Genomic DNA, 57,671 nt, shown 5'->3' on the forward strand with positions numbered 1-57,671 from the left:
TTATGAAATATTTATTGGTATTATTATCATCGTTATCAGTTATAACAAGTTCTGCTGGTATTGCTTCAATATCAATTTTAAATAACAAGGATACTACTAATAAGGATAAAAATCAAAAAAATGAACCAAATACTAATGAACCAAACGATCCAAATACTAATGAACCAAATACTAATGAACCAAATGAACCAAATACTAATGAACCAAGCAAACCAACTAAAAAAAGTTTAACAGAAGATGTAAAAATTACAAATATTCAAGAAATACACTTTAATTGAGAACCTGACGACACAGTAACTCGTAATAGAAAAATACTTGAAAATCTTTATAAATTAAATGTAAAATTAAATATTTCACAAGTTAAAATAGATAACTTTGTAGATGATGATAAAAATGGTTCATTTTTACTTACTGTTATTGAAGATTCTTCATATTATGAACAAGAATCTATAAACATAACTTATCAAAAGTTTGTTTATAATCCAGTTGAGTTTGAATTAAGTGATTATGAAATATCATTATATCCAGATGAAAATAAATCAGTATCTATAATTAATTATAGTGAAGATTGACCGGATGAACTACTACCAGAAATTTTTAATTATAACACTAACTATTTAAATGTAGAATTTATAAAAGAAAATCACACTATTAGAATTAAATCTATAATTGGCGATGGTAACCCTCCTAATGACGGAGTTGATATAACAGTTAAATCAAATGATAGAAAATGTCTTAAGACTATCCATGTAACTTTAAAAGCAAAAAAAGTAAACTTTAAACTTGATAAAAACGGAGTTAGTTTAAAAGGTATTAAAGGCCAACAAGCTATTATAAATGTATTAAATTATAATGAAATCATAAATAAAGACGATTTACCAACAGAGTTTGACTATGATGGTAATGGATCTATAAAAGTTAATTATGAAGAGCCGGGAAAAATTGTTATAACAACAACTGGTGTTATTTTTGAAGAACAAATAACTTTGATTGCTAAATCAAAATCTAATACTTCTTCTATAATAAGTGTTAATTTATTATATGATGTAGTTTCACCAACTTATGATAAAACTAATATAAATATGGAAATTAACTCTGTTGCATATATTAATATAACTAATTATAATAAATTACTAGTTAATAAAAACTTACCTAAAAACTTAGTTGTTAGTGACTCAAGCTCGTTTTCAGCTATTCTTGAAGGAAGTAAAATTAAAATCACTTCAAAAGATAAAGTATCATATGGAACTTTAACAATTTGAACAGATGCATTAACATCATCATATGCAGAAACTATTTTAGTTAATGTTCAAGCTCCATCTGTAAAATTCCAAATCAAAGATAATATAAATATAAGCATGAATGTATTTGAAGAAACTACTATTGATGTTTTAAACTGAAAAGAATTATATAATGCTGACAAAAATATTCCTAGCTCATTTAAAGATTCTAATGGAGATGATATCAATAAAAGTGGTAAGTTAGCGATCTATTACAAAAGAGATGAAGGAAAAATACATATAAAAGCTATGGATAAAGCAGTTTATAATTTTGGCATATGAATTTCATCAAATTATATAGAAAATAATAAAACTTATGAAAAACTAGTTAAGGTTTCTATAAATATTCCTGATGTTACATTTGATGTTGAAAGTCCTAAGGATATGCTTGTTAATTCACAACAAACAATTAAGATTAAAAACTTTAGCTCACTAATTCATGAAAATAACTATCCAAGTGAATTTAGTTATTCAGTAAATGGAGTTATAAAAGCAGAGTTATCTTTAGATAAACAAGCAATTGTTATTTATTCAATAGATGGAAGATACTGTGAAAATTTTGAATTAACAATATATTCTAAAAATAAAAAACACTCTACAAAATTTAAATTTGATGTAATTAAAAAATTTAATTTGAATGATTTAAATAAAAGTTTAGGAAATATGAGTGATAGAGAAGACAATTCTATAAGAGATAAGTTTTATGATATTAATAAAAATTTAGGATTAAGCAAAGAAATATTTGATGGTATTGAGATAAGTAATAAAACTTATTTAGGAGCCACATTAGAAGCAAAAACAAGTTTATCTAAAAAATGATTTTTAAATTCTGTACAAGTAGAATATTATTTCCCAATTAAAAATAATCACGATGTTACTACAGATTGAAATCCTGATGATTATTCAAATAAGAATCAAGCAAAAAATACTGCAAAAGTAAATGATACAAGAACAGTAGATATATCTTTAAGCGACTTACAAAGAGTATACTCAAAAGTTAAAATTAATGTTGATATTGAATATAAATGAACAAATGAGTATACCGGTAAATGAGAAAATAATATTAGAGGATCTAAATCTGAAAATTTAACTTTAGAATATGATATCAAAGATATTGATAAAACTCAGTTTGCATATAGGGATGAAACTTTTAATGATGGAAAAGTAAAAAATGAAGTATTATTTTACTTTTATATAGCAATAAAATATTCATCAACAGAAAATGTAAAAACAAATTACAAAATAGACCTAGAAACAGTAGCTCAAATGGATAGATATAATACCAGTTGATATGATGCATATAAATTGTTAGCAGTTTCTAAAATAAGCTTAAAAAATGTTGAATTTGAAAAAGTATAATTAAAAATTATTTATAAAAACTTAATAAAATTTAAAACCTACAATTACTTACATTTGTAGGTTTTTTTATAAAAAAATATATCATAGTGTTAAAATATATTTTGTAAAGTAAATAGGAGTATATATGAGAAAACAAATTATTATAGGAAACTGAAAAATGTTCAAAACAAACTCAAATGCTATTGAGTTTGTAAAAAGTATAGATTCACAAGTAGAATCAAACTCAAACTTAATTGCTGGAATTGCTGTTCCAACAATTATGATAAGTGATTTATCAAAAGTTGCAAAAAATATTAAAATTGCAGCACAAAATTGTTATTTTGAAAAAGAAGGTGCTTTTACTGGAGAAACTTCAATACCAATGTTAAAAGAACTTAATGTTGAATATGTTGTTATTGGTCATTCGGAAAGAAGAGATATCTTTAAAGAAGATGATCGATTAATCAACAACAAAGTAAAAGCTTTGATTGCAGCTGGATTAACACCAATCTTATGCTGTGGAGAAAGTTTAGAAATTTATGAATCTGGAAAAACAATGGATCATGTAAAAAAACAATTAAGTGATGATTTAAAAGAAGTTAGTTCAGATCAAGTTAAAAATGTTGTAATTGCATATGAACCAATTTGAGCAATAGGGACTGGAAAAGTTGCAACTCCAGAAATAGCACAAGATGTTATTAAAGGTATAAGAGACTACTTGGCTTCAATGTATGGTCAAGAATTTGCAAACGAAGTTTTAATTCAATACGGTGGAAGTGTTAAACCTGAAAATATTAAAGAAATTTTAGCTCAACCAGATATTGATGGAGCTTTGGTTGGTGGAGCTTCACTTGTAGAAGATTCTTATTTAGGTTTATTAAAATAAATGTTAGAAAAAAACATCAAATTAATTGCTTTAGACATGGATGGTACTAGTTATTATCATTTAGGTGAACCTGTTGAAGCAAATATTGATTATATAAATAAGGCTTTAAAAAAGGGTATAAAGGTAGTTTTTGTTACCGGAAGACCACACCTTAATAAAAAAAATAGATTAGATCTATATAATTTTGTTAAAGATGAATCTTTTTTAATAGGTTTTAATGGTGCAATAATTTATGATATTTTAGAAAAAAAAGTTATAAAAGAAACTTTAATCTCTAAAGAAATCATTAAAAAAGCATTTGAAATCACAAAAAAACCTGAATATAAAGACATTGATATGTATGCTTATTCACATGACTTAAATAAAACTTTTATAAACAAAACATTAGAAACTAATGAACTTGTTAATATTGAAAAAGCTTTTTATGAAGGTGATATTGAAGTGGTTAATGATAATACAGAAATTATAGATTGTTACAAAATATTATTAAGAAATTTTAACGAAACTTTAATAAGTGAAATAAAAAATCTTGGATTAAATATTTTTTGACTTAAAAATTCAATATCAGCTGAAGTCACTCATAGTGATGTTAGCAAAGCTAATAGTTTAAAAATAATTTTAGATCATTTTAAGATTGATAGAAGAAATGTTCTTGCTATGGGAGATGGTGCAAATGATATTCCGATGTTAGAAATGGCAGGATTATCAATTGTTCCTTTTGATGCAAAAGAAAAAGCAAAAAAACATGCAATGATAGTTTCTAAATATAAACATAATGAAGGTGCAGTAGGCATTGCAATAAAAAAATACATATTAGGAGAATAAATATGAAAGCAAAAAAACCAGTAATTTTAGCTATACTTGATGGATGAGGATTAGCTAGTCCAAGTAAAGGTAATGCTGTTGTTGAAGCAAACATGGAGTTTGTTGAACAACTTAAAAAAGATTATCCGTGAGTTGAAGCTCATGCCAGTGGAGAGTGAGTTGGTTTGCCAGAAGGTCAAATGGGAAATTCTGAAGTAGGTCATATTCATCTTGGAGCTGGAAGAATTAAATATGAATCATTATCATTAATTAATAAAGCTATTAAAGATAATAATTTTGAAAGTAATCCAGCAATAAATGATGCTATTGAAAATTGTAAAAAAAACAATAGTGCATTTCACATAATGGGATTATTTTCTGATGGAGGAGTTCACTCTCATATGTTACATATGTTTGCAACTTTTGAAACTGCTGCAAAAGCCGGTCTAAAAGAAATATATGTTCATTTATTTACAGATGGTAGAGACACAAAACCAACAGTTGCTATTAATTATTTAAAAAGTTTAGAAGAATTATTTGCTAAATATAAATTAGGTCAAGTTGGTTCTATTTCTGGACGTTTTTACTCAATGGATAGAGATAAAAGAATGGAAAGAGTTGCGGAAGGATATAAATCTTTAGTTGATAGAATTGATGTAAATAAATTTACTAATCCAAAAGATTATATTGAATCTCAATATAACGAAGGAAAAGATGATGAAGGAATTTTACCTGCATTTAATGAATCTGCACCGAATGGATATATAAAAGAAAATGACTCAGTTATTTTTGCTAACTTTAGACCAGATAGAGCAATTCAAATGGCAAGTACCTTTACCAATCGCGATTATATGGCTTGAAGCTCTCCAGAGTTTAGTAAATTAACTTTTTTAGGAGACAAAATTTTCTTTGTTTCTATGATGGAATATTCTGCAAGTGTTAATTCAAAACATATTGCTTTTAAACCAATTGAAGTTATTAACGGTTTAGGGGAATGATTAAGTGATAAAGGTTATAAACAATTAAGAATTGCAGAAACTGAAAAAATTGCTCATGTTAGTTTCTTTTTTGATGGAGGAAAAGACTATTTTAAAAATGGTTTAGCAACTCCAGAAGAAATTAAATTAGAAGGTGCCGCAATTAACTTAATTCCTTCAACAAAAGAAGTTCCTACTTATGATTTAAAACCAGAAATGTCAGCTGTAGAAATTACAGATCAATTAGTTAAACAAATAGAGTCTAATGAATATGATTTAATTGTTTTAAACTATGCAAACTGTGACATGGTCGGACATACTGGTGTGTTAGATGCAGCTATTAAAGGTGTAAAAATTTTAGATGAACAATTAAAAAGAGTTTATGAAGCAACCCAAAAAACGGGTGCTGTGATGATAATAACTGCAGACCATGGTAATGCAGAAGTTATGATCGATGCTGAAGGTGGGCCTAATAAAAAGCACACTAGTCAACCTGTGCCGATAATAATTACTGACAAATCATTAAAATTAAGACAAAAAGACGCAGCAATTGCTGATGTTGCTCCAACAATTCTTGAAATTATTGGTGAAGAAGTACCTAATGAAATGACTCAACCATCATTAATCGAAAAATAAAATTTAATATTTATTAATTAACTTATTTTTTAAAAAATAAGTTTTTTTAATCTAATGTTTTTTTTCTTAATTATAATTGTAAAATAATTATGTAAATTAATTTAAGATTATTTATATAAGCCTGCATAATGGGTAGGCGTTTCTACAACAGGACCGATCTTGTTTCTATAAATAAACTAAATAATCTAACTTTTATTTACACTATTTTAAAAAATAAACAAAGTTTATTAAATAAAAAAATAATAGTATCAAATAAGACAATCCATCCCAAATCATTGTCTGCGACTTTTCTTATCCTATATCCAAAATTTAATGCATTATATCCTCTACGTTTTAAAAATAAGCTTTGTATAAATATAAAAAACCTTAATAACTTATAGTTATTAAGGTTTTTTTAAAAAAAATTGTTACCAACCTCTACCAATTACTTTTCTTGAATTAATTTCTTTATCTATTTTTAAAATAGCTTTCATTGCTTCATAAAAAGAAGAAACTAAATTTTTGATTTTACCTTCATAATAACAACAATCACCAGCCGCAAATATTCCTTTTATTGAAGTGTTCATATCAACTCCAACACTTATTCAATTATCTTTTGTTTCGAAATTTATTAAAGAATTTTTTTTAACATCTCAATCCATTCCATAATTTACAACAGCAAAATCAAGATCAAGTTCTACTAATTCATTATTTTCAGCATTTTTTAGAGATATTTTTTCTACAATATTATTATCACTTTTTATAATTTTTTCAAAAATATATGGAGTCAATATCTTAGCTCCTTTTTTTAAAGCAGATTCTACCCCAGCAACAGAACCTCTAAATTCTTCTCTTCTATGTACTAAAGTAGTAGTTTTGGCAATTTTTACAATTATGTTTGTAAAATCAATAGCAGAATCTCCACCCCCAAATACAACAACGTTTTTATCTTTAAAAATGTCTGTGTTTTGAACAGAATATAAAATATTATCGTAGGGTTCTTTAACAATTTTTTTATATTTATAAAATCCTAATCCAATTGTAAATAATATTCTTTTAAAGTCTTGGGTAGTTCCATCTGAAAAATCCACTCTAAATCATTTTTGATCGATATCATCTTCTCCTGTAGAGTCAATTGGTGTTATTTTTACAACTGTTGTAAAAAATTTTTCTTCAAATTTTTCATCATTTTTTTCAATTAAATCATACATATCTTTTATAACTTCAAAAGAAGGTTTTGATTTAATCCCTGGTAAATTATTTAAAGGTTTTGTTGGATAAAGTCTTGTGATTTGTCCTCCAAATTGTTTTTCATTTTCTACTATTGTACCTGTTAAGTTACAATTTCTTGCAATTTTTCATGCATATAATCCAGCAGCACCAGCTCCAATTATAAGAACATCTTTTATCATTTTATTGCTACTCCTATCTAAAAAATTATATCATAATAAAGAAAATAGAAATGAGAGATAAGATTATGATAATAAACTCAATTGATGAAATTGATCAAATCATTAATAATGTTTTACCATATTGTAATAAAAATACAGCAATTCTTCTAGATGGTGATTTAGGTGCTGGTAAAACTACATTTACAAAATATCTATTAAAAAAATTAGGTGTAAAGCAAATAGTTAATTCACCAACTTTTGTTATTATGAATCAATATCAGTGTAAAGATTTAACAATAAATCACGTTGATGCATATAGATTAAATAAAAACGAAGAAGTAGAAATGTATTTAGAACAATTTTTTGATGCTTTAAATATAATTGAATGAAGTAATAATTTGGATATAAATTATGAACAACACTTTAAAATTATAAAAATTTCTATTAAAATAATTAAAGAAGATATTAGAGAATTTAAGGTTGAGGTAGTTTAAATGAACTTATTTATTGATACAAGCAATAACACTTTAGTTTTAATTTTAGAAAAAGATAATATAGTTATTGATAACTTAATTTTAACTAATCAAACTAAAATTAGTGATATTGCCTTAGAAAATATCAGTCATTTATTAAAAAAACACAATCTTTCATTAAATAAAATTGATAAATTTTATATTACAAAAGGTCCTGGAAGTTATACAGGAGTAAGAGTAGCAATTACAATAGTTAAAACCTTAAAAACTGTAAATGATAAATTTAGAGTATATACAATTAGTAGTCTTGCTTATCAAGCTGGTAAATTAGATTGTGTTAGCTTGTTGGATGCAAAAGGGGATAAATACTATGTTGGGGTATATAGCAACAAAAAAACTTTAGTAGTTGATCAAATTTTGCCAAAAGATTATTTAGGTGATTTTTGTAAAGCTTTTAAAAATTTTACTATTATTAAAGATTATCACGAACTTGATTTTGTACAAAACTATTTAGATTTAAAAGATAATTTTGAACTTATTGAAAATGTGGATAATATTGAACCACTTTACATTAAAAATTTTATTTAATATTTTATATAATTTATAGATTGTTTTTTGTTATAATTCTTTTGTATGGATTGATACTCAAGTTGGTGAAGAGGGCACCCTGCTAAGGTGTTAGGTCGGGTAACCGGCGCGAGAGTTCGAGTCTCTCTCAATCCGCCATTAAGAAAACAAATTGGAGTTTAACTCCATTTTTTTATACAAAATTATCATTAAAAATAATAAGGTTTTTTTTGATAAAATAATACTAATCTTAACAAGGAGACAAATATGGCAAAAACTAAAAAAGACATTGACTTAAAAGAAGAACAACCAAAAAAAGGTTTATTTAAAAAAATGTTTAGTGGTAAAACTGAACAAAAAAAAGTGTTTCAAATCATGAAAACTAAAAAAAATTTAAATCTTTATTTTTATACTGATGTCAATAATATATTGTTAATTTTAGAAAACGGTATACGTTTATTAAAAGATCAAAAACTAAACAAAACAGAAGAATACATAGTTTGAACTTATTTAGAAAATAATAATTCAATTGGTTTAGAATTTGATTCTTCAACAAGAGCACATTTTTGAAAATGAGCATCAGAAGCTAAAGTTGATGTTGAAAAAATTTCTGTTATCGGTATTAATGCAGAAAAACTAGCAAGGCATTGTAAAAAAGATTGGGGACTTGATACTGTAGGTAACTTGGTATATATTTATGAAACTATTCCAGTAGAAGCAATCGACTTTATAATGATAAAAGACAAAGCAAATTTAAAAAGAATAGAGACTTTTGTAGAAGCAAATGATATTGATATCGATGTATTTTATGGAGAAACAGGTAATATAAAACAAAAAGAAAAAGAGGAAAAATAAAATGGCTCAAAAACTTGAAAAAATCACTCAAAGAGATGAAGATTTTTCAAAATGATATACAGATGTAGTGAAGAATGCAGGTCTTGCAGATTATGGACCGGTTAAAGGAACAATGATTTTTAAACCTTATGGTTATGCAATTTGAGAAAATATTATGAAAATTGCAGACAAAATGTTTAAAGAAGTTAATGTAGAGAATGTTTATTTCCCGCTATTAATTCCAGCAAGTCTTTTTAATAAAGAAAAAGAACATATCGAAGGTTTTGCTCCTGAATTAGCAACTGTTACTAAGGTTGGAGATAAATCTTTAGGCGAAGAATTATATATTAGACCAACTAGTGAAGTTTTAATTTGTACGCATTTTGCAAAAGAAGTTAAATCATATCGTGATTTACCTTTAATCTATAATCAATGAACAAATGTGATGAGATGAGAAAAAACAACAAGACCCTTTTTAAGAACCAGTGAATTTTTATGGCAAGAAGGGCACACTATTCATTCAACGCCAAAAGAAGCAAAAGAAATGACATTAACAATTTTTGAAATATATAAAAAATTAGCAAACGATTTTTTGTTATTGCCAGTTATTAGTGGAAGAAAAACTGAAAAAGAAAAGTTCGCTGGAGCAAAAGAAACCTATTCAATTGAAGCTTTAATGTATGATGGACAAGCTCTACAATCAGGAACAAGTCATTATTTTGGAGACAACTTTGCTAAAGCCTTTAATATTAAATTTCAAAATAAAGAGCAAAAAGAAGAATATGCATATTCAACAAGTTGAGGAGTATCTACAAGATTAATTGGAGCTATAATTATGTCGCATTCAGATGATCAAGGTTTAGTTTTACCTTCAAAAATAGCACCAATTCAAATTCAAATTATTAATATTAATGAATCTGATGACGTTTTAGAAATATCAAATCAACTAAAAAATGATTTGAAAAATGATTTTAGAGTATTTGTAGATAATACAGACAAATCTTTTGGTTATAAAATAAGTGAAGCAGAAATAAAAGGTGTGCCAATAAGAATTGAAGTTGGTCCAAGAGATATTGCAAACGGAGTTGTAACAATCTCAAGGCGAGACATCAGAAATAAAGAGCAAGTTAAAATAAATGAAGTAAAAGAATATGTTAATAAACAAATATTAGAACATGATAAGAATATATTTAATATAGCTTTAAATAATCTAAATAGTAGAACATTTAAGGCAAACACAATTGAAGAATATCAAGAAATTTTAGAAAATAAACAAGGATTGGTTTTAGTACCGTTTTGTGGCGATATTGATTGTGAAAATGATATAAAAGAAAAAACTCAAACTAATTCTAGATGTATTCCAGATAATGTTGAGCATAAAAAATCTAAATGTTTTAATTGTAAACGTGATTCTGATAAATTAGTATATTTTGCAAGAGCTTATTAGTTAAGGTCAACAATAATACTAACAATTTCACTAAACTCATAGTGCCTGCTTCCTGGCACTTTTTTTATTTTGCATTGTTTTATTAAATCGTTAAAAATGTATACAAAAGTAGCATCATCAACATTTTTAAAAAAAGGTTTGCATTTAAAATAAACTTTAGAAAATGTAAAAATTGGATACTTTGAAATATATTCAAAAATTATTTTTTTTATTTCACGATGAGTTGGTAACTGTTCTTGGATTATTTCACTTCTTATTCTTAAAATTACATTCATTGTATTTTTAAAAACTTTAATGTTTGATTCAAGTTGATAAATTAATAAATCTAAAAAAAAGTTTATTCATTTTTGATAATCAAAGTTATTATCTAACTTTGATAATTCTTGATAGTATAAAAATTGTTCTTTTAAAATTGCTTTTGAAATATAAAAATATGGTTTTGTAGTAATTTGATACTTATTTAAAATCAAATTAAATAATATTCTTCCTGTTCTACCATTTCCGTCAGTAAATGGGTGTACTTTTTCAAAATAGGCATGAGCAATAGCGCCTCTTATAAAAGCTTCGTTTGTATTATCACAATCTAAAAAAGGTGTTGAATCGTTAAGTCAGCTTATAAATTCTTGCATATATTCTTCAACTAATGCTGGTATTGGTGGGTAGTATTTTGCGATTTGAACTTGTTTAATCCTAAAAGTCCCTGGATTTGCATTAATTGCATGAACTGACATCATATTTTCAAATAAATCTCTATGAATATTTAAAAGTAAGTTTTTATCAAAAACTTTATTTTCTTTTAAATATATATCAGCTTTTTTTAAAGCATTAACATAGTTAGAGATTTTTTTGCTTGTTGGAGTATCTTGAGCTAATAACTCTAAGTCGTTAGTATCTATCCCTTCGATTAAGTGAGAGTGTTTTGCTTCATATTTTAATAATTGAATTGATAAAAATTGTGTATCAAAAGGTGCATTATTTAGATAATCATTATACTCAATAAATAATTCCATTATTTGTTTAATTTTTTTTTCAAACTCTTTTGGTCTAAAAGTAACTTCATAAATTGAGTATAAAGATTTTTTAATTTCTGACATTAAATAATCCTTTCATTTTCAATATTATAACAAAAAGCAATTAAAATAGTTAATAATAAGTTTTTAGAAACTTGATAACATTTTTTAAAACCCCTAATTAAGAGATATAATATTTTTGTATACGGATATCAATTAAAAATTAAAAAAAACATTAAATGAAATAGTTTAGGAGGTTGTGACATGGAAAATGTAAAACCTGGAGATAAACTTCTTATTCATGCATATAAACATAATGGTAATTTATATCGTTCATGAGATAGTGGTGTTGTTCTAGAATCTAATTCAGAAGGATTAGTTGTTATTAATAAAGATGTATTAATTACTGAAATCAGTGGTAGAAAATGAAAAACAAACGAACCAGCTATTTGATTCTTTTTTAAAGAAAGTTGATATAATATTATATGTATGTTTAAAGAAACAGGAATAAATTATTATTGTAATTTATCATCACCGTATATAGTTGAGTCAAATACTATAAAATACATCGACTATGATTTAGATATTAAAGTTTTTAATGATGGAAGTTTCAAAATACTAGACTTAAAAGAGTTTAATCGAAATCGAATTAACTTTAACTATTCTAGAACAATTGTAGAAACTGTGTGAGAACATATTGATAAATTAAAAGAAATAATAAAAGAAAAAAAAGGTTTATTTGATCATCGGTATGTTGAACAAATATGAAATAATTTTATAAAAAATAACTTTAGTTAAAATTGAAAAAATTTTAAATCACTTATAGAGTGATTTTTTTATTTGTTAAATATATAATAAGAATAGGAGAAAAAATATGAAATAGTTACAAAAAGTAAAAGTAGTAGTTAAATATATAATGATATTTATATTTTTATGTATCGTTTTTAATATGATAAATATTCAAAAAATGTATAATTCTGTTTTATATAAAGTATTTAACATTAGTTTAATACTTTAATTTTTTCTATAACTATAGTTCTAATATCTCAATTTTCTAAGTTTTATGATAATTATAATAAAACAAGATTTAACAACTCAATAAAATTATATATATTGTCAAATGAAGTTATTGAGTTAATTAAATTATTAATTATTTTATTTCCAATTGAAGCTTATAAAAAATTTAACATTTGTAAAATTCTCAGTGAGTGAAAATAAATACTTAATTACACTTACATTCTTTTCTTTATTTTCGATAATAATGATATTAATTAGTTATACACTATTTATTTGCTATACAATTCAAACTAGAAAAAACGCTCTAAATATTATTTTTGAAATTGAATACTTACTAATATTTAAAAGTATGAATTTAGATATTTTATTAAATTATTTTTTAACTAATTCCAACCAAATAATTAATATAAACTTTAAAAATTTAATAAATTATTTTATTTTAAAAGAAAAAAGCAAAAAAGATTTAATAATTAATTATAAATTTTCTTTATTGTTAAACACCAAAAAGAAGGCGACAACTCTCCAATTTATTTTTAAATAAAATTTAATATTAAAATTAAAAAGGAGAATAAAATATGAAAAATTAATTAGCTTATTTGCTGCTTTTGGGCTTACTTCTTTATCTATAAATACAGTTATTACATGTCCAAAAAATAATGCAAATTCTATCAAAGATTTAGCAAGTATAAATAATAGCGATTTAATAATTTCACCCCAAGACAACAATCAAGAAGTTGTTAATAAATTTGCAATAAACAAAATAAATTTGATATTTGAGATAAATATAACTAATGATGATGTTGAATTTAGCAACTTTAAAGAGTCTTCAAAAACTACCGAAGGTTCTATTAAAGGTAGTGCTACTACTAATAATAAAATAATTAAAAATAGTGCAACTTTTAAAATTGCTATAATAAAAGATGATATAAGTTTAATTAAAAATAAAGAATTAGGCGAAATAATTGGAAATGAAGATCTTAAAACAAGTGTAGGAAATGAAGAAACACTAGAAGCTATTAATTTAAAAAACCCTGATTTAAATTTAACTTCTGATGATGTGGATTTCTTAACTTTTAATAATAGTAAAGCAAATTTAAAAGCAAGTTCTCAATCAAATAGATTTAGAGGAACTTTAGAAGTTAAATATAGTTATACAACAAAATTTAACATAAGTATTTTTGAAGATGCTTTAAATAAGAGGGGGGTTAGCTGCAATTTTTGCGCCAAAATTTAATATTGGATATTTAATGACACCAAGTTTTTCTGATAATGATGTAAAAAATTCTATAAAAAATTATGCAGAACCTCTTTTAAGTATAATGGGTGTGCAAATGAATTGAAACCAAGTTGAACAAGCGACAAAATTAAGTGTTAACAGTAATGAAAATAATTATTTATTTAAACTTGAAGCAAATCCAGAACAAGCAAAACTAGTTGATAAACTTTATTTATATGAATCTGCAAATGTAAAGTTAAAACAACAAAAACAAATACCTAGTGAGTGAAATAAAAAAGATTTAGGAGACATTAGTATTTCTTCAAATAAAAAAAAGAAATAATTGATAATTTTTTTAAGATAAGCTCTGTAACTGATGAAAAAATTGTAAATCAATTTAAATTAAAATGTTCTACAGACAACAGTGTTGTTATTATTCCTGAAAATAATTCAGATTGTATAACAACAGAAATATAGTAAACTTTAATCTTTTAAAACAATAATTAAAAAATACCATTATAAATGGTATTTTTTAATTATTGAAAAACACAGCCTAAAAGTGTTGCATTAGTTGAATCTTTTGCAAATTCACAAGGTGTTGCATAAGCAATATCTTTTGTAACTACTTCTAATCTTTTAAAAATTCTTTTGAAAAATTCTTGATTGTTTAAAGCTACACTTCCTCCTACAACAAGAACTTCTGGATTTAAAAAATAAATCCCTGTAGCAAAAAACTGAACAAATTTATCCTCTAATTCTTTGAAATAATCATTTACAATAGGATTGTTTTTATTATTAAAAATTTCAAATGCTTCCGTAGCGTTTTTTACTTCAACCCCACGTTTTTTTAATTGTCTTGGTATGTTTGAACCACTTCCAAAAAACTCAATACCAGATTTTATTTCGTCTCCTTGAGATAAATCAGGAATAGCATTTGCAACTTCACAAGCATTAGTTGTAAACCCATTTAAAATTTTATTATCATTTACATAACCAGCACCAATTCCAGTTGAAACTGTTACAAATAAAACTGAAGTTTTTTTTAAGATAATCGCTTGACCTAAAGCGGCGATATTTGCATCATTGTTAAATAAGATTGGCACGTCAAAATCTTTTTTAAACATTTCTACAATATTTAAATTTGATCATCCTGGTAAATTGTGTGTTGTTAAGATCATTCCTTTTTTTAAATCTAATGGACCAGGCACGCATAATCCAATGCTTATTAATTCACTTTCTTGTTTAGCTTGATTAATATATTCTTTTATTTTTTCATAAGATTCTTTTGGTTCATTAATATTTGTATCAAATATCAACAAATCTTTAATTTCTTTACCATAAACTTTTGCAATTCTTATAGAAGTGCCACCAATATCTATTGCTATTTTCATTTATTCTCTCCTTCTTTAAATACACCTATATCTTAAATTATTTTTAAAGATATTTGAATAAAAAATAATTTGAAGTACAATCTATTTATGCTTAAATCTTATGTATCATTTGGAGGAAAATAATGGACAAATCAAAAATTAGAAATTTTAGTATAATTGCTCATATTGATCACGGAAAATCAACATTAGCAGATCGTATTTTAGAGTTAACAGGAAGTGTTGATAAAAGAGAAATGCAAGCTCAATTATTAGATTCTATGGATATTGAAAGAGAACGTGGAATTACTATTAAATTAAACTCTGTTCAATTAAAATATAAAGCCAAAGATGGTGAAGAATATGTGTTTCATTTAATTGACACTCCAGGACATGTTGATTTTACTTATGAAGTTTCAAGAAGCTTAGCAGCTTGTGAAGGTGCTTTGCTTGTAGTTGATGCAAGCCAAGGAATAGAAGCCCAAACTTTAGCAAATGTTTATTTAGCTTTAGACAATAATTTAGAAATAATCCCAGTAATAAATAAAGTTGACTTACCAGCAGCTGATCCTGAACGTGTAAAAGAAGAAATTGAAAATGTAATTGGAATTGATTGTTCAAATGCACCAATGATAAGTGCAAAAACTGGACTAAATGTAGAAGATGTTTTAGAAGCAATTGTTAAATTTGTACCTTATCCAATTGATGCAGATGATAATAAACCTTTAAAAGCACTAATTTTTGATTCGTATTATGATAAATATCGTGGAGTTATGGTTTCAATTAGAGTTGTAGAAGGTAGTGTAAAAGTTGGACAACAAATTCAAATGATGCAATCAAAAGCAACATATGAAGTTACAGAAATTGGTGTTAAAACTCCTTTTGAAGTAAAAAAAGATAAGTTAGAAGCAGGAGAAGTTGGGTGACTAAGTGCCTCAATTAAAACTGTTAGAGATGTCCAAGTTGGAGATACAATTACAACAAAAGAAAATGGCGCAACTGAACCACTAGATGGTTATAAAAAAATGAATCCAATGGTTTATTGTGGAATTTATCCTGTTGATACTGCAAAATACAAAGATTTAAAAGAAGCATTAGAAAAAATAAGTCTAAGTGACGCTAGTTTAGTATATGAGGCTGAAAGTTCTCAATCATTAGGTTTTGGATTTAGATGTGGATTTTTAGGTTTATTACATATGGATGTAATTCAAGAAAGACTAGAAAGAGAATATGATTTAACTTTAATCGCAACAGCTCCTTCTGTTATATATAAAGTAAATATGACAAATAATGAAATAATTGAAATTGATAATCCAGCATTTCTACCTGACCCTCAAAAAATAAATACTATTGAAGAACCTTATGTAAAAGTTTCGATAATGACACCAGATCGATATTTAGGTGATTTAATGGGTTTATGTCAAGATAAACGTGGTAATTATATTGATATTGATTATATTGATGATACAAGAAGAAATCTTGTTTATGAAATGCCTTTAAATGAGATAGTTTTTGATTTTTTTAATAAATTAAAATCAATTTCAAAAGGATATGCTTCTTTTGACTATGAATTAATTGGTTATAAACCATCAAAACTTGTTAAAATGGATATCATGTTAAATGGTGAAGTAGTTGATGCTTTATCAACAATAGTCCATAAAGATTTTGCTTATCATAGAGGAAAAGTTTTAACAGAAAAGTTAAAAGAAATAATACCTCGTCAAAACTTTGAAGTGCCAGTTCAAGCAGCAATTGGTTCAAAAATTATTGCTAGAGAAACAATTAAAGCTATGCGAAAAAACGTTTTAGCCAAGTGTTATGGTGGAGATATTTCACGTAAGAAGAAATTATTAGAAAAACAAAAAGAAGGTAAAAAACGTATGAAAGCAATTGGTTCTGTTGAAGTTCCACAAGAAGCTTTTATAGCAGTTTTAAAATTAGACGATTAAACACTTAAATGCCTACAACATTTAAGTGTTTTTTTAACTATTCTTGTTATTTTGGAGTTTAAAATATATAATATATGTACAAGTTGAGGAAAGTTAAAATGAAAAAAATAAGAATATGAAAATTCGTAATAAGTTTTATTATAATGATGACAACAATTTTGTTAGTTCCTTTTTTAACTATTACTTATACAAGTACAGGTTTTAAATTAGGATATCAAACTAGCCAAATTTCTAAGTTAACTATTACATTAATTGCCATTTCAACTATTTATTTTTTATTAAATACAATAGCAAATGCATTTGAAAGAAAAGCGGGAAAAATAATTGCAGTTATTGCAGCAATTATCGGATTTGGATTAATTACATTGTTATCAATTTATAGTTTTACAGCAATTGATACTTCTGGTTTAGCAAGACAAGAGGTAAAAATATTTTTATCAATTCCTTGTATTACCTTAATAGCAATTGATACAGGATTAAATATTTTTTATTCATCAGTTGATTTACAACAAACAACAACAGTTGTCCAACAAGTAGTTAGTGCTGAAATTAATAAAGACTTAGGACAACAACAAATGATGAACTTAAGTGGTGTAGAAATTCAAGACTCTACAGCTTTAAAAGCAAGAATTCAACAAATGCAAGGTGGTCTTAGCAAAAGTTATGATGAAGCAATTGAAGAAATTGAAAAAACTGGTGCTTTAAATGGAATTAATATTGGTTCAATTTTAAAAGATGATGATGAACCAGTTAAAATAACACCAATTACAGTTGAAGAAGTAAAACATAATTCTAAAAGCTTAAATGAGGAAAATAATAATAAAAAAATAAATGACCAAGAAGAATACAATCCATTTATAGATGATCCACTTGCAAAACTTTATGATAGTGATTATGAAAGTTTAAAATCAACATCATTATCAAGAAGTGAATCATCTGTTGCAGGAGGATTTAAATTTTTATCTAAAAAAGCACAAAGAGATGAAGAAAACTCTCATTAATTAAAAAAACATCAAATAAAATTTCTACATATCTTTATTGAGAAATTATATTTGATGTTTTTTTTATATTATGCAATTTAAATAACCAATATTTTAATCTATAAAATGTTAAAATCATAAAGTTAGGAGGATTCGTAATGGCTATTGTAAAAAAACAAAAAAAAGCAGAAGTTTTTGTTTCTAATAAAAATAATCCTAAAACTAAATTTTCAGATAAATTTAAAAATTTTAAACAGGATTTAAAAATAAAAACAAAAGAACAATTGAGTGCAGCTTCAATTGGTGGAAAAATCTTATATACATTAGTAATAATTTTAAGAATTTTAGTTATATTGTTTTGATTTATAGCGCCAATCCTTATTACATTAGCTTTCGTTTATGATCCTGGATTTAGAAGTTTAGTATGATACATTTGTGCAAAAATTAAAAATGTAGATACAGTTAATGGAATGCAAGTACCTTCAATGGATATAGCATTTGTAAATAAAGTAATAAATATTGCTGCTCCCATTATTTGTTTTGTTTCTTTTATAATTTTTTTACCAGCTGTTGTATGACCTTTTTATAGTAAAACCCAATGAAGAAAAAGAGTTTTTTATGCTACTAACTTGTTTTTTTGACCAATATTATTTTTAGTTGTTGATTATTCAATATATTTTTTAAAAAGCTCATTTCCAAAAGGGCCAGAAATTGATATTAATGGACCATATTATCCATTAAGAATCGCTTATGAAGTTTTAAACGCAAATTATACACCATTTAGCGGATGAAACATTGCTTATCAAGTTGTCTGATTTTTTCTAATTTTTTTAGCAGTTTTTGTTTCAGTAGAAGCATCTTTGATTAGAAAACTAAGATTAGACTATGAAGATTTATATAGTGAAACTAAAGACAGTAGATCACTTGTTAATCAAGTGTTTGAAGGTAGACTTGAATTTGGAGAAATTAAAGCAGAAAATTTAAATAAAGAAATTAAGCAACTTAGAGGTAATTTAACACTTGAAGAAAGACAAAGAAGATTAGATAGATTAGATAGATTAAAACAAGAAAAAGATAAGTTGAAACAAGAAAAATCTAAAAGGAAATCAAAAAATAAAAAAAGTACTAAAAAAATAGATAGTAAAGCAAAAAAAACTAATAAACCAAAAGATAAAAAAGATATGTAAGGATAATTTACAATGTTAAAAATAAAAAAATCATTAAGTTATAAATCTCAAATTATTGAGTATGATTTAACATTAAGAGATCAAAAATATATCAGATTAAAAGTAGTAGATAATAATTTGTCAGTTTCTGCACCTTTAAATATAGAGGACTGAGAAATTGAAAACTTTATTTATAAAAATATAGCAAAAATTTTAAAAATAATTGAATTTAAGGAAAAAAACAAAAAAATTAAAATTGCAAACCCTGGGTTCATAAAAATATTTGATCAAAAAAAAGAAGCATTTTTTAGAGTAGAGCCAAACGAAAAACAAAGCAATACCTATAAACTTTATGATAATGTTGAATTAACTTTAAAGCATTTATATAAAAAATTATCAATTGAATATTATGATATATTTGAAAATAAAGTTAATTTATGAAAAGACAAAATGCAACTTGACTTCAAAAATCTAACTGTTAAAGAAATGAAAGGAAAATGAGGAGTTTGTTATCCTGAAAAATCAAAAATAGTTTTAAATATTAGACTAATTCATTATCCAGTTGAAGCTTTAGAATATGTTATAGTTCATGAATTAACTCACTTAGTTCATAAAAATCACTCTAAAAACTTTTGATATCATGTTCAAAAATACCTACCAAATTATAAAGAACATAGTAATTTGCTAAAAGTAGTATTTTAATTATTATAAAGTATAATAATTTTTATAAGGAGTTATATTTATGGGTTGAAAAAAAGAATTTAAAAAATTTCAAAAAGAATTCAATAAAAAAAACTCTTTTTATAATAATTCAATAGAAGAATCAAGTTTTATTGATTGAGTTAGAGCATCACAAGACGTTTATTATTGAACTGTTGAAAATCTATTAGTAATGATAGAAAATTTTAATAATAAGATAAAAGATAATCTAAAAAATATCATTTGACCCGACAAATATAGCGAAAATTATTTTTGAGATTTTACAAATTTTGGATTTAGCGAGGAGTTTAGTTCATATCCTTGTACAAGTTATTTTAAAAGCACTTATGAATATTTATTTAAAAAAATAGGTAGTTATGGGGCTACTTTGGTAATTAGTGCATGTACTAAATATTGTTACTATACTACAATTCGCTTTTGAAAAGTATTTAACTCTACTTTTTCGAATAAAAATATTAACGATAAAAATATTGCAAGAATTTTTGATGTTATGCAAAGAACTTCTTTAGATGCAATTGAAGGTATTATTGAAAAAGCAATTTTATTAACCGAGGGAATTGATATTGTTCCATATAAACACCATTTGTTAGTTGAAGAAATTATTGATATTGGAGATGATTTCACTTATCACTGAAGCAAAATGTTAGATCAAGTTGTAGATTTAACTCTTGAAGCTTATATGTTTCAAAAGGATATGAATCAAGAAAGCAGCTCGTTTTCTCAAGAGTTTTTTAAAAATCAACAAGAAAGTGATTTTGATGACTTTTTTGAAAAAACAAAAACAATGGTATTTAATGATGAAGTGAATGACGCTTTTAATTATTTTGGAATCTCAAAACTTGATTCACCTCAAGAGTTTAAAAAAATTTATCGCAAATTAGCTAAACAATTTCATCCAGATGTAAATCCAGATCCTTACGCAGCACAAGAAATGAAAAAAATTAATATGTTTAAAACAATTGTAGAACAGTATTATGAAAAATATGAAATAGTTTAGGAGAAATATTATTATGGATAAAAATATTTGACAAAATTTATTAAATTCTTCTAATGAACTGGTTAAAAATTTTGATAAAGAAAATTTAGTTAATATTGTAAAAGATTTTAGTGAAAGTTTAGTTGCTTTTAGTGAAATATACTCAAAAAATCGTGAAGAGTTTTACAAGTTTATTAACAAAAGATATAAAAAATTTTTAGTTCAAGCTATAAACATAATTTCTTCAGCTGATAGTGTTGCTGTAATTATGCAATTAAACGAAGGTGTAAATGATTATTTAATTTTATTAAATCTTTTTAGACAATTACTAGTAACATTAGATTCTTTAGCAAGTGAATATTGACTACAACTTATTAATAGTACAAAAACTAATGAACAAGACTTTGCTAAATTTATTATTGAAAAAGCAAACAGTTTAGGATTTGAAAAAACAACTAGTAATTTGAAAGATATTAAAAAAGGAGCAAACAAATATAAATTTATATTAGATAATTATTATGAAGAAATATTAAATAAAGAATTGTGAAAAGATTTAAAAGAATTAGAAAAAACTATTTTTGTAAAGCCAGATGGTGATTTTGAGTATTTTAAAAATCTATTAGCAGTTAAAGATGATTTAGCAGAAGATATGATAATAAATCTTTGAGCTGTTTTAGCAATTGCTATAAGTTACTTAGATTATTTGAATGAGCTTTTGAAAGGAAAATAAATTATGAAACATAAAGGGTGAGAATATTATAGTCACATACCAAGAGATATAATTTCTAATGAGGTTTATATGCTTCTTTCTCTTTTTGGTTCTGAAAATAAGTATTTAAAATTACTTGAAAAAAGATGATTCGAAAAAAAAGACACAACAGATTTTAGAGAGTATATGGAAATTGCTTTTGAACAAACTGAGGTTAGTGAAAAAAAAGAAGTAGATCGTGATAGTTTAAGTTGTTTACTTAGGTTGATGGCAATTTGCGATACTTTTTCAGATTATGAATACATTTACGATATGTCAAAAAAAATTTATGATGATCCTAAAATTCAAGATAAAGATTTAAGATTATATGATTATTCTTTTATAGAATTGGTGGTCACAATTTATGATGCTCTTGTCAATGAATTTAATGACTTAACTGTTATTGCAAAATACAAACCAATCACAAAAGAAATTATTGATGAGGTTGTTAAATTATCTAGTTTTATAAATGATTCAAAAAAAGTTATTCAAAAAACTTATTTAATAAATGACTTAATTAGCGATCTACTAGATTTACTAGAAGATGATAGTGAAAATAAGTATGAATTTGAACATTCTGAAGAAGTAATTTTATATAATTTTGCAATCTATTATTCAACAAAATTTTACTTTGCATTGTTGTTAAGAGAAAAAATCATTGCTGAAGAAGAAAAAATTACTAGAACTATTATCGAAGAAAACAAACCATTAATTGAAGAAGATGGGATGAGAATGTCAGAAACTGTTATGTTAAACGAAGAAGCAAAAGAAATATTTTATAAAACTTTAAAAAATTAATAATGGAAGCAATACATCAAAAATTTCCTTTTTGTTGTAAAAAGGATAGCATATTTTTTTCTACTTTATTAGAAAATTATATCGCCTTAAGAGACAAATACAGTGGAATTGACATATTAAATAATGATTATAACTTGTACAAAAATTTATCAAATTGCAATCTTGAAGTTCTATATAAAAAAGTTATTACTATTACATCAACTCTTGAAAATGTTATAGTTAAACAATTAGAAAAAAAACTTTGAGATATAGCAAGTTTACTTTTTATTTATTATATAAAATTAATGTTTCAAAAAATTTCAGAAGATTTTAATCATGAGCAATTTATTAAATTCATTAAAGATGAAAGTATTGAATCTCAAATTATTACAATGACAAATATAACTAATCAAGCTTGAATAATTATTAAAAAATTATTTGAAGATATTGAAACATATAATCAAACAGATTTAAATTAAAAGGAGAAAATATGAGTTTTAATGATATTTTAAGTTGAATAGCTTCAATTTCGTTGGTTAGTTCTTTAATACCTCAAATAATTAGAATTGCACAAAGAAGAAGTGCAAAAGATGTTAGTTTAATAACTATTTTATTTTTTGTTATAGGAAATGGAATTTGAGTTGTATATGCTGCTTTAATAAACTATGTGCAGTTGCTTGTTACAAATACATTGCTTTGTTCGTTTGGTTGAATTTTATTAATATTAAAAACAATAAGTAGTTATAAATATAAAAAGTATCTGAATTTTATCCATAATAATGAACATATTTTAAATTTAAATGAAGAAGATTTAATAAATTTAATTAATAAATCAAGTAAGGAGAAAAAATAATGTCAGAATCCTTACAAGTTTTTATTAAAGTTTTAAGTTGAATAGCAACAGTTTTTAGTTGTATAAGATTAATGCCTCAATGTATTAAAATTATTAAAACAAAATCTGTAAACGATGTTTCGTTATCAATGTATATAATATGAACAATATCAGCTATTTTATGAATTACCACTTCAGCCTTACTAATTCCTCCAAATTGACCATTAATAGTTACAAATATTATTGCTGGGTTGACATCATTGGTGATATTAATTTTAAAATTAGTATCAATATTACAAAATAAAAGAATTGTAGTTGAAAAAAACCTTAACGAAGATAAAATTAATTTGTTAAGAAAAAAATATGTAAATATTTTGTTAAAACAACAAAAACAAGAAATAAAAAATAAGAAAGAGAAAAACATTTAATGAAAAAAGTTTTAAGCTTTTTAAGCGCTATTATCTTTAATGTTTCAATTTTTTCAACAATAGTTTCATGTGGAACTGGTAAAAACACTTTAATTGGAGAAGAATTAGAATATATTGACAAAAAAAGCGACAAAGATTTGTGTGAAATTTTAGAAAACGAAATAATTGTTGATAAATCATTAAACTACGATTATGAAGATAGTAATTTTTTAGAAGATAAAAATAAAAAAATTCCAGGAAGTTTAATAGATAAAAAGTTTTTTAATCCAATTAAAAAACTTTTTAAACAAACAACCGATTTAAAAGAATCATCTCTTGAAGGAAATGATCGTGAACAACGTTTTATTACAATTGCAGGTAAAAAAAAAGACATTGAATTTACATTAAATTTTGTTATCTACAGAGTTTTTAGTAACTCTAGCAATTATAAATTTGGAGCAGAATTTTTTAAAAAAATAAAAATACCACAAGAATAATTTAATTCTTTTATAAAAACCTTATAAAGTTTGGTATTATTTTTTTATGTAAAACATTTGGGAGAAAATTAAAAATGAATAAAAAAATTATAAATATAGCCGTAATAGCCCACGTTGATGCTGGAAAGTCAACATTAGTGGATGCTTTTTTAAGTCAAGCAGGAGTTTTTAGAGCTAATGAAGAAGTAAAAGAGCAAGTTATGGATAGTAACGATCAAGAAAGAGAACGTGGAATTACTATTTATTCAAAAAACTGTGCAATAGAATATAATGATTACAAAATTAATATTGTTGATACACCAGGCCATGCTGATTTTTCAAGTGAAGTTGAAAGAATTATGAAAACAGTTGATACAGTTATTTTGTTGGTTGATTCTTCAGAAGGGCCAATGCCTCAAACAAGATTTGTACTTTCAAAAGCTTTAGAACTAGGTCTAAAACCAATTCTTTTAATTAATAAAATCGATAAAAAAGATCAAAGAGCTTTAGAAGTTGTTGATGAAGTTTTAGAATTATTTATGGAATTAGATGCAAATGATGAACAATTAGAATTTAAAACTTTATTTGGGATCGCAAGAGAAGGAATCGCTCAATATTCAATGGATAAAGAATCAAAAGACTTGTCACCATTATTTGAAACAATAATAAAACAAGTTGGAAATTATCCACTAGAATTAGTTGAACAAGATGCACAACTACAAATTTCTTCTTTGGCATATGACTCATTTATTGGTAGATTAGGAATTGGTAGATTATTTAAAGGAACTCTAAAAGAAGGACAACAAGTATCTATTTCAAAAAATGATGGTTCAATTAATAGAGAAAAAATTTCAGGTTTATTTGTATACCAAGGATTAAAAAGAGTTTCTGTTAAAGAAGCACAAGCTGGAGATATTGTTGTAATTTCAGGGATTAAAGATTTAACAATTGGAGATACAGTTAATAATGTTGATAAAATTGACCCATTACCTCCAATTATTATTGAAGAACCAACTATGAGTATGAACTTTTTAGTTAATACCTCACCATTTGCAGGAAAAGTTGGTAAATTTGTTACTACAAGAAACATTAAAGAAAGATTAGATAAAGAACTAGAAGTTAATGTAGGTTTAAAAGTTGAAGCTTTAACTGACTCTAGTGCTGATGGATTTAAAGTTCTTGGTAGAGGAGAATTACACCTTTCAGTTTTAATAGAATCAATGAGAAGAGAAGGTTTTGAATTAGGAATATCAAGACCAGAAGTAGTTTTTAAAGTTGGTCCAAATAAAGAAAAATTAGAACCAATTGAAAAAGTTATTGTTGATGTACCAAGTGAATATTCAGGAACTGTAATTAACAAACTTAATTTAAGAAAAGGAAAAATGTTAGACATGGATTCTGATGGAGTAAGAGATAAAGTTACTTACTCAGTTCCAACTCGTGGGCTAATTGGATTTAAATCTGAATTTACAAATGACACAAGAGGTGAAGGTGTTATGGTTAAATCGCTTGTTGGTTATGAAGAGTATCGTGGTCCAATTGAAGGTAGAAATAATGGTGTATTAATTTCAATGGCAAGTGGTGTTTCACTTCCCTATGCTTTAAACAACTTAGAAGACCGAGGAATTTTATTTATCGGTCCCCAAGTACAAGTTTATGATGGAATGATTGTTGGACTACACTCAAAAGATAATGATTTAGAAGTTAACCCAACAAATGCAAAAAAACTTACAAATACTAGATCAAGTGGAACTGATGATGCTATTAAATTAACACCACCAAGAAAGTTCACTTTAGAAGAAGCACTTGATTTTATTGAATGAGATGAACTTGTAGAAGTCACTCCAGATGATGTTAGATTAAGAAAAAAATGACTTTCAAGCAATGAAAGAAAACAACATAGAAATGATCCTCATTAGGGAAAATTTCTATTTTTTTTAATATTTTTTAAAAAATATTCTAGTAAAATCCTTAAAAAACTTACTCATAATAACTAATTAGGTTTATTATAAAAGAGTAAGGAGAGAAACACATATGTCAAAAATAGTTAAAGTAGTAGCACGTGAAGTATTAGACTCACGTGGATTTCCAACAGTTCAAGTAGATGTAGAAACTGAATTTGGAGGACGTGGATCAGCTAAAGTTCCATCAGGAGCATCAACTGGTTCAAGAGAAGCATTAGAATTAAGAGATGGAGATAAAAAACGTTTCGGTGGAAAAGGAGTATTAAAAGCCGTAGCAAATGTTAATGACAAAATTGCAAAATTAGTTATTGGTATGGATGCTTTTAATCAAATTGAAATCGACAAAGCAATGATCAAATTAGATGGTGATGATTTCAAAAAAAACTTAGGAGCTAACGCAATCTTAGGTGTATCATTAGCAGTTGCAAAAGCAGCAGCAGATGAATTGGACATTCCACTATACAGATATATTGGTGGGGTAAATGCAAGAAGATTACCAGTTCCAATGTTAAATGTTATAAACGGAGGAGCTCATGCAGATAGTGCAATTGACTTCCAAGAATTTATGATCATGCCAGTTGGAGCACCAACTTTTAGTGAAGCATTAAGATGAGCTTCAGAAGTATTTCAAACATTAAAATCAATTCTACACGAAAAAGGTGATGTAACTGCAGTTGGAGATGAAGGTGGATTTGCACCTCACTTTGGTTGAGCATACAAAAACGAAAAAGATTTAAATGAATATAAAGCAAAAACACCAGTTGAAGTTGCATTAGACTTATTAGTTGAAGCAATTGAAAAAGCAGGTTATAAAACTGGAGAAGAAGGTATTATGATCGCAATGGATGCTGCAAACTCAGAATTATACAAAGAAGATGGAAAATACCACTTCAAAAAAATAGAAGAAAGAACTGGACAAGAATGAGCATTAACTACTGAAGAAATGGTAAACTTCTTAGGTAAATTAAATGACAACTATCCAATTATTTCAATTGAAGATGGATTAGCAGAATCTGATTGAGATGGATTTATCAAACAAGTTCAAGAACAAGGAACTAAAATCCAAATCGTTGGAGATGACTTATATGTAACAAATCCAAAAATTACTGCTGAAGGAATTGCAAAAGGTGCATCAAACTCAGTTTTAATTAAGTTAAACCAAATTGGTACATTAACTGAAACTATTGAAACAATTCAAATGGCTCAAAAAGCTGGTTGAACAGCTGTTGCATCTCACCGTTCAGGAGAAACAGAAGACTCAACAATCGCAGATCTTGCTGTTGCTTTAAACACAGGGCAAATTAAAACAGGTTCAATGTCAAGATCTGATAGAATTGCAAAATACAATAGATTATTAGAAATTGAAGCAGAACTTGGAGATTCTGCAATTTATGATGGTATTAAATCATTCTATAACTTAAAAAAATAACAACTAATCAAAACTCTATTTATAGAGTTTTTTTTGTGTATAATTTTTTAAGAGGTAAAGTATGCTATTTAAAACTAAAAAAAACAATTTAATATTTTGAATAATTAGTTTTTTAATATTTTTTTCTATATTTACAATTGCTTCAATCTATGATTATGATATATCTTTAAAAAATTTTGAAAATTATAATCAAAATAATATTTTTTTAGAACTTATAATGTATGTTTTTAATATTTATGGTCATTCAATAATAAGTTTTCCAGTTTATATCTCTATAACTCTTGCAACATTTTTAGTTTTTAAAAAAAATAAAGAAGGTTTTAAAAAATATATAAAAATAATTATTAGTATTTTTTATGGAAGTTTATTTTTATTATCTTTATTGTTTTTTAGTTTTTATAAATCAATTGAAGATTGAAATGAAACTAAATCAATTAACCAATTAATTATTCAATTAACAATATCATCAGTCGCTCTATTATTAGGGATATTAACAATAATATTTATACACTTAATTTTTTATACAAATAAAATAATTAAAACAAAAATTGATATTGAAAAAGTTGGATTTAATGCAGTGCTTTGTTTAATATTCATTTTAATAAGCATGGTTGTTGTTTACATCTTAAAAATTGGTGTAGCAAGACCAAGACCAAGAGAAATATTTAATTTAGAAAATCCTAAGGATGCTTTTAAATATCCTTTTGAAATTAGTATTAAAAACAGAAGTGGACAAAGCTTTCCTTCAGGTCACACTCAATCAGCTTGTAGTGTTTTTGGACTATTGTTTTTTATTGATAAAAAAAATAATCTTTGTAAAAAACTCTATTATTATTTATTAGTCATTTTTTCAATATTAGCAATACTAACTGGTGTTTCAAGAATTTTAATATTAGCTCACTTTTTAACAGATGTACTAATGGCATATTTTATTTGTTTAGTAGCATTTTTGATTACAAAGTATTGATTACCAAAATACTTAATTAAAAAAGAAATTTCATATAAAGAAAAAATATCTCAAAAAAAAGGAAATAAAAATGGCTAAATATATTGGACTAGATATTGGATCAAAAACAATTGGAGTTGCTACAAGTGAAGGGTTTTTAGCAAATCCCTACAAAACAATAAGATTTGAAGAAAATAATTTTGTAGAAGCCATTAACCTTTTAAAAGAAATTTTAGATCAAGAAGGTTATGAAAAAATAATATATGGTTATCCAATTAATATGGATGGTTCTATTGGTCACCGAGTTGAAATGGTAGAATTAGTTATTAACCTTTTAAAAGAAAAATTAAACTTAAATGATGAAAAACTTGTTAAAGTTGATGAAAGACTTACAACAAGAATGGCTAAAGCAATTTTAATTGAAGCAAATATGAGTAGAAAAAAACAAAAAGTTAATAAAGATCAATTAGCAGCACGATTAATTTTAGAAACTTTTTTACAAAATAATAATTAGTATAAAATAATTTTATGGAGGAATTTATGCAGCACCCGCTTGTAAAAGAAATATTATTATCAAAAGAAGAAATTGAAACCAGAGTTAAAGAATTAGGAAAAGAAGTTTCAGATTATTATAAAAGCCAACAGGTAAAAGATAACACAGTTATATTAGTAGGTTTATTAAAAGGTTGCGTACCTTTTATGGCAAAATTTATAGAGAACTTTGATTATCAATGTCAAACTGAATATATGAAAGTATCATCATACGAAGGAACAACTCAATCAACAGGTAAAGTAAATGTACTATTGGACTTAGGAGTATCAATTGAAGAAAAAACTGTTCTTTTAGTTGAAGATATTATTGATACTGGATTAACTGTTCAATATGTTAAAGAATATTTGTTAGCAAGAAAACCAAAAGATGTAAAAATCATTGCTTTAGTTGATAAACCAGAAGGCAGAAAAGTTGAAGTAAACTTAGACTGATGTGGTTTTTCAATACCAAACAAATTTGTAGTAGGTTGTGGTCTTGATTATGATGAAAGATTAAGAAATTTACCATATATTGCAGTTTGTGATACAGATAAATTAGATGATTGAAAATGATAAATATCTAAATTTTTAAAACCAAATTGGTTTTTTTATTTTGCAAATTTTTGAATTATTTATTACTAAACAAATAATAGTTATATAATATTTAAGATGGAGGCATTAATTATGATTAAAAAAATAGGAGTACTTACTTCAGGTGGGGACTCTCCGGGAATGAATGCTGCAATCAGTGCAGTTGTAAAATCAGCAATTTCAAAAGGAATTGAAGCGTATGTAATTAGAGAAGGTTACAAAGGATTGATTAATAAATGAATTGAAAAAGTTGATACAACTTTTGCTTCAGATATTATTTCAAGAGGTGGAACAATTATAGGGTCAGCTAGATTTCCTGAATTTAAAGAAGAATCAGTTCGAAAAATCGCTGTTGAAAACTTGAAAGAATTTGGAATTGAAGCATTAGTAGTAATAGGTGGAGATGGAAGTTATCAAGGTGCTGAAAAACTTACAAATTTAGGTATAAATTGTATTGGATTGCCAGGTACAATCGACAATGATATTGTTTCTTCAGATTACACAATTGGATTTGACACTGCTTTAAATACAGTTGTTAGATCAATTGATCAAATAAGAGATACTATGCAATCACATAGTAGATGTAGTGTTGTTGAAATTATGGGAAATGGATGTGGAGATTTAACTCTTTATGCAGCAACTGCAACTGGAGCAGAAGTCTTTTCAACAAAAGAAAGTTTTTTAACAGAAGAAGAAATTTGTCAAGAAGTAAAGAACTTAGCAAAAGCTGGTAAAAGAAGTGTTGTTGTAGCTGTTGCAGAAAAATTATATGATGCACATAGTTTAGCAACAAAAATTGAAGAAGCTTCAGGTTATGTTACTAGAGCGACTGTTTTAGGACATGTTCAAAGAGGTGGAAGTCCAACTGCAATGGATAGATATTTAGCAGTAAATGCAGGAATATTTGCTGTTGAACAATTAATCGAAGGAAAAGGTGGATTATATATTGGTATGAGCGATAACAAGCTTGTGGCAAGAGATATTAACTCAACATTAAACATGCCAAAACCAGATAAATCTCAAGAATATCAAAAAGCAAGAAAAAATAACTTATCAATTTAAATTTACAAAAAAGGAGAAAGTGTTATGCAAAAAGCTATTGAATTTTATGAACCTAATCAATTAGAAAAAAAAATTAAAAGGACAAAAATAGTCACAACAATTGGGCCTAGTACAAACACAAAAGATTCAATTAGAAAATTATTAGAAAATGGAATGAATGTTGTTAGATTGAATTTCTCTCACGGAACACAAGAAGAGCATATTGCAAAAATTAAAAGCGTTTTAGAGTTAAGAGAAGAAGAACAAAAACCAATTTCAATTCTTTTAGATACAAAAGGACCAGAAATTCGTGTTGGAAAAATGATTAATGGATCTCAAGAAATAAAAGCTGGTAGTGATATTAGAATTTATACATTAGAAGAAGAGTACAAAAATAGAGAATGTAATGCTAATGAAATGACAGTATCATATGATATGAGTATTGATTTAAAAGTGGGAGACACAATCTTAGTTGATGATGGGAAATTAACAATGCATGTTGTAAGTGTTGAACCAGGCGTTATTAGTTGTAAAGCATTTAATCATCATATTGTAAAAACTAACAAAAGAATTAACTTACCAGGGGTTGACTTTTCATTACCATTTTTAAGTGAAAAAGATATTTCAGATATAAGATTTGGAGCAAATAGTAAAATTGACTATATTGCAGCATCGTTTGTAAATACTGCACAAAATGTAAATGACATAAGAGCCATTTTAAAAGAAGAAAACGCAGAACATATTCAAATCATTTCAAAAATTGAATCAAAAATTGGAATCTTTAATATTGATGAAATTGTTGATGCTAGTGATGGAATAATGGTTGCTAGAGGAGATTTAGGATTAGAAATACCTTACTATGAAGTTCCTCATTGAGAAAAAGAAATTATTAGAAAATGTCGTGAAAAAGGAAAAATTTGTATTGTAGCAACTCAAATGTTAGAGTCAATGACAGATAATCCTCAACCAACTAGAGCAGAAGTAACTGATGTGTATTATGCAACAGAATTAGGAGCAGATGCAACAATGTTAAGTGGAGAATCTGCTGCAGGAATTTATCCTTTTATAACAACTCATACAATGGCAACTATTAATAAACGTGCTGAATTAAATTTTTATGGAAAAATTTATTATGATAGAGCATTAGAAATGGCTAGAAATTCAACAAGTGGACATAGAGCAAGAATTGCAGATGAATTAGCAAACATAACTAGAAATGGAAAATATGAGTATGTTGTTGTTCTTTCAAGAACAGGAGAACTTTTAAAAACTATTTCTAAATTTAGACCTAATGTAACAATATTAGGAGTAGTAGAAGATGAAAAACTTTGAAATGCCTTTGGTTGTTGACATTCAATCTTTATGAATAAAGTTGATAAAATTGATGATATTGTTAAAAAGCCAGATTTAGCAGCTGAAATAGCTCGTTTATGAGGAGCTAAAAAAGGTGAAGAAATTTTAATAGTTAGATCAGAAGATATTAAAACTCACATTGTTTAAAAAAAGGGTTAAATCCCCTTTTTTTATGTAGAAATGTTATTAAATGTTATAATTTTAATTGTAAAACAAATAAGGAGATAAATATGAAAACTTATAACTTAAAAGAAAAAGTAAAAAGAACAAAAATTATTACAACTCTTGGACCTTCAGTTCATTCAAAAGAAGCTATTAATGAATTATTTGAAAACGGAATGACAACAATCCGTTTAAACTTCTCACATGCTGATTTTTCAGAACACGGAGAAAGATTCGATTGAGTAAAAGAATTAAGAGAAGAAATTAACAAACCAATTTCAATTCTTTTAGATACAAAAGGACCAGAAATTCGTGTTGGAAAAATGAAAGATGGAAAGCAAGAAATAAAAGCAGGAACAGAAATTACAGTTTATACAGATCCTGAATCATTTTCATCAAGAGAGTGTGGACCAACTGAATTACAAATGTCATATGATATGTCTCAAGATGTTAAAGTTGGAGATACAGTTTTAATTGATGATGGAAAATTAACAACTCATGTTACTAGTGTTGATAAAGATAAAAAAATAGTTATGTGTAAAGCATTTAACAGACATGTTGTTAAAACTAACAAACGTGTTAATTTACCAGGTGTAGACTTTACTTTACCATTCTTGGCTGAAAAAGATTACAATGACATTAAATTTGGAATTAAACAAGGTATTGATTATATCGCAGCATCATTTGTAAATTCAGCTGATAATGTTGCTGAAATTAGAAAATTATTAAAAGAAGAAAATGCAGAACATGTGCAAATTATTTCAAAAATTGAATCACAAATCGCAATTGATAATATTGATTCAATTATTGAAGCAAGCGATGGAATAATGATTGCAAGAGGGGATTTAGGTTTAGAAATTCCTTATTACGAAGTTCCTTTCCAAGAAAAAAGAATTATTAGAAAATGTCGTGAAAAAGGAAAATTAGTAGTAGTTGCAACTCAAATGTTAGAATCAATGACAGAAAACCCTCAACCAACTAGAGCAGAAGTAACTGATGTTTACTATGCAACAGAATTGGGAGCAGATTCAACTATGTTGAGTGGAGAATCTGCAAATGGAGATTTCCCATTTATTACAACTGAAACTATGGCAACAATTAACAAACGTGCAGAAATTGAATTTTATACTAAATTATATTATGAAAAACAGTTAGAAAATGCTAGAAAATCAACAAGTGGTCAAAGAGCAGATATTGCAAACCAATTAGCAAATACTTCAATTGATGGAAAATATGAATATGCTGTTGTTGCTTCAAGAACAGGAGAACTTTTAAAAACTATTTCTAAATTTAGACCTAACGTAACAATATTGGGAGTAAGTGCAGAACCAAAATTATGAACTGCTTTTGGTGTATGACACTCAATCTTTATGAACAGAGTAGATGATTTTGACGCATTTTTAGATGATCATAAAGCAATAATTAATGTTGCAAAAAGCTGAGGAGCTAAATCAGGAGAAAAAATCTTATTTGTAAGAAATGAAAACATAACAGAATTAGTAGTAGATTAATAAAAAAGAATTTTGATTTTTCAAAATTCTTTTTTATTTTAAAAAACTTTTTATAAATTGATGTTCTAAAATAAAAAAATAGAGTATTAGTAATAAATTAGTTTGCTAAAAAAAATTACAAATAATGCTTGTTATTTCGGAAAAATATTCTATAATAATAATGAAAGGAAATAAATATATGTTAAGAATTTTACTATGTTGTTCAGCAGGAATGTCTACAAGTATGTTGGTTTCAAAAATGCAATCAGCTGCACGTCGTGAAGGTTTAGAATGTGTTATTGAAGCTATGAGTATTACAGAAGGAAAACAACAAATTGATAAATGAGACGTTATAATGTTAGGACCGCAAGTTGGTTATGGTTTAAAAGAATTTGAATCTATAACTAAAAAACCTGTAGCAATTATTCCAGCACCAATTTATGCTGTGGCTAAAGGAGCCGAAGCAATCCAAATGGCAAAAGAAATGGCTAAAAAGGCAGGTGTACAATTTTAACAAAAATTATTATTTATTAAGTGTATTTTTAAAGTTTATTTAGGAAGTGTGAATAATTAAAAAGACTATTAATTTCATTTTTTTAATTAAAAATTTGTAAATTAATTAGGAGGACAAAATATGAATACAGAAAAAGGATCAGCCAATTCCAAAATTAAAGACTGATTTGGTAAAAAATTTGTTCCTGCTATGAATAGATTAGGTTCTCAAAGGCATCTTGCTGCTATGCGTGATGCATTTGGAACATTATTACCTTTAACTATTACAGGTTCATTAGGATTAATCATTGGTTCTATTGGATTTGCGGGGGGAGGTTCTGGATTTGTATCTATTTTAGGATTAATTGCTAAAATGGTGCACCCAGATTATGCTAATGCAGAAATAACAAATTTTATACAATCAGATCCAGTTTTTTCAAAAATTTGATTAATTGGTACATATACTTTTAACCAATTAAATACTATAACAATTGGTTATACAGCGATTTGATTTTCATTTACTTTGGGATATTTCTTGTCACTAAGTAGAAACTTCAAATCACCAATCTTAGCAGGGTTTGCTTCAACAATTGGTTTTATGGCAACAACTATGGGAAACGTAGACTTCTTTAAAGGAGCTGAAGGTCTAATCTCTGCTATTATATTTGGTATTATTGCAACAGAATTGTTTGTTTATTTATCAAATGTAAGAGCGTTATATATAAAATTACCAGATGGAGTACCACCAAGTGTTAGTAAATCATTTGCAGTATTTCTACCATTCTTAATCACAGCATTAATTATGGCAGGAATGAATTTAGTTGTATTTATTCCAGCATTTTTCTTTAAGGACTTTTTTAGAGTAAATACTTCTCAATTTTTCTCAGCAACTAATGATGCTAATGCAAATACTTTAAAAGCATTATTTGATGCAATTAAAAATTCTACAGATGGAATTATGGATGAAACAGCATTTCAAGCATGACTTGCTAAAGCTCCAGCTGGAATCCAAAATATGGATCAAGATTTATTAAAATCAATTATTAAAAGTTTAAATGAATTAACAAATAGTAATTTATCTGAAACTCAAATGTTTGAAAAACTAAAAACAATGTATGAAGGTTATTCAGGAACAGAACAACAATACTTTACAACAGTATTTGCTTTTATGAGTGGAATGGCTAAAGAAATTTATTCATTTAATTCATTAGCATCAATGCAATTTATTGAACAAAATGGTAACTTAATATTCTTATTAAAATATCAAGCTGTTTCAATTAACTACGACCAATTTGGTTTATCAGCTGCTATTTATCAATTCTTTGTATCATTCTTATTAACTTTTGCTAAAGGATCAGGAGGATTAGGACTTGCATTAGCATATGCATTCTTTATCTCATTCTTATGATTCTTTGGAATTCATGGATCAAATGTTGTTAATGGTGCATTTTCACCAATTTGATCTATGTTAAATATTATTAACTTAACACTAATATCTGCCGTTGGATATGAAACAGCTGTAAAAACTGGAGAAATGGGTACATTTGCAGCACCGATATTTGACTGTTTTATGAATGTTGGTGGATCTGGAGCTTCTCTTGCCCTAATTGTTGGTACATTTGTATTCTCTAAAAGACAAGATAATAAAAAAATATCAACTTATGCGGGACCTTGTGGAGTCTTTCAAATTAACGAACCAATTGTATTTGGTTTCCCAATCGTATTAAATAGTAGATATTTAGCGCCATTTATACTAGCTCCAATGGTTAATATCTTTATTGCGTGATTAGCTTCACCAGATGTAATGAATTTAACAGGTTATGCAGTACTTACTGTACCATGAACTACTCCATTCTTTATAGCATCACCATTAACTTATATTTATGGTGCTGGATGAGCATTTGTTGTAGCACTGGTGTGTTTTGCAGCATCATTTGGAATATACACTCCATTTATAATCATGGACAATATTCTTCACTTCAAAAAAATTAGAAAAGAAAATATTGAAGAATACAATAGACAAATGAGATTCTTCAACGATCCATTCTACAGAGCTGGTGAAAAATTAGCAAACAAAGTAGAAAGAATTGTTAGTGGTGGAGAAGCAGCAATTGGAAATGCAGAATCACAAAATAGATTCTGAGAACAAAAAGTAACTGACCCAGTTAAATTAGAAAATAGAAAAGCAAGAAACTTAGATGTTGCAAATATTAAAGTTGATTTCTATGACTATAAAGCTGAAGTTGTTAAAGAAATTGGTGAATCAAGAAATAATATTTATAAAGAAGCTTGAGAAAAACCAAGAAGAATTAATGAACTAAAATTTGATTTACATGAAAAATTACTTTCAAAACAAGTAACAGATATTAAATCAGAAAAACTTGCTTTACAAGAAAAAATTAAAGCTATTAAAGAAGAATTTGTTGCAAAAATGCCTTCAATTAAAGAAGAACAAGCAAAAGCTAAAGCAACTCATTCACAATTTAAAAAATCAAAAATAGATCAAGTTAAAGCAAGAAAAGCAGAAATGATTTCAAAAATTAAAGAAGTCAAAGAAGCTTACAAAGCTAAAAAAGGATAAATTTAAGAGGTAATTATGAAAGAATTTCTATTTAGTGCATCAACTTGTGCTCTTCAAATTGAAGGAGCAAGATCGCTAGGTGGAAGAAGTCAATCAATTTGAGATGAATTTACAAAAAGAAATTATTGTATACCTCCTGTTGGTAAAGCGATCAGAGAAATAAATAGTATTGAAGTTGCAGCAGATTTTTATCATAAATATAAAACTGATGCAAGAATTATGAATAAATTGGGTTTAAACGCTTTTGTATATAATATGGATTGAACTAGAATCTATCCAAAAGATGAACATTACTTAAATCCAGAAGGTATAAAATTTTACATCGACTTCTTTAGTGAGTTTGTTGATAAAAATATTAAACCTATACCAGTTTTATTTCATTGAGATACACCACTATGAGCAGAGGTTAGAGGGGGATTTCAAAATCCAGAAATCCAAAATTGATTTCGTAATTATGTCAAAACATGTTTCAAACATCTGGGTAAATACACAGATGTTTGATTTGTTTCAGATGAAAATTCATCTTTTACTAAAGATGCATATCTAAGTGATTACTTACCACCTCAAAAGGTAGGCAAACTAAACTTTGTTCAAGCACTTCATAATTTAAATATGATAGCTGCAATTGCAAAAGAAGAGTTTGAATCAGCTAAATTAAAAGGTTATGTATCAAAAAATGCGATTATTGGAGTTGATCACGATTGATCGCCTCCAATTGCATATACAGATGAAAAAAATGATTTACAAGCATGTCAAAGATATAATGAATGAAATTTAGAGTTATATTTATCACCAAGTATTAAGGGAGAGTATCCTAAATGTTATTTTGATTATATTAAAAAACATAACTTAAATTTTGAAATAAGTAATGATGATTTAGTCTATTTAAAAAACAATAAACTTGATTTAATTGGCTGAAATTATTATCGACCTGTATTTATAACTCACTCAATAAAAAACTTTTCAAATAATGATTGACATATTCCACCTCAATTTAATGAAGAATTAGATTTATATTATGTATTTCCAAAAGATCAAAAATATACAAAGTGAAATTGATTAATTAATCCAAACCGACTTGTTTCAGGTGCACAAGAACTTTGCCAAATGTATGGTAAAAATATACCAATTATGATATTAGAGAATGGTATGGGTGACTTTGACAATAAAAGTGCAGATATGATTTTAGATACAGATAGGATAAACTACTTATCAGTTCATATTCAAAAAGTTATGGAAGCAAAACAAAAAGGTATAAATTTTATAGGATATTCATTATGAACCTATTGTGATATTTTTTCTCCAAGTGGAGGATATCGAAAAGATTATGGACTAGTAAGTGTTGATTTTAATTCTGCAATTAGAGAAAGAAAACCTAAACTTAGTTATGTTTGATATAAAAATGTAATTAAAAACAAAGGTTTAAAACTTGATTTTGATATGAATCAACTAGTTGAAGAATTACAAAAAACTCTTGATGAGTGAGATTTATTTTTTAAATAGTAAGTTAAATTTTATTTGAAGCTTTAAAAATTATTGTAAAATTAAAAAAAGAATAGGAATAGTTATATGATAATACAACCAATTTTATTTGAAATATTTCAAGCATCAACAAATAGTCCAAAAGGATTAGATTGATTGTTTATTGTATTAATATTATTTTTTATAGTAGCTCCTGGAATAATTTGAGTAGGATTATCTTTTTATACAAAAGCAAGAAGAAAACCAATACCAAGAATAAACTGAATTATGCTTGGTATACAACTTGGTGGAATATTTGCAGCTATTTTAATTTTAATATTAAGTGGTTTAGTAAATACAAATAGTTAGAGGAGTTGTAAATGAAAAAATTTGAAGTTAAAGATAAAGTTTTAATAAAATTTGGAGATGATTATCGAAAACTAAAAGGTGACTTTGATCGTTTAGAAAAAAAATTTGAACAAAAAGTTTATAATTCTTTATTAGATGAAAATAAAAGAGTTCAAATTATGATAAAAAAGGCTCTTATTAAAGCGCCAGTTGAAGAAGTTTTTAAAGCATTTGTAAAGTCAGCTATTAATGATTTAAATCCAAATATTGATTTAAATGAAATTGAAGAAGGATGTTTTGGTATAACTTCAAAAAAAACTAATAATCAAACTTTTAGAATTGAAACTTATGAAGTTGAAGAAGAATTTTCAATTAAATATTATAGTAAAACTAATTCATACTCACGTTGTGTAAAATTTAAACCTTCAAAAAATAATACTAAAATTAAATACACAGATACAAATATTGGAATGGAAACAGTTTTTGGTCTTAAACAAAATTATTTAAAAGGAATTTATCAAAAAACAAGAAATATATCTTTTCAAATACAAATTTTAAATCTTAAATTAGAGATTGAAAAATTAGATGAAAAAACAATTAATAAATATAATGAAAAACTTCAAAAATTAAATTTAAAACTTCAAAAATATCAAAGATAAAAAACATCAAGATTAGCTTATTTATAAAACAATTTTTAAGCATAATCTTGATGTTTTTATTTTTAAAAAAAGTAAAACTGTTGATTGTAAGAGATTATCTTACAAAAAAACAATATATTAATATATACTTATTTTTTCTTTTCTTATTAAAGAATTGTCAATAACTATATTTTCACAGACTTTCCATTTTTGGTGGTTTAATAAAATCTAGTTTTTCTTTTTTGATTGTATATTTATTACCGTGAAGTCTATTTTTGTCTATTTCATTAAGTTATAAATATAATTGCCGATTAAAGAATAATATTTATTATCTTGAGTTTTCATAACCATAATTTTTGTTTTTGTTTTTAAATAAAGGAACTTAAACCTAAAAAACATAAATATACTTTGTCAAGTCTACAAAAAATTTATAAGAATACTTTGAAATTATTTGAAGTATTCTTTTTATGTGGAATAAAACCGATATAAGCATATGCTGGAGATCTGTTATTTTTAATATTTTTCTTGTAAAGTTATAAAAATTTACATAATTATCTATTACCTTTTTTAGATTAATAAAGTTATTTTGTTTTTAATTCAGTTTTCATTCTTCTGTTAAAAATGAGAAAAAAGTTTCACACTTTACATTATCAATAGAGTTACCATGTCTAGATAATGATATTATCATGTTATTTTTTTAGCATATCATCTTGCAAATGCTGATATATATTGTGTTTTGTTATCAGAATGAATAATAAGTTTTTTTAGATATATCTTTTCTATGAAACGAAGCTTTTTCTAGTGATTTTTTATAAATATTTATATCGTTTTTTAAATATGCTTCATGATCAACTATTAATCCAATATTTACAATTTTTAAACACTTAAATATGCAAATTTTTTATTAAAAGTCATATTTCTAGCATCTGAACTCATAACTCATTTTTTGAATATAAAGATCAATTTCTATTAACATGATTGATGCCATGTGTTATATATTTGACTTTTTTTGGTTTTATATACATTTTTTTATTCTTATAACTGAATACAGTTAAATATTTTAATTATTTTATCTATTTTAGTTTTACTTACCATAACCCCTTTATTATTCAAAATTATTTTAATTCTTGGCACCCCATAAACTCCATTGCGTTTCATAAAAATATCTTTTATTTTATAAGCTAAATTCAAATCTAATTATAAGTCATATTCTGGCTTTTTTTGCATCTGCTATAATAACTATCTCTAGTTATATTTAATTATTTACATGTATAAAAATTGTATATTTATTTTTATATTTATCTATTGTTTTATCATAATTAATTATTTTTTTCCGAAAACTCCATTATTTCATTGAATTTTTCCAAACTTCTTTATCCTTTTCTAATCATTTTAGTTTTTTGTTTAGTTCCGCGATTTTCCTATATTTTAAATCTTTTGAATTAGTTCTGATTTTTTCATTATGTTTGTTATGTTTTCCAGTTTTCAAAAAAGTGATTAATCACCATAAACTTCTCAATCTAAACACATTCATCTAACTGTTGAGTATGATATGTTGTGAGTTTTTGCTAAATCTCTAAAAGATAAATTTTGATTAAAGTACTTGTTTATTAGTTCTTTTTTAGTATCAAAATCTAGAATAATCAACCGGTTTCCTTTTAAAATCGCCACATAAAAAAATTCTCCTTGTTTAATTTTATGTTTTTTTAACATAATGTATTCTTAGAGAATTCTTTTTAATAATTTTTCACTCATTTTTTTACTTAAACATTATTTTTTTTAAAATTTAATTATTTAGAAATTTTAGAAGTTTTTATAATTTAAATAGTTCAAACTGTAATTAATATATATATCTACAACTTTTTGCAACTAAAAGCTTTTCTATTTAAAGTAATCGCTTAAAATAAGTTAAATAGTCTCATTTTTTTATTTTATTAAATAAAAAAATTTTAATTACATAAAATTAATTTTATTATGACAGTATTTAATTTAAAAATTTTTTTAAAGTTATAAAATTATTTAGGAGAAATAAGTAATTAAAAAATTAATTTTAAAGTCACTAGCAATTAGTTTATTTAGTGGTTCGTTAGCACTTGGTATTTCTAAACCTAGTAGTTATAACAATAACACCACTAATTTGTTTAATAAACAAAATGTAAGTGCAAATGAAAAAACGGATTTAGATTTCATTTTGATTGATGAATCAAAGATTGATTTAACATCTATTTTAAATCAAGAAAATTTAACAGATAATCAAATAATTTCTAAAACATTAAAAGATATAGCCGTTAAAAATAGTGAATATAAAAAAGAACTTATAAGTATAATATCGCTTTTGAAGAAAAATGATAATTACTTTTTAGTTACAGGATTAGAAAATCTAAAAAAAGAATTAGCAATAAAAAATAAATCTAAAAGAAGATTAAGTATTGAAGCTACAGATAATAATCCTTATTTCAATGGTGCATTAGAACTTGAGATTATTTTTACAAGAGATAATGTTGTTTATGATTTAACTGAAGTATTAAAAAATAGCAATTTAGGACTTTTAGAAAAAATTAGCGAGCTTGAAATTAAAGATAAAATAATAGAATTAAATCCTTTTTTAAAAGATAAATTTAATTATTTAAAAATATCAGGTATAAATGATACTAGTGCAGATGTTATTTCTGTAAACAATCAAGTTTTTAGTAACAGTGTTCAAGTCTATTACAAAAAAGGTTATGATCTAAGTAAATCTATTAAAAACTCTTATATGGGTAATTTTGAAAGTGTTCCATCAATTTTAGCAGTTAAAGAATTTATTAAGAAAAATAACAAAGATATATTAATAGACAAAATAAACATTATATTTAAAAATGATTATTTTGAATTATCACCTAAAAAAAGTATGGATACTTATTTTGGTACCGCTAGAATAACTTACGGTTTAAAAACTAATATATCTAAAAGCTCAATAACAAATTTAGGAGAAATTATTTTATTAACAAAAAATAGTATATTAGAAAAATTTGCTCGTATAAACAATCTTGATGTAAATAATCTTGAAGTAGTTGATGATAATTTAAGTTATGAAAAAGCAGTTATAAAAGCAAAAACATATTCAATTTATTATGGACAAGTAACTGTTACATATTACAATTACAATGCTTTAACTCCAAACGATTATTCTGGCGAAAAAGCTGTTAATGCATATAGTTCTACTCAAAGAGATTATCATTCTAATACATTTCGATTTGATGCTACTTTAGGGAAAAAAGCATTTTTAGCAACATTAAAAAATATAAAATTTGATATTTGGTTTAGAGCATGAAATAATGAAAATGGTGACTCTCATTTTAACGGTCATCATACAGAAGTTGCTTCTTTAAATTCAAATCCTAATAGCAAGCTAATGTTTGATCATTCTTTTGTGGGAAAAGTAAATTATACAAAAGCTAATTGAACTATAAAATGATGATGAGACAATAACAGGCTTTATATAAATAGTTATATGTATTTTGAAAGTTATGCAAGCGGTTGAAATCCTAGTTGAGCAAAAACTAGTGGAGCATCAACATTGTCAAAAATATATTTTTCTTATTAAAGATAAATATTAATTTTAAAATATTTATGAAGTTTAAAACCAAATATTATTTTATAATATTTGGTTCTTAATATAATAAGATTATTAAAAATATTATTTACTTTATGTTTTAGAACTTATTAGAGGTAATATTCATTTTCAATAATCCTATGGAATAATGATAAAATCTATTTTTTAATGTGTGGTGTATAATTTTGTCATTAATATATAATTAAAATGAAAGGGTGATTAAATGAAAAAATATTATATTTACTTTCTATTTCATATTTTTCGATAACACCAATGAACTATATTATTTCATGTGGTCAAAAACAATTAATAACAGAAGAAGAAATATTTAATATGATTGAAAAAAAAGCAAGTAATAAATATTATTATTATAGTAATGTTTCCGAATTTAAAGAAGTTTTAAAAGAAGAGTTTAAAAATTATAAATATATATATTTTGATGAATTAAATAGCTACGCAGATAAAGGTTGACTAATAAAATTAAGAGAAGAAGATAAGACCAAACAAAATATAAAAGTTAATGTAGAAATTACTAGTGTTATAGAACAAAATAATAGTTATCAACCCGATTACTCAAAATCCAACTCAAAAATTATAAATATTTTAAGAAGCTCTGTTAATGAAATGAGTTTTAAGGATGGAAACTATTACGAGACAAATTATGAAAATAAAAAAATCACTTTACAAATAGAAAACTTTAATTTGTTAGAAAATATAAAATATCAAATAAGCGATAATTCAGATCAAATATCAAAATTTGAGTATGATAAATTGGATAAGTCTAAAATTAACATTGAAGTTAAATTAAATAAATCAGAAGCAGATAAAAAAATTATTATCATTTTTAGTGCTGATAATGCTATTAACGACACTAAGGTTATTATTAATAATAAAACTTCATATAATGCATCTAATGAAATGGTTAGTTCAATAAATAGTTGAGTTTATTCATCTTGAGGTGAAAAAACAAAAATAATAATGAATAGTAATAATTATAAAAACGTTAAAGTTAAACCTGTGAATAAAAATTTGACATTAGTACAAGATTTTAAAGCTACAGGAAATGAACTAAGCGGCTATGTTATGTTTAATGAAATGGAATTTAATACAATAAACAAATTGACAGAAATTAAATTAGAAGTGAGTGAAGAAACAGATACTTTTTTAAGTATTGTAACAATTGAACTGTCTCCTATTATACCAATTAATTGAAAACCTCAATCATATATAAATTTAGAAGTAAATGAAGAACAAAAGTTTTTAGTTCAAGATGATAACAAAAATGTAAAAATATTGATAAGTAGTGAAGAAAGAAAAGAAAATAACATAATTTTTAAAAATGGGAAAAGTACAAAAAATTATATTGATTATTCAAATGAAAAATCAATCGATATTGAGGCTTGGATGTATAATAAAAATAATAATAAAAGTAGCATAACAATTGAAGCTGATCATTTGTTTAAACTAGATAATTCAAAAGAATTTTCTATAAAGTATAAAACCGATTATAATATTGAAGTTCTTAGATATTATTATAAAAATCCAAATTGGGAAGTTACACCTAATATTTTTAATATAAAACCACAAAATGATAAAACATTAAGCTGAAAAATAAGTGATAAAAAAATTATAGTTGATACTAATGCTGAATCATTTTACTTTCTTATAAAAACAGATATTTTTAGAAGAACAAATTGTGAAATTACATACATATCTGCTGTTAACTCACTGATTTCTAAAATTAACTATACAAAACCTGATACTATAAATGATTTTACATCCGTTGAAATCAAATATGATCTTGATGACCTTATAAAAGAGAAACAAATTTTAATATTTTGAACCATAAACGGATTTGCAGATGATATAGAGATGATAATAAATTATGTATAGAAAAAATCAATATAAAAAAACCTTTTAAAAAACTATTTTTTTATATTAAATGTCAATAACTAATTTATTTTTTCAAACTTTATTTTTTAGTTTTTATTAAATTTAAATATTTGTATAATCATTTAAAAGATAATTATGAAGAAATTATTGAATTTTTTATTAATAGGTGTTAGTAGTAGCGTAAGCTTAAATTCTACAAATACAAATCCCAGAATAAATACTACTATTAAGGATAAAAAAATATAGATAAAAAATATTCTGAATAAAAAATTATTATTGGTAAAAAAACAAATATTATTGATACATGAGTTGAACTTCTAAAAGCTGTTGATATAATAAAAAGATTTGTTGAAGTAGGAAACGTATTAATGTTAGAAATTATGAGAATAGCAAAATAGATTTTTTAAACAATATAAATTGATTAGTATTGTAGTGGAAATTGGAGTAAGTTATTTTACAAATTATTTAAATTCAGAGTGTGCTATACGTTTTTATGATAATTATAAGTTTGATATAATTACAAAGAGGAATTAATAAAGATTATTAAAAAGTATTTTATAAAGATTTTTATTCAAATATAGGAAGAATGTATGTTCTTCTTAAAGTTTATATAGAAGAGTTTTGAGGTAATGATAGATTTGTTATAAAAACATGAATAAAAAGTATTTTACATAATGAAATTTATTCTGACTAAACAAATATGCAAAGTGAAATAGAATTTAAAAAATATAAATTTACTATATACTAAAATATTTGCTTAATTTTTTAAAAAAAAGAAGGTAAATCTTCTTTTTTGACTTTTAAACTTAATTTAAAATATTTTAAAAAATTATTTTGATTGTAAGCGATAATGTCGCAAAAAAACTGATTTATTATATTTTTTTCTTATATTTTTCTTTTCTTATTAAATATATTTAAACAGATATATTTCTAAGGATTTTCAATTTTTGTAATTTCATAGATTCTGTTTCTTATTTTTTAATTGTATAGTTATTCACATGAAGTCTATGGTCATTTATTTCTATTAATTCATAAGCTTCATTGCTAATTGAAGAATAATATTTATCATCTTAAGTTTCATAACCCTAACTCTCGTTTTTAGTTTTAAATACAGAGTTTCATAACCCGAATAAACAAATCATTTTTTATTATCTTAATCAATACTTGAACCTTTATTACAATTCTTGTGGTCCTATATGAAAACCATTTAGGATTCTTTATAAATTTTTCTTAGAACTATTTTATAATTATCAATAAAAGTTAAATATTTTTTATTATATTATTTAATCAGTCTAGGCAAATAACCTTCTAACTTATCAACTATTTTAATTCGAATTCTTTGAGATCATCTTATTTGTGATGTGCCAAAAGTTGTATAAACCAAAGCTTTTTATTAGGGGATAAAAGTAATTTATGTTGATATTTTTAAAGAATGGAAAATAAAATGTAATTGAGTATGAAGCTCTGAATAGTCTTTAGAGTCTCTAATTACTTTGAAAATAAATACATTTTAATTATAAGTTTCATTCTTCATAGGAATATCATAATTTATAAAGGTTTCTTTATAAACTTTATAATACCTCTTAATTGTTTCAGACTCGCTAAAATGTCTTGCTAAATTTCTTTTGTAGGCTTATCAACCATAATGTGTAAATGACTTTTTATTTCTTTAATCCACTCATAATCTGGAACATCTAATTCAAAAAATGCCCCAAAATTTGTTTATCTTTTTTTTGGGTTTGGTTATGGTGCTTTAATAAAATAATTTTATTTTTAATTATAAATAATAGGTTTAAGTCATTGTATAGGCGCTTAGCTCTTAATCTGATCTTTCTTTGGAATTTTTTCAGTATTTCTATGAATAAAAGCTTTTTTCAAATTTTTTATACTATTTTAACTTTCTAAATGTATTTATTTTTGATTCCCGGTGTTTATGCCATCTAGTTTATAAGACAAACCTTTTATAACTTTTAATTAAATTTGTTTGATTATGTCTAATACAAATCCTCTCATAATTTTGCCTCCAAGTATATTTTATTTGTGGCATAATGATTATTAAATGTTTGTGACATAATCGTTTTTTATTCATAATTGTTATTATTTTTAAAAAAAGGAAAATACAACAATATAGAATTTTGATATATAATCAAGTTGTTAAATTAATAAAAAAGTAAGGAAAATTAAATATGAAAATAACTTTATTAGACGGACATATAAAAGAATATAAAGAACCAAAGTCTGTTGTTGAAATTGCAGGTGATATTGCAATGAGCTTGAAGAAAAAATGTTTAGGAGCTTTAGTTAATGAAGAAGTTGTGTTAACTAATCACACAATTATTGATAGTGATTGTAAAATGGAAATCATTACAGAAAAGCACGACTTATATAAATCTATAACAAACTATACTGCAAAAATAATACTAATGTTTGCTTTAAAAACTATTTATCCTAATGCAGAAATAGTTCCTCAAATTGATGATTTAGATTTAGATGAATTTTCTTTATTTTTTAATCTACCTCAAGGATTAAAATTTGAAGAATTAAAAAGTGTTGAAGAACTAGCTAATAAAATAATTTCAGAAAAAACAGAGTTTGATTTTGAAAGTAACAAAAATAAAAAATTTTTAGACGAGTTAAAAAATTTATTTGATAAAAAAGAATATCAAGACTTCTTAATAAAAGAAAATGAAAAAAGATATAAAAGTTTTGAAATAGCTTCATACAAAGGGCAAGATTTTTTTGTTAGAAATGCTATATTAAAAAACACTGGTGAATTATATAAAATAGAATTAACTCAATTAACAGGATCTTATTTTTTAGGTGATGCTTCAAATCCGATGATTTATCGACTACATGGAATAACTGCTCCTAATAAAGAAGCTTTTGAAGAATTAAAAATTCAACTTGAAGAACAAAAAAGTAATGATCATAAATTTATTGCAAAAAACTTAGAAATTTTTCATTTAGATCCAATAATCGGACAGGGTCTACCAATTTGACTTCCTAATGGAACAATTTTAAAACAAGAAATAAAAAAATATCTTATGCAAAAAGAATTTGAATATGACTTTATTCAAATTGAAACTCCAGTTATTGGTACAAGTGATTTGTATAAAAGAAGTGGTCACTGAGACCATTATCGTGAAGATATGTTTGCTCCAATGCAATTGCCAAAAGAAGAAATGGTTTTAAAACCAATGAGTTGTCCTCACCATATTAGCGTTTATAACTATAAACAAAGAAGTTATAGAGACTTACCATTGAGATTTGCAGAACATGCATTACAACATAGATACGAATCTTCAGGAAGTTTAACTGGTTTAGAAAGAGTTAGAGCTATGGAGTTAACTGACTCTCATATTTTTGCAAGACCAGATCAAGTTAAAGAAGAATTTGTAAGATGTTTTAATTTGATTCAAGAAGTTTTAGAAACTTTTGATATTAAAATTGACTATTTATCATTATCTTTGAGAGATCCAGAAGATAAACATAAATATTTTAATGATGATAAAATGTGAAATGAAGCTGAAGCTCAATTAGAAGAAGTTTTAAAAGAATTAAAATTAGACTATAAAAAAATGATTGGAGAAGCTGCTTTTTATGGCCCTAAACTTGATATTCAAGCAAAAACAGCATTAGGACATGAAATAACAGTTTCAACAATTCAATTAGACTTCTTGTTACCTTCAAAATTTGAACTAGAATATGTTGGACCTAATGGAGACTTTTTAAGACCAATTATGATTCATAGAGGATTGGTTGGAACTTATGAAAGATTTATTTCTGTTTTATTAGAACAAACTAAAGGAGTTTTACCGCTTTGATGTACTCCAAAACAAGTTATGATAATACCAGTTCAACAGAATGGTGACAACACATATGTTGAAAAAATTAGACAAGAATTAAAAAAAGAAAATATTAGAGCTGAAATTGACAAAAGAGATGAAAGACTTAGTTATAAAGTAAGAGATGCTCAAATTAAAAAAATACCATATCAACTTGTTATTGGTGCTAATGAAGAAAAAAATAATGATATTACTTATAGAATGTATGGAAGTGAAGAATCAACAACAATTAAATTAGAAGAATTTATAAAAATGTTAAAAGAAATAATTGATAAAAAAATATATGCATAAGTTAAAAAAATAGTCTTTGACTATTTTTTTAACTTTAAATTATTTGAATATATTTGTTATTATATTAGTAATTATTTAAAGGATATTTATGAGCAAAAAAAAGAAAGAAAAATACGTAACTGATAAGCAATTTAGTTTTAAAAAAATGTTCGCTGCATTAAGAATGGTTGGTGGTGGAATAAAAAGACATCCTATTCTATTTTTTTTGTGTTCATTAACCACTGTAATTGATTCAATTGCTTGATCTTTTTCAGCAGTGGTTGTTAAAGGATTAACTACAATATTACTTGATTCATCTAATAATACAAAGACTTCTTCATTATATGGAATTGTAGATTTAACTTGACAACAATGAATTTATTTAGGAATTGGAATGTTTTTATTATTTGTATTAATGGAATTTTTAACAAATATTACATCAGGAATGTTTTCTAAAAAACTAGAAATTGATGTTAGAAAAGCAGCACTTAAACATTTAGTAGAAATTGATATTAGTTATTATTCAAAAAACCAAATCGGATTAATAATGACAAGAGTAATTGGAGATAGTCAAAGTTTAGGTGATTCGTTTAATCAATTTTATTTAACATTTATTTGAATGTTAGGAAGTATTTTTTCAACTGTTGCAATTATGTTTAGTATTAACACAACCCTTGCCACAATTGCAGTATCACTTTTAATTTTAATGTTAATTGTAATAACTATTATGTTTATATTTTTTAGAAGAGCAAATATTATTTCTTTTGATGTTCGACAAAAAATTGATGCAGATATTATTGATCGTTTAATAAATGTAAGATTAATTAAAGCAACAGGATCTGAAAATTTTGAAACAAAAAGAAATTTTGAATTACATAAAAAGTATGACGTAAGAAAATCTTATGCGATCAAGTGGCAAGCTTTTTTAAATGTATTTAATGGAGTAATGATTTCTTTGTTACCAATAATTATGTTAATTATTAATATATTTTTATATCAAGATAAAATGCCAAGAAGTGAATTTAGTAGTTTAACAGTAACTTTTATAAGTGCTAGTACAAATTTTTTAATTAATCTTTCTGTATTAACTCAAATTTTAGGAGGGATAATGTGAATGTCAAATTGTGCTATGCGTCTTAATTACATTTTTAATGAAAAAACAATTATTAATTTTGAAAAACAACCAATTAAAATTAATTCAATTGAAACTATAGAATTCAAAGATGTAAGTTTTAATTATCCAGAATCGCCAACAGTAAATGTTTTGCCAAAAATTAATATAAGTTTTGAAAAAGGAAAAAGTTATGCATTTGTTGGTGAAACTGGAGTAGGAAAATCAACTATTGCAAAAATGCTTTTAAGATTTTATGATGTAACCACTGGAGAATTATTGATTAATGGCATAAATATTAAAAAATTAGATTTATCAAATTATTTATCTTATGTTGGTTATGTTGAACAAGAACCTCAAATTTTATATGGAACAGTTATGGATAATTTAAAATATAGTTTAGGATGAGAAGCAAGTGACTCTCAAGCAATTGAGGCTTCAAAAAAAGCAAAGCTACATGACTTCATAGAATCACTCCCAGATAAATATGATACAATACTAGGGGAACGTGGTTTTATGTTTTCTGGAGGACAAAAACAAAGATTAATTATAGCGAGATTGTTTTTAAAAAATCCACAACTTCTAATATTAGATGAAGCAACAAGTGCTTTAGATAATATTGTTGAAAAAGAAATTCAAAGTGAATTAGATTTATTAATGAAAGATAGAACAACAATCGTGATTGCTCATAGATTATCAACTATAAAAAATGTTGATAGTGTTATTGTTCTTGAAAGAAATATCGGTATAAGCCAAATTGGTAGTTTTGATGAATTAAAAAAAGTACCAGGTAGATTTCAAAAACTATATAATTATGGATTGTTAAAATAAAGAATGAGGTATTTAATATAATGGCAACAGAATTAAATTGAGAAGAAATTTCTATGGGGATTATTACTTATGCGGGAATGGCAAAAACAAATGCTGTTTTAGCTATTAGAGAAGCAAAAGAAAAAAATTACACTAAAGCAGAAGAATTATTGAAAGAAGCACATGAACATATTATTACTGCTGAAAAAATGCATATGGATGTAATTACTGCAGAATGTAATGGCGAAAAAATTGAATTTAAAGTATTATTTATGCACTCAGAAGATCAAATGTTAACAACTCAATCAATGCTTGTTTTAGCAGAAGAAATGATTGAAATGTACAAAATTATACATAATAAATAAAAAAATACTCTTTGGAGTATTTTTTTATTTATTTAATTAAAACTTAAAATAATTTCTAATTGTTATAAAATATATATAGAAAAGAGGATTAAAATGAAAAGAAAGATTGGATTAAGTATTTTTCCTGAACAATCGACTTTTGAAAAAGATAAAAATTATCTAGACAAAGCTTATAGTTTAGGATATGAGGTTATGTTTACAAGTATTTTGCATTTTGTAGGAAGTGAAAATGAAAAACAAAAAGCCAAAATGGTACTAGATGTTGTTAAATATGCTAAACAAAAAGGCTTTTATACTATTGTTGATGTTGAGTATAAATCTATGGAATTAATAGGTATTTCAATAAATGACACTTCAAAATGTAATGAGTATGGAATTGATTGTTTGAGATTAGATTCTCCAAGTTTACCAGCTGAAATTGCTTTTGTTACGCATAATAAAGCAAAAATTGATATTCAATTAAACATGTCTAATAATGATAGTTTGATTGATAATGTTATGGATTTTAAACCATTATCTCATAGACTAAGTGGTTGTCATAACTTTTACCCTTTAGAATTTACAGCATTACCTTTTAATTACTTTTTAGAATGTAATCAAAGATATTTAAAATATAGATTAAATACATCTGCATTTGTAGGAAGTCATTTTGGTGAAATGACAAGTGCAGTTGGACAAAAAGAACTGCCAACAATTGAAGAACAAAGACATTTACCTGTCGCTCAACAAGCTAAACTTTTATTTTACACAGATCAAATTGATACTGTTTTATTTGGTAACGCTTATGCTTCAAACGAAGAATTAGAAGAGTTAGCAAAAGTTGACCGTGATGAATTAACATTTGATATAAAATGTGATAATGAAGTTAGTGAAATTGAAAAACAAGTTTTACTATTCGATCATTATAGACGTGGAGATATTACAGAATACTTTATAAGATCAACTCAGTCAAGAGTAAAATTTAAAAATGAAGATATTCCAAGTAGAAACTCAAAATCTAGTTACAATATTGGTGATGTTGTCATCATTAACAATAACGATAAAAAGTATAAAGGTGAAATTCATATAATTTTAAAAAATAATTTTATAGATAAAAACAATAAATATAACTATTTGGCAACAATTAAACAATCAGAAATGAGATTGTTAGAATTTGTTACACCATGAAAACAATTTAGATTTAATTTAACCTAGATAATCATAAAAATTAAATTATTTTTAGGCATTTAAAAATACTTTTAAACTTGTGAATGCTATTATCTTTTTAAGAGGATAATAAAAATGAAAGTGACAATTTCTAAAACAATTAAGTTTTTTTCTGTAATTACAATTTTATCAACAACAGCTTTTAATGTTATTTCTTGTGATTTTGATAAAACAAAAAAATACAGAAAAGATAAATATTAACAATTTAGAGTTTCCTAACTTTAAACCTGGAAGTTATGTAAGTAATATGGAGTATAGCGTTAATAAACTTTTATATGATGCCTATAAAAGTAGAACGGATTTATCGTCTTTTGGGTCACCCTTAAATAACAAAGACTATACAATTAATTTTTCTAAATTTTCAACATACGATTTTAAAACCTTAAAAGGTAATAAAAATATTATAATAAAAGCAAAAGATGATTCAAAAATCTTAACAGGAGAAAAAAATATATATGTTGATTATTTTGATATAAAAGTTTTTAATAAAAAAAATACAAGATTAAAGGCTGGAAGAAAAGGAAAAAATTGATATATTGACAGAATAAATTATAGTTTTAGAAATGATGAATCTGAATTAAAACCTAAATATAAAAAAGATTATGAAATATCTTCTACTAATAACGATAAAAATATTGATACTTTCATTAAAGATGAAACTATAACTGTTAAAGCAATTAATAGTGAAAAAAGTAATTTAAAAGGTAGCTTTAACATTTATGTATATGGATATGAAATAGATCATCCTGAAAGTTTGTTTTTAAATAATATTCAAATATTTAAAACAAAAAAATATGAAAGTGATGACTACTATAGAGAATGTTTTTATAATAGTACTTTTATAAAAAAAACACTTTTAGAAGAAAATAAAGATTATAAATTAACTTTTGAAAGAGAGGAATATTCAATTCCAGATTCAAAAATAGGACTTAAAAAACTACTTAATATAAAGGCAACTTCAATAAAAGAATCTAAAATTCTAATAGGTGAAAAAACTATTGCACTTAAGTTGAATTGATATTAAGTTAAAGTCAAATAATTTATATAAATCTTTTAGTTTAAAAAATTTAAAAACCTAATTTAATAGGTTTTTTTATTTTATAATAATAACTATAAGTAGAAATGAGGATTATTAATGAGTTTATTTATTAATAATATTAAGAAATTAATAGAAAATATAATAGTTGCCAATAATTTAAAAGGTTCAATTCAAATTGAATCATCTAAAGATGAAAATATGGGAGATTTTTCAACTAATTTTGCACTAATTAATTCAAAATTGAATTCAAAAAATCCAAAAGAACTTGCAAATTTAATAGTTGAATCTTTAAAAAAAGATAGCTATTTTGAAAATGTTGAAATAGCAGGTCCAGGATTTATTAATATGACTATTAAACAAGAAAATCTTGGTGAAGTAATTAAAGAAATATTTTTAAAAAATCAAGATTATGGTAAATCAGAAAATAAAAATATTAAATACAATTTAGAATTAGTATCTGCAAACCCAACTGGATATTTACATATTGGTCACGCTAGAAACGGAGCAATTGGAGATAGTGTTGCTAGAATTTTAAAATTTGCAGGTTATAATGTAGAAACTGAATATTATACTAATGATGCAGGAAATCAAATCAATATAAGTGCTTCAACTTTATTTTTTCACTATAAAAATTTATTAAATTCCCCTGTTAACACTCCAGAAGAAATGTATGGTGGTGATATGTACATTGAAGTAGCTCAAAAGTTTATTGATAAATATGGAGATAAATTTATTAACGCAAATATTGGTCAAAATAATAAAATTGATGATGAAGAAATTCATCAGTTATTTAAAAAAGAATCTATTTTATTCTTTTTAAATATCATTAAAGATCAACTAAATAAATTTGGTATTTCAATAGATTTATTTACAAGTGAAGCTGAAATGTATAAAACCAACCAAATTGAACAAACTCTTGATTTATATAAAAAGTTAGATAAAACTTATATTAAAGAAGATGCTTTATGATTGAAAACTACAGAATTTGGTGATGATAAAGATAGAGTATTAAAAAAATCAAATGGAGACTATACATATATAACTCCAGATCTTGCTAGTCATAATGTAAGAATCAAAAGAAGTAAAGCAGATATTTATGTTAATTTTTGAGGTGGAGACCATCATGGTTATATAACAAGGTTGAATGCTGGACTTGCACTTTTAGGTTATCCAATGGGTTTAATCAAAATAGATATGATACAAATGGTAAGACTTATTAAAGATGGATCAGAATTAAAAATGTCTAAAAGAAAAGGTACAGCTATTTGACTAATTGATTTATTAGAAATGGTTGGAAAAGATTCATTAAGATATATGTTGGTTTCTAAAAATCCTTCAAGTCATATGGATTTTGATTTAGATGTAGTTCTTAAAAAAAATAGTTCAAATCCAGTTTACTATGCGCAATATGCAACTGCCAGAGCTTTTAAAATTTTAAAAAAGGCTGAAGAACAAAATTGAAAATTAAGTATTGATAAATTTAATTTATTAAATAATGTTAAAGAAAAACAAATAATTTTATTATTAGATTCTTTAAATAAAACTATAGAATATAGTGCAGAAAATCGTTTGCCAAGTGTGATTTGTGATTATGTACAAAATTTAGCAAAAAAATTTCACTCTTATTATTCAGATTTTAAAATTGTAGATCTTGAAAATGTAGAATTAAGTCAACAAAGGGTTTGTTTGGTTAAAGCAATTTATCAAGTTTTATCAATCTGTTTTAATTTAATAGGTATTGAAATAATTAATGAAATGTAATTTAAATAATTTTAGAAAGAAAGAATGATGAAGATGAGAACTAAAAAAATATATTACAAAGATGTAGAATGATATAGTTATTTAATTTTAGCAATATTTTTTTCAAGTATGTTAATTTGAGGTGTATATGAATGTTGTTTTAAAGAATATTGATACAATCAGTACCCAAAATATAGAAACTTTGAAAGTTTAATGAGTTTTATGTCTGTACAAGTCAATATTATGACTATTGTGTGACTTTATTTTTTAATAATTTGTTTTAATAAAAAACAGATCGGTGTAACTTCTGAAGGATTTAAAACATGTATTATAAATTGAAACTTAATAGTATTTATAGTTTTTTGAATAGGTATAATTTATTCTTTAGTTACAGAAAGTGATTTTTTAAAATCTTATACAACTAATCAAATAGCTTGTACTGTTGCTACTCACTTTATTTGCCCTTTGTACTTAATAATTTTATTTGTATTTACTACTGGATATTCAAAATTGAGTTATATAAATTGAATTAAAGAAAGATATATATATATTTCTTTAGCTTATCCATTTTTATATATGATTTACTCATACATAAGGGGTTTGCTATTTTTACAAGATGGAATTAGTGAATGACCATATGAGTTTTTAGAATTTGAAAAAGATAATCTACTTGTTGGTAATTCTGTATTTGGATATATGATGTTAGTAATTGTTGTTTTTGCAACATGAATAATTTCTCAACATTTAATAATGATATGTACTAATAATTTGATCTTCTTTATAAGAGAAAAATACTTTAAAGATGCAAATTGAAAAAATATCTTTAATAAAATAACATATAAAAATAAAAATCAAAAAATAAATACTAAAAATATAAAAAAGGAATCTAAAGATAAGGAAGAAATAAAAAAATAAAAAATATTTGCATTAAAAAGATGTTATTCAAAAAAACTATAAGGTATTTAAAATCTTTTTCTAAACAAACAATTATTTTTGTAATTATAAAAATTGTTCTATAATATTTAAATATTAAACTTTATAAGCTTTTATATAAAAATATTTTTATAAATAATTTAAATTATAAAATACTTTTTTTTGAAAAATAAATTTAGGAATATTTTTTAAACAGAACATTTGTAATTGTTTTGTTTTTTTGTTTTTATTTACTTAATTATATATATTGTCAATTGTTTTATGGCGAGAAATATCATTTATAGACAAAAATATGAAAATAAATTTTATATATATATATATAGTATATTTATATATATGAAAGGATGTATTTTTATGAAAAAAATATTAAATTTAATTAGTGTTTTTGGTTTAAGCATAACAACTACTTCAATGACTTATGAACTAATTAAAAATAACAATCAAAATTTATACAATTCTAAAAATGATATAAGAATTTTTAATAATGTTATAGTTCAGGAGAAACCTGGTTATTATTCTGATATAAATAACTTAAATATAGATCAAAGAGTTGTTGTGTCTAGATATCCTAGCAAAGTTGGAAAACCTGATAATTTTAAATCTTATATTGATACTTTCGATGAAATATGAGCTTCTACTAGAAATTACATGTACGGAATAGAAGATAGAGAAATAAGATATATTAATGTAAAAAATATGATGTTTGACTCAAGAAATGATTTTTTAAAAAAATATTCAAAAGTCGAAGTTTCTTATAAATATGGGTATAATTATACAGATAACGGAAATAAAGGATGAAAAAAAGGAAGGAAAGGCGTTAATATAGGAACACCGCGTAAAGAATCAAAAATAATAGATTTAAATAATAATGACATAAGCATAGTTGTTGTTGATGAAAATTACCCTCACACAAGTAGTTCTTTTCATAAAATAAAAATAAATATAATGGGACAATGAGTTAACTCTTACTCTTACCGTTTGTCATTTTCAGCTTTAGCATCTCTTGACTATAATAAAGGTTCTTCCAACGCACATGCTGCTTATGCAGGTATTAATTTTAGTGCAGTTGATATTCATTAAGTAAATTTACTTTTGGATAAACTAAATTATGTTATCAATAAAAAATTTAAATAAAACTTTTAAAAATAATACAGGTGTTAAAGATATAAATTTACAATTCAATAAAGGTGAAGTTGTAGGACTTCTTGGACCTAATGGGGCAGGTAAATCTACTTTATTAAAACTCATTTTTAAAGAATATAAAAAAGATAGTGGTGAAATTATTTATGAAAACTCAGGAAATAATTTAAATAAATTTAGTTTTTTTACTGATCAATCATTATTTCCTAAATATTTAACTTTAGATTTTTTTTGTATGTATACAGCCGAATTAGCTGGAATAAAACCAAAAGAAGCTAAGAAAAGAACCAATCATTTGTTAAAAAATCTAGACCTAATAAATTATAAAAACAAAACATTTAAATCATTATCTGCTGGTATGCAAAAAAAAGCTATGCTTGCTGCTTCTTTAATAAATGATCCAGATATAATATTTTTTGATGAACCAACAGCTAATCTAGATAT

Annotated in this window: 52 protein-coding genes, 1 tRNA gene and 1 riboswitch (1 of these 54 only partly in view); of the genes, 48 read left to right on the forward strand and 5 right to left on the reverse strand. The window is 24.9% G+C overall.

Features of this window, described 5'->3' with window-relative positions; genetic code table 4:
• Nucleotides 1–2 precede the first annotated feature (2 nt).
• The 4 genes from SGLAD_RS01040 (at nt 3) to gpmI (ending at nt 5,921) form a co-directional block, all read left to right on the forward strand.
• Nucleotides 3–2,639: a hypothetical protein gene (locus SGLAD_RS01040; protein WP_134297187.1), complete on the forward strand. Its 2,637-nt coding sequence runs from the start codon at nt 3–5 to the stop codon at nt 2,637–2,639.
• A 124-nt stretch (nt 2,640–2,763) separates the two neighbouring features.
• Nucleotides 2,764–3,504, forward strand: coding sequence for a triose-phosphate isomerase (gene tpiA / locus SGLAD_RS01045; RefSeq protein ID WP_134297188.1), 741 nt, complete (start codon nt 2,764–2,766; stop codon nt 3,502–3,504).
• Entirely contained in the window at nt 3,505–4,329 is an 825-nt protein-coding gene (locus SGLAD_RS01050; protein ID WP_134297189.1) for an HAD-IIB family hydrolase, read from the forward strand.
• Nucleotides 4,330–4,331: 2 nt separating this feature from the next.
• Nucleotides 4,332–5,921: a 2,3-bisphosphoglycerate-independent phosphoglycerate mutase gene (gpmI, locus tag SGLAD_RS01055; protein WP_134297190.1), complete on the forward strand. Its 1,590-nt coding sequence runs from the start codon at nt 4,332–4,334 to the stop codon at nt 5,919–5,921.
• A 109-nt stretch (nt 5,922–6,030) separates the two neighbouring features.
• Nucleotides 6,031–6,094, forward strand: a riboswitch (nucleoside riboswitch).
• 234 nt (nt 6,095–6,328) lie between these two features.
• Here the strand turns inward: gpmI and SGLAD_RS01060 are convergent.
• Nucleotides 6,329–7,312, reverse strand: coding sequence for an NAD(P)/FAD-dependent oxidoreductase (locus SGLAD_RS01060; protein WP_134297191.1), 984 nt, complete (start codon nt 7,310–7,312; stop codon nt 6,329–6,331).
• 50 nt (nt 7,313–7,362) lie between these two features.
• Between SGLAD_RS01060 and tsaE the strand changes: the two genes are divergently transcribed.
• From tsaE to proS, 5 genes are all read left to right on the forward strand, one after another.
• Nucleotides 7,363–7,785: a tRNA (adenosine(37)-N6)-threonylcarbamoyltransferase complex ATPase subunit type 1 TsaE gene (tsaE, locus tag SGLAD_RS01065; RefSeq protein ID WP_243831619.1), complete on the forward strand. Its 423-nt coding sequence runs from the start codon at nt 7,363–7,365 to the stop codon at nt 7,783–7,785.
• On the forward strand, nt 7,786–8,352 hold the full coding sequence (tsaB, locus tag SGLAD_RS01070) for a tRNA (adenosine(37)-N6)-threonylcarbamoyltransferase complex dimerization subunit type 1 TsaB (protein WP_134297192.1): 567 nt from the start codon (nt 7,786–7,788) through the stop codon (nt 8,350–8,352).
• 47 nt (nt 8,353–8,399) lie between these two features.
• Nucleotides 8,400–8,490 (forward strand) — tRNA-Ser (locus SGLAD_RS01075).
• Between the two features lie 108 nt (nt 8,491–8,598).
• Nucleotides 8,599–9,186, forward strand: coding sequence for a hypothetical protein (locus SGLAD_RS01080; protein WP_134297193.1), 588 nt, complete (start codon nt 8,599–8,601; stop codon nt 9,184–9,186).
• 1 nt (nt 9,187) lies between these two features.
• The gene (gene proS, locus SGLAD_RS01085) at nt 9,188–10,612 is read left to right on the forward strand and encodes a proline--tRNA ligase (protein ID WP_134297194.1); all 1,425 of its coding nucleotides are present in this window, start codon (nt 9,188–9,190) and stop codon (nt 10,610–10,612) included.
• On the opposite strand, the gene SGLAD_RS01090 is transcribed toward proS, so the two are convergent.
• On the reverse strand, nt 10,609–11,706 hold the full coding sequence (locus SGLAD_RS01090; protein WP_134297195.1) for a Fic family protein: 1,098 nt from the start codon (nt 11,704–11,706) through the stop codon (nt 10,609–10,611). The two genes, proS and SGLAD_RS01090, sit on opposite strands and share 4 nt — an antisense overlap.
• 180 nt (nt 11,707–11,886) lie before the next feature.
• Here SGLAD_RS01090 and SGLAD_RS01095 point away from each other — a divergent pair, with 180 nt between their 5' ends.
• From SGLAD_RS01095 to SGLAD_RS01105, 3 genes are all read left to right on the forward strand, one after another.
• Entirely contained in the window at nt 11,887–12,420 is a 534-nt protein-coding gene (locus SGLAD_RS01095; RefSeq protein WP_134297196.1) for a DUF402 domain-containing protein, read from the forward strand.
• 985 nt (nt 12,421–13,405) lie between these two features.
• Nucleotides 13,406–13,873: a hypothetical protein gene (locus SGLAD_RS01100; protein ID WP_134297197.1), complete on the forward strand. Its 468-nt coding sequence runs from the start codon at nt 13,406–13,408 to the stop codon at nt 13,871–13,873.
• Between the two features lie 13 nt (nt 13,874–13,886).
• Nucleotides 13,887–14,198 carry a hypothetical protein gene (locus SGLAD_RS01105; RefSeq protein ID WP_134297198.1) on the forward strand — a complete coding sequence of 104 codons (312 nt, stop codon included), beginning with the start codon at nt 13,887–13,889 and terminating at the stop codon, nt 14,196–14,198.
• A 193-nt stretch (nt 14,199–14,391) separates the two neighbouring features.
• Here SGLAD_RS01105 and SGLAD_RS01110 read toward each other — a convergent pair whose 3' ends face one another.
• Nucleotides 14,392–15,246, reverse strand: coding sequence for an ROK family protein (locus SGLAD_RS01110; protein ID WP_134297199.1), 855 nt, complete (start codon nt 15,244–15,246; stop codon nt 14,392–14,394).
• Between the two features lie 122 nt (nt 15,247–15,368).
• On the opposite strand from SGLAD_RS01110, the gene lepA reads away from it, so the two are divergent.
• The 24 genes from lepA (at nt 15,369) to SGLAD_RS01230 (ending at nt 39,301) form a co-directional block, all read left to right on the forward strand.
• Nucleotides 15,369–17,171: a translation elongation factor 4 gene (gene lepA, locus SGLAD_RS01115; protein ID WP_134297200.1), complete on the forward strand. Its 1,803-nt coding sequence runs from the start codon at nt 15,369–15,371 to the stop codon at nt 17,169–17,171.
• A gap of 98 nt (nt 17,172–17,269) precedes the next feature.
• Nucleotides 17,270–18,172, forward strand: coding sequence for a hypothetical protein (locus tag SGLAD_RS01120; RefSeq protein ID WP_134297201.1), 903 nt, complete (start codon nt 17,270–17,272; stop codon nt 18,170–18,172).
• A gap of 137 nt (nt 18,173–18,309) precedes the next feature.
• A complete protein-coding gene (locus tag SGLAD_RS01125; RefSeq protein ID WP_134297202.1) occupies nt 18,310–19,338 on the forward strand; it encodes a hypothetical protein in 1,029 nt (342 codons plus the stop codon).
• Between the two features lie 12 nt (nt 19,339–19,350).
• Nucleotides 19,351–20,019, forward strand: coding sequence for a M48 family metallopeptidase (locus tag SGLAD_RS01130; protein ID WP_134297203.1), 669 nt, complete (start codon nt 19,351–19,353; stop codon nt 20,017–20,019).
• Nucleotides 20,020–20,059: 40 nt separating this feature from the next.
• On the forward strand, nt 20,060–21,034 hold the full coding sequence (locus SGLAD_RS05355) for a DnaJ domain-containing protein (RefSeq protein ID WP_208338088.1): 975 nt from the start codon (nt 20,060–20,062) through the stop codon (nt 21,032–21,034).
• Between the two features lie 13 nt (nt 21,035–21,047).
• Complete coding sequence (locus SGLAD_RS01140) at nt 21,048–21,743, forward strand: hypothetical protein (protein ID WP_134297204.1); 696 nt, start codon at nt 21,048–21,050, stop codon at nt 21,741–21,743.
• Between the two features lie 3 nt (nt 21,744–21,746).
• On the forward strand, nt 21,747–22,559 hold the full coding sequence (locus SGLAD_RS01145) for a hypothetical protein (protein WP_134297205.1): 813 nt from the start codon (nt 21,747–21,749) through the stop codon (nt 22,557–22,559).
• A 2-nt stretch (nt 22,560–22,561) separates the two neighbouring features.
• On the forward strand, nt 22,562–23,017 hold the full coding sequence (locus SGLAD_RS01150) for a hypothetical protein (protein ID WP_134297206.1): 456 nt from the start codon (nt 22,562–22,564) through the stop codon (nt 23,015–23,017).
• 11 nt (nt 23,018–23,028) lie between these two features.
• Nucleotides 23,029–23,391: a SemiSWEET family sugar transporter gene (locus SGLAD_RS01155; RefSeq protein ID WP_134297207.1), complete on the forward strand. Its 363-nt coding sequence runs from the start codon at nt 23,029–23,031 to the stop codon at nt 23,389–23,391.
• Nucleotides 23,391–23,798 carry a SemiSWEET family sugar transporter gene (locus SGLAD_RS01160; protein ID WP_134297208.1) on the forward strand — a complete coding sequence of 136 codons (408 nt, stop codon included), beginning with the start codon at nt 23,391–23,393 and terminating at the stop codon, nt 23,796–23,798. Before SGLAD_RS01155 ends, SGLAD_RS01160 begins: the two co-directional genes overlap by 1 nt.
• Nucleotides 23,798–24,274 carry a hypothetical protein gene (locus SGLAD_RS01165; protein WP_134297209.1) on the forward strand — a complete coding sequence of 159 codons (477 nt, stop codon included), beginning with the start codon at nt 23,798–23,800 and terminating at the stop codon, nt 24,272–24,274. The genes SGLAD_RS01160 and SGLAD_RS01165 overlap by 1 nt, the downstream gene beginning before the upstream one ends.
• A gap of 74 nt (nt 24,275–24,348) precedes the next feature.
• Nucleotides 24,349–26,172 (forward strand): translational GTPase TypA, encoded by a 1,824-nt coding sequence (gene typA / locus SGLAD_RS01170; RefSeq protein WP_134297210.1) that lies wholly within the window; start codon nt 24,349–24,351, stop codon nt 26,170–26,172.
• A 115-nt stretch (nt 26,173–26,287) separates the two neighbouring features.
• Entirely contained in the window at nt 26,288–27,646 is a 1,359-nt protein-coding gene (eno, locus tag SGLAD_RS01175; protein ID WP_134297211.1) for a phosphopyruvate hydratase, read from the forward strand.
• Between the two features lie 61 nt (nt 27,647–27,707).
• On the forward strand, nt 27,708–28,691 hold the full coding sequence (locus tag SGLAD_RS01180; RefSeq protein ID WP_134297212.1) for a phosphatase PAP2 family protein: 984 nt from the start codon (nt 27,708–27,710) through the stop codon (nt 28,689–28,691).
• On the forward strand, nt 28,684–29,106 hold the full coding sequence (gene ruvX, locus SGLAD_RS01185; protein ID WP_134297213.1) for a Holliday junction resolvase RuvX: 423 nt from the start codon (nt 28,684–28,686) through the stop codon (nt 29,104–29,106). The genes SGLAD_RS01180 and ruvX overlap by 8 nt, the downstream gene beginning before the upstream one ends.
• A 26-nt stretch (nt 29,107–29,132) precedes the next feature.
• The gene (gene hpt, locus SGLAD_RS01190) at nt 29,133–29,699 is read left to right on the forward strand and encodes a hypoxanthine phosphoribosyltransferase (RefSeq protein WP_134297214.1); all 567 of its coding nucleotides are present in this window, start codon (nt 29,133–29,135) and stop codon (nt 29,697–29,699) included.
• Between the two features lie 108 nt (nt 29,700–29,807).
• Nucleotides 29,808–30,776, forward strand: coding sequence for a 6-phosphofructokinase (gene pfkA, locus SGLAD_RS01195; protein ID WP_134297215.1), 969 nt, complete (start codon nt 29,808–29,810; stop codon nt 30,774–30,776).
• A 24-nt stretch (nt 30,777–30,800) separates the two neighbouring features.
• Nucleotides 30,801–32,255, forward strand: a complete 1,455-nt coding sequence (gene pyk / locus SGLAD_RS01200; protein WP_134297216.1) for a pyruvate kinase — start codon at nt 30,801–30,803, stop codon at nt 32,253–32,255.
• An 83-nt stretch (nt 32,256–32,338) separates the two neighbouring features.
• Entirely contained in the window at nt 32,339–33,781 is a 1,443-nt protein-coding gene (gene pyk, locus SGLAD_RS01205) for a pyruvate kinase (protein ID WP_134297217.1), read from the forward strand.
• Nucleotides 33,782–33,959: 178 nt separating this feature from the next.
• A complete protein-coding gene (locus SGLAD_RS01210) occupies nt 33,960–34,274 on the forward strand; it encodes a PTS sugar transporter subunit IIB (protein WP_134297218.1) in 315 nt (104 codons plus the stop codon).
• Nucleotides 34,275–34,394: 120 nt separating this feature from the next.
• Complete coding sequence (locus SGLAD_RS01215; RefSeq protein WP_134297219.1) at nt 34,395–36,833, forward strand: PTS transporter subunit EIIC; 2,439 nt, start codon at nt 34,395–34,397, stop codon at nt 36,831–36,833.
• Between the two features lie 15 nt (nt 36,834–36,848).
• Complete coding sequence (locus tag SGLAD_RS01220) at nt 36,849–38,336, forward strand: glycoside hydrolase family 1 protein (RefSeq protein ID WP_134297220.1); 1,488 nt, start codon at nt 36,849–36,851, stop codon at nt 38,334–38,336.
• Nucleotides 38,337–38,402: 66 nt separating this feature from the next.
• Complete coding sequence (locus tag SGLAD_RS01225; RefSeq protein ID WP_134297221.1) at nt 38,403–38,663, forward strand: hypothetical protein; 261 nt, start codon at nt 38,403–38,405, stop codon at nt 38,661–38,663.
• A gap of 11 nt (nt 38,664–38,674) precedes the next feature.
• Nucleotides 38,675–39,301, forward strand: coding sequence for a hypothetical protein (locus tag SGLAD_RS01230; protein WP_134297222.1), 627 nt, complete (start codon nt 38,675–38,677; stop codon nt 39,299–39,301).
• Between the two features lie 1,014 nt (nt 39,302–40,315).
• On the opposite strand, the gene SGLAD_RS05520 is transcribed toward SGLAD_RS01230, so the two are convergent.
• A complete protein-coding gene (locus SGLAD_RS05520; protein WP_425057113.1) occupies nt 40,316–40,471 on the reverse strand; it encodes an IS3 family transposase in 156 nt (51 codons plus the stop codon).
• Nucleotides 40,472–40,777: 306 nt separating this feature from the next.
• The gene (locus SGLAD_RS05295; protein ID WP_166739149.1) at nt 40,778–40,951 is read right to left on the reverse strand and encodes a hypothetical protein; all 174 of its coding nucleotides are present in this window, start codon (nt 40,949–40,951) and stop codon (nt 40,778–40,780) included.
• Between the two features lie 466 nt (nt 40,952–41,417).
• On the opposite strand from SGLAD_RS05295, the gene SGLAD_RS01240 reads away from it, so the two are divergent.
• From SGLAD_RS01240 to SGLAD_RS01290, 12 genes are all read left to right on the forward strand, one after another.
• The gene (locus SGLAD_RS01240) at nt 41,418–42,866 is read left to right on the forward strand and encodes a hypothetical protein (RefSeq protein WP_134297224.1); all 1,449 of its coding nucleotides are present in this window, start codon (nt 41,418–41,420) and stop codon (nt 42,864–42,866) included.
• 216 nt (nt 42,867–43,082) lie between these two features.
• Complete coding sequence (locus tag SGLAD_RS01245; protein ID WP_134297225.1) at nt 43,083–44,768, forward strand: hypothetical protein; 1,686 nt, start codon at nt 43,083–43,085, stop codon at nt 44,766–44,768.
• A gap of 2,186 nt (nt 44,769–46,954) precedes the next feature.
• Complete coding sequence (gene thrS / locus SGLAD_RS01250) at nt 46,955–48,904, forward strand: threonine--tRNA ligase (RefSeq protein WP_134297226.1); 1,950 nt, start codon at nt 46,955–46,957, stop codon at nt 48,902–48,904.
• Between the two features lie 88 nt (nt 48,905–48,992).
• Nucleotides 48,993–50,825 carry an ABC transporter ATP-binding protein gene (locus SGLAD_RS05390; RefSeq protein WP_134297227.1) on the forward strand — a complete coding sequence of 611 codons (1,833 nt, stop codon included), beginning with the start codon at nt 48,993–48,995 and terminating at the stop codon, nt 50,823–50,825.
• A 20-nt stretch (nt 50,826–50,845) separates the two neighbouring features.
• Entirely contained in the window at nt 50,846–51,169 is a 324-nt protein-coding gene (locus tag SGLAD_RS01260) for a PTS sugar transporter subunit IIA (RefSeq protein WP_134297228.1), read from the forward strand.
• Nucleotides 51,170–51,262: 93 nt separating this feature from the next.
• Nucleotides 51,263–52,363, forward strand: coding sequence for a MupG family TIM beta-alpha barrel fold protein (locus SGLAD_RS01265; RefSeq protein WP_134297229.1), 1,101 nt, complete (start codon nt 51,263–51,265; stop codon nt 52,361–52,363).
• Between the two features lie 87 nt (nt 52,364–52,450).
• A complete protein-coding gene (locus SGLAD_RS05450; protein WP_279585902.1) occupies nt 52,451–52,576 on the forward strand; it encodes a hypothetical protein in 126 nt (41 codons plus the stop codon).
• Between the two features lie 46 nt (nt 52,577–52,622).
• The gene (locus tag SGLAD_RS01270) at nt 52,623–53,399 is read left to right on the forward strand and encodes a hypothetical protein (RefSeq protein WP_134297230.1); all 777 of its coding nucleotides are present in this window, start codon (nt 52,623–52,625) and stop codon (nt 53,397–53,399) included.
• 111 nt (nt 53,400–53,510) lie between these two features.
• Complete coding sequence (gene argS / locus SGLAD_RS01275) at nt 53,511–55,175, forward strand: arginine--tRNA ligase (RefSeq protein WP_134297231.1); 1,665 nt, start codon at nt 53,511–53,513, stop codon at nt 55,173–55,175.
• Nucleotides 55,176–55,208: 33 nt separating this feature from the next.
• Entirely contained in the window at nt 55,209–56,069 is an 861-nt protein-coding gene (locus SGLAD_RS01280) for a hypothetical protein (RefSeq protein WP_134297232.1), read from the forward strand.
• A 372-nt stretch (nt 56,070–56,441) separates the two neighbouring features.
• Nucleotides 56,442–57,167: a hypothetical protein gene (locus tag SGLAD_RS01285; RefSeq protein ID WP_134297233.1), complete on the forward strand. Its 726-nt coding sequence runs from the start codon at nt 56,442–56,444 to the stop codon at nt 57,165–57,167.
• A 28-nt stretch (nt 57,168–57,195) separates the two neighbouring features.
• Nucleotides 57,196–57,671: the 5' portion of an ABC transporter ATP-binding protein gene (locus tag SGLAD_RS01290; RefSeq protein WP_134297234.1), read on the forward strand. Its footprint extends 253 nt past the window's final position; 476 of the gene's 729 nt are visible here — the first part of the coding sequence; the start codon lies at nt 57,196–57,198; its stop codon lies off the right edge, out of view.

The organism is Spiroplasma gladiatoris (genome assembly GCF_004379335.1).
Classification (GTDB): Bacteria; Bacillota_I; Bacilli_A; order Mycoplasmatales; family Mycoplasmataceae; genus Spiroplasma_A; species Spiroplasma_A gladiatoris.